We start from the raw sequence: 56,295 nt of genomic DNA, 5'->3' as shown, positions 1-56,295 counted from the left end.
TCGCATTAGGCGTGCCGCTCGGAATCCTAATCAGCAATTCCTTTGGATGGCGGATTTTGTTCCTTGGCATCGGCCTTTTGGCACTCGTCTCCATGCTGATTATCTCAATCTTTTTTGAACAGATACCGACAGAGAAGATGATTCCTTTCCGGGATCAAATCAAGACGATTGGCAACCTGAAAATCGCGAGTTCACATCTTGTCACGATGTTTACTTTAGCGGGGCACTACACGCTGTACGCTTACTTTGCGCCGTTTTTGGAAGAAACTCTGCACTTGAACTCTTTCTGGGTCAGCATTTGTTATTTCCTTTTCGGCATCTCTGCTGTATGCGGGGGTCCTTTCGGCGGAGCGCTTTCTGACCGGCTTGGTTCCTTTAAGAGCATTTTGCTGGTGACCGGTTCCTTCGCCATCATTATGTTCTTACTGCCGCTGTCAACGTCGTCTATGATTTTCTTTTTGCCTGTCATGGTGATTTGGGGACTTCTGAGCTGGAGCCTCGCCCCCGCTCAGCAAAGCTATTTAATCGAAATTGCGCCAGAATCGTCTGACATTCAGCAAAGCTTTAATACATCTGCCCTCCAAGTCGGAATTGCACTTGGCTCAGCTATCGGCGGTGTCGTTTTGGATCAGACGGACACTGTAGTCTCGACAGCATGGTGCGGCGGATCAATTGTGATTATCGCGGTTCTCTTTGCCCTCATTTCTTTAACAAGACCTGTACAGAAAGCAAAAAAATCCTCCTTGTAAAGGAGGATTTTTTTGTTATTTAGCTGAAAGCTCGTCTTCGGTAACCCATTTGTGGTTTTTCACTTTTTCACCGGTTGTTGTCGATGTATAGTCAACCATGTATACGGTTGTTTTTTCTGCTGAATCGATCTCTGCTGTCGCGCCCTTCATGCCTTTCATATGAGAAGCCTCTAAAATCACTTGGTCTCCAGGATTTAATGTTTTGTCTCCTGCATCCTTGATCTCTTCTTGGATCACCCATTTGTGATGATCCACCCGCTGTCCTCCGTTTGTCGGCGTGTATGAGACTTCATACGCCGTTGTGTCATAGGCGCCAGTCACTGTAGCTTCGGCGCCTTTCATGCCTTTCATATGAGAAGCATTAATGATGACTTGGCTTCCTACTTTATATTTTGGTTTTTTAGATTCCTGTAATTCCTTTGGAACGTCAGCTGATCCGGAATGTTCCATTTCTTCATGTGATGAGGAACCTGAATGTTTTTCAGGTTTGCTTTCTTTCGCGCTATTGTCAGCACCGCATGCTGATAACACAAAAACCAGAGATAACATCAGAATTCCCAGTGCTTTTTTAGAGATTTTCATGTTCATTCTCCTTTGCTTCATTTTTTAGTGTAATGTTCACCCGCAGACAGTTGAAGCGGATAACTGCTAGCAATATAACATCTTAATAATACTATACCCCCGAACGGTATGTAAATACGCTGATATTCTCATAAAATGTTCCCGCAATCGTCCTATTCCCCTTGGTTTGTTTAGACAAACATGAAAAAAGCCGCTCTTACGCGGCAATTAATAATGCAACACTTTTATATACACACCTTTTTTTGCTTTTCGATAAGCGATATCCCCCCATTTTCTGACGTTTTCAGATATAGCTGAGGCTTTCATCCATTTGCCATGATGCAAAATGGATGGATCAATGAGACGCATTTTCTTCTTTTGATAGAAATCGTAGTGGATATTGTCCTCTTTTACTTGTATATCGGGATGAATAAATTTAAGCAAGCTCAGCACTTCTTCATTTTTTGATGAATGTAAGATGTCGAGTACCTCTTGATCGGTTTTCAGCAGATCTTCTGTAGAGAGGACATGATACTCCAGCGCTGCCTTCAATGCCCGCGCTACATATACATATCCATATACATTTACAGGATGCAAAAAGAAATCTATCACTTCCTTATAGTACACCTTGACAAACCATTCAGCGGATTCGATATCACCCGGAAACAGCCTTCCGTTACTCACAATGAGATGCTCCAAAAAGGTTTGTGCCTCGTGCAGACTAATATGTCCATATTTATACATGTCACGCAGCGTATAATCTATACGATCAGCACAGAGCTCCGGCGCAGACTGTTCCAGCATTGTCCATCTCGTATCATCCGCTAAAAGTTCTTCAGCATTATAGCCATGTTTTTTTAAGATTCCCGGAATCTTAGAGTGAGCAATGACTTGATGAAAAATGTTTTCATGGTAGTCTTCCTCTTCATTTTCAAAGACAATATCAATGACATGGGAAAAGGCTGTATGGGACACGTCGTGGAGGAGGCCAGCAATCTGCTCTTCTATCGTTCCTCCAAGCTTTTTGATGAGAAGCATCACGCCGATGGAGTGATCATACCGGGTCACATTCCACTTTCGATTGACTAAAAAACTCGCTCCGCCTTGATAGATTCCTTTTAATCTTTGTACAGGCGCACTCTTGATAAGCTCTTCCAGCACCCCATCTATATGGTGCTTCCCGTAAATGTCATCATGGATTTCCATGTTGTCACCCTCTACATCTATTTTCTTTTTATTATAAATTGTATATATTGATAGTACACATTTTCTAGGAGGAGGAACAAACTGAAAACAGCATTTTGAATCAAAGGTAATCAATGAAGCGAATAGGAGTTTTTTTTATGTTCAGTCATTATAAATATCCCCTCATTTACACGGGATCCCTATTATTGGCTTTTTGCTTGATCTTTTTTTCCTATCAGCTGATTCATCATCTGCGATTGGAGTATCCGAACTGGCAGGGAGAAAGCAAGGATCAGAAATGGGAAGCAGTTTTCACAAAAAATGAAGATGCACCGAATGAATACAGCGGCAATCTTTATTGGATCGGTGATACGGACGAAACAGACAATATTTATGTGGAAGCATTAACGATCAAAAAAGATGATGAGATTCTGTTGAGTTCTAAGACAGAAACCCCTATGCGCGATTATTCCGGCGGCACGTCTCGCGATGGCAGCGCAAAAGAGAAGTCCGTTTCTTTTTTAGAGCGGTTAGATAAACATGAGCTTGAAGGCCATGATATGACGGTTGAGGTGAAATGGAGGCAAGGTAATCATTCTGCTTCCAGTCAGTTTGCCATTCAAGAGAAGACATTATTTGATCATTGAAAAATCAGGGATTCTCGCAAAGATCCCTGATTCCCTGATTTCCCCTTACAAATTGTCCGGTAAATGACATAGATACATCTTTAAGGCGTCTGTATGTTCACTTAATACTGATAATGTTTTTAAGTGGGGTTTTGTGTAGATCAGCGGCTTATCTTGTTCTCCCAATCTCTCGTTTATCTGAAAAGCCAGCCGCTCTCTCTCAATTGAAAATTGTGCATTGACTCCCTCCTTGTTCCCACGGGCATCCAACCTTATCCATTTTCTAACAGAAGTAAGATATACCGCATTTAACGCATGAATACAATAACCTTTGTCCGATGTATCAAATAGTATTAATCTTTGATAACAGAAGCCTGTTGGGATTCCTTCTCCGCGCAGTAAGGCAGCTAAAAGATTTGATTTGGCATAGCAAATCCCCTCCTTGAATCTCAGAACTTCTGAAGCATGGCAAGTAACTCGTTTGCTTTGAATATCCCATGAGTGTGCTATGTCATCCCTGACGAACTCAAAAGCAATTTTTGCTTTTTCTATGTCTGTTTGGGATGAATGAAAAAGTTCATCTGCCTTCTTCTTTATTAGCGGGTGAGAATAATCAACTTTTTTCAACTCACAAACATAATCACTCAGCCGATCTGATTCACAAATCATCTTCATATAACTCTCTCCCTTTTCCCACAATTTCCGCAACCCTCTTAATCTTGTAAATCCAATCTTTAAAATCGATTAATACCAGCTTAACAGTTTAAAAATATAATGAGGTTGTCATTCAAGATTTTAGGAGGTTATCCAGTTGAAAAAATTCCCGAAGAAATTACTGTCTATTGCGGTTTTATCATCTATTGCATTCAGCAGCTTCGTCAGCGGAGGGGTGCCTGAAGCCATCGCCAAGGAGAATCCAGACGAAATTAAGAATGTGATCGTTCTGATTGGTGATGGAATGGGTGTATCTTATACGTCCGCTTATCGCTACTTAAAGGATAATAAAAAGACAAAAACTGTAGAGCCTACGGCATTTGACCAATACCTTGTCGGCCAGCAAATGACTTATCCCGATGATCCTGAGCAAAATGTGACAGACTCTGCAGCTGCAGCAACGGCCATGTCTGCGGGAATCAAAACATACAACAATGCGATTGCAGTGGATAACGGCGGGTCAGAGGTCAAAACGGTGCTTGAAGCGGCGAAAGAAAAAGGGAAATCAACAGGGCTTGTGGCCACGTCAGAAATCACGCACGCCACTCCGGCCTCTTTCGGTGCACATAATCACAGCCGGAAAAATATGAACTCGATCGCCAATGATTATTTTGATGAAATGGTAAACGGCAAACATAAAATCGATGTTCTGCTTGGCGGAGGAAAAAGCAATTTTGATCGTAAGGACCGCAATTTGATTAAGGAATTCAAGAAATCGGGATACAGCTATGTGGATAACCGCAAGGACTTGATGAAAAATAAAGACAGTCAAATTCTCGGCCTATTTGCTGACGGCGGGCTTCCTAAAATGATTGACCGCACGAAGGATATTCCTTCATTAAAAGAGATGACCAACACAGCGATTAAAAAATTAAGCAAAGATAAAGACGGGTTTTTTCTTATGGTTGAAGGGAGCCAGATTGACTGGGCGGGGCATGACAATGATATCGTCGGAGCCATGAGTGAGATGGAGGACTTCGAACACGCTTTTAAGGCGGCAATTGATTTCGCCAAAAAAGACAAACACACATTGGTTGTCGCAACGGCTGATCACTCCACCGGCGGGTATTCTATCGGTGCGGACGGCAACTACAACTGGTTCAGTGAACCAATAAAAGCGGCAAAGCGCACACCTGACTTTATGGCAGAAAAAATCGCTGGCGGTGCGGATGTTGAAAAAACGTTAAAAACGTATATTGACCAAAAGAAATTGGCTTTAACCAAAGCAGAAATTCAATCTGTTAAAAAAGCCGCAAAAACGAAAGAAGTGCTTGAAATCGACCATGCGATCGAGGAGATATTCAATAAACGCTCACACACCGGCTGGACAACAGGCGGACATACTGGTGAAGATGTCCCCGTATATGCGTATGGTCCGTCTAGTGAGACATTTGCCGGCCAAATCGATAATACGGAAATCGCCAAAAATATCTTCAAAGCTTTACAATACAATCTGAAAATTATCGATAAATAAAAGAATACAGGGTGTCCCGTTGCTCGTATGAAGTAGCGGGATCTCTTTTTAATGGAGGAATCATAATGAGAAAAATTCTTTCAATTTTCGTTTTTGCTATCATGCTCGCGGGCTGTTCATTGAATGCCAGTTCAGAAAAACCAAGTGCGCGCGGAGAGCAAGGGGTAAAAGCCGTACCGCAAAGCACGTCATCGCAAAAAGACAGTTTAGATGAGTATCAGCCTAATTCCCAAGTAACCGATGACCGGTCATTGCTAAAGGTTGGCCAAATGTTTTCTGATGATAAGGGAAAAGCTGTTTTAAAGGATATCAAGCAAGTGAATCAAACTTATAAGGTTGGCGACGTCGAGTTAACCGTAAAAGAAATGAAGCTCATCCATTTGCGCCCGGACTACAGCATGATTGATTATTTTCATGTGTTAACACATGATGAAGAGTTTGATTTCGTTAAGGTTTTCGTTGACATCAAAAACACCTCTTCAAAGAAAGTACATGCTGCGCCGATTGCCTTGATGAAAACAAATACAGGGGAAACCTTTGATTGGAACAAAGATATTTATCTTGAAGAGTTGAATGGTGAGTTGGAAAGCGGTGCGGAAAAGTCCGGAAATCTCGGCTTTATTTTGGACGCATCAAGCGACAATGCTGATAAGAAAAAAGCAGAAATCAAGTGGGTCGAAATCACGACAAGTGACGTATTTGACCATAACGATAAAAAAATCAGTGATGCCCAAAAGATCAAAATTAAATTTTAAAAGATGAACTCCCGTATGAAGTACGGGAGTCTTTGCTTATTTGGTTTTTTGATGAATCAATTCATCAATCCGCTTCATCACTTCATCCATATCCATACACTCTTGGAAGCTTTGATTGATTTTTTTTATGCCTGCCGTATACTGATCATTGTGCAAAACCTCATCTGCGGCCTGTTTTAATAGTTGGACATTGACTTCATCTTTAGAGATGACATAGCCCGCATGGAGTTCAGAGAGACGCTGCGCCACCATCGGCTGATCCTTGTCATGAGGCATGACCACCAGCGGCACACTGAAATGAATGCCTTCGTTTACACTGTTCATTCCGCCGTGAGTAATAAAAACATCAGCTTGCTCGAGCACTTCCAGCTGAGGGACATACGGGGTGATGATAAAGTGTTCCGGCGCCTGTTTTAGTTTTGTGAAATCTGCTTTTTCCCCGGCAGCGATGACGACTTTTCCGTTAAAGCCGGAAAAGGCATCAATACAAAGGTTGAAGAAATCCTCCGTATGATCCAAAACAGTCCCCATTGAAATATAAATGACCTTTTCATCTATTAACTGTTCAATTGGGAAATCTGTTTTTTCTGCTCTCTTCGGAAAGCTTGGACCGATAAACAGACATTCATCTCCGAAACGATCGCTTTCAGGCTGAAAATAACGGCTTGTATATACTACATTCAATTCCCCTTGGTTATTCATGAATTGAACCAAGTTTTTCGGAGCGACACCGTACGTTTCTTTCATTTTTGCCAAAAGGTCTTCGCACTCTTGATCCAATTCTAGCGGCACTCCTGAATCCGGGTGCAGCGGCAGGATTTTCAGATGTTCTTGACCAAACAGGAAGGACGCTGATGAAGAGACTCCTGGAATATCTAAATAGTCCCTCACCAATTCTCCCGCGCCGAATTTATCATAATACACAAAATCAAATTGAATACTCTTTGATAAGTCTTTGACAATATGTAAAATGTCCAGCGAGGTTTTGATATGAATTTTCAAAAAATCAAGAATGCCAGTGGGCGAGCCGATATGAATCGGTGTTGTTCGCAGTAAATCCCGGTGAAGATGGACGGTTGCTCCCGCCGCTTCTAATCGTTTTTTGTATTTTTCAGTAGAAATATAATGGACATCATACCCCTTATCGGAAAACGCTTTTGTGATGCCTAATGTAGGATTCACATGGCCTTCCGCAGGAAAATTCAAAATCAATACTGATTTCATTTTGACAGCTCCCTCTCACATCGAATTCTAATATTTGTTTGGTCAGACTACTACTAATCGTAAAATGGGAACGCACCCCTATGCAAGGAACAAATGATTGAATGATTCTGTTCTGCTGGGAACTGAATCAAAAAAAGACACCGGGCTCTAGTGCCTTTTTTATAGCTTTCTGATCGTAAAAAATTTCCGTAGTAGCCAGGGGCCTGGCGTAAATCCCAAGGTTAACTGCCAAGCGCCTATGGCTTGCAATCTATATTCGCGGACGATCTGCATCTTCCGGCTCATACTCCTGACATCTTCAAACCATACCTCATGCGTCCGCCCCTGCTGATCAGTATAGCGGAAAAATGGGGATTGGAACTCGGCTGAATATTGGATCGGAGCTTGATACCTCATCGCTCTTTCGATTGCGTTTTGATTTGAAATCGCTGAAGCAACTGTCCCCGGCTGGTAAGGGATAATCCAATCGTACCCGTAGAGCGGGACTCCGATAATAATTTTTCTGCTTGGCACCTGCGCAATCGCGTACTCAATGGTTCTCCTAATCTCAGGAATAGGTGCTACAGGTCCCGGTTCACTTCCGGCATGATGCCAATCATAAGCCATGATAAACATATAATTGACAACCGCTCCTATTCCCCCGTAATCATAGCCTCTCAGCCAAGATATGTTATCGCTTGTTTTTGCCGGAACAGCTATCGTCAGCACATACCCTCCCGGCTGAAGACGATCTCTCAGCTGACGCAAAAAACCAGTGAAAAGATCACGATCCGCGGCGCCCACCTGTTCAAAGTCGATTGTCACACCGCCATATCCCCTTGTAGAAACTAAGTAATAAATATTGTTGACCAGATTGGTTCTTGCTGTTGGGCTGTTCAGGACTTGGTGAACAAGTGCTGTGCTGAATCCTGCTGATGTAAGGTTTGCAATCGTCGCAAGCGGTGTCACCCGCCTTCGCCATGTTGCCTCAATAGCGGCCGTATCATTCAACTGGTTTGCAATGTCTCCGTTAGGTGCAAAGCGGTATTCAAAAATCGAAATCGAAGACGAGTATGGCGCATAATCACTGATCAATTCCCGATCGAGGTCAGGGGTTCGAAGCACGTAAAAACTTAACGTTCCCGCAATGTAATTTGAAATAGAAGGAATCGTTATTTTTGCCCCTGCTTGTAAAGCATTTGGGCTGATGCCCGGGTTTGCTGCCCGCAGACGCTCTATAGGGACAAAGGTTTTCGCTGCAATGGCATCCAGCGTGTCCCCTGGCTGAACTGTATATACATAAAGAGGGATAAGCAGAGCCTGCCCCGGTACGATATTCGTTTCATCTAATCCATTCACACCCCGGATTTGATCAACTGAAGCACCGTATCTTCTGCCTATAGAAAATAAAGAATCACCAGGCCGGACAATATGGATAAACATGTTTAACCCCCATCATTCGTTAGTCAATCCATCATAAAATGTTATGAACGAAGGCTCTTTTATATGTTTGTGAATACAAAAATACCAAGGGCTGCTCCCCTTGGTACCGAATTATTCCGACTCATTTTCTTTTCCTGCATCAAGCACATGCTTCAAATGCTCACAGTCATGATGAAAATGGGCCATCACATACTGTTTGGCCGCTTCTTTGTTTTTCTTTTTCACTTCTTCAAATATCTTGCGGTGTTCACTCAGTATGGTTTCTGCCCGATGGTCACCAGTATAATTAAGAATTCTGCAAAAGTGAATCAGATCACTGACATGCTCAAGCAAATTCTTCAAATGTCTGTTATGGCTAAAAACTACAAGCAGCTCATGAAACTTTTGGTTCAAATGAATGATTTTCGTATCTTCCATGCCGTTGTGAATGGCTTTTTCTGTTTCTTCAAGCTGGTTTTCAAGTATAGCAAGCTCTTTTTCATCAGCTTCTTCTATGACTAACTCGACTGCCAGCTGCTCCAGCGGTATCCTTATTTTATAAATCTCATCTACATCTTTTGCCGTTAACGATGTGATCGAAAATCCATTTCGGTCATCCGCCTTTAATAAACCATCTTTCTCAAGCAGCCGCATAGCTTCCCTTATCGGAGAGCGGCTGACGCCGAAGCTTTTCGCCAGCTGAGTTTCGTTTATCCGTTCCCCCGGCTTAAACGTTCCGTTGAAGATCATTTTTTTCAGCTGGTTATAAAACTGCAGATAGTACGGAGTCGGTTTGTCTAATTTAAAATCGTCCATATATAATACCTCTTTTAAAATATTCAAGGGATTTTCTTTATCAAAATCATATAACAGATGGTATTAGGAAGCAACAAACTGTCTTGTCAGATCCCAAAATTTGAGGTACGATATGTTTGCTGAACGACGGTCGACGGACTACTGACAACTAAAAAACGGGATGTTTTTTTATCATCATTAGGACGCTATCCCTCCGCCTATCGCGCACTTATCATTTTTAGATCTTTTTAATGGAGGTAAAAATATGCTTATTGTTTTTGTTATGTTTCTTCTCGGTATTATCTTAGGCTTTATTGGTGCCGGAGGAGCAGGCTTTGTCATTGCTCTTTTAACTCTTCTTTTCCACGTCCCGATTCATACAGCTTTAGGCACTTCTCTCGCCGGTATGGCTTTCACCAGCTTATCTGGAGCGTACAGCCACTATCGTGAAGGCAATATTCAAATGAAAATCGGCTTAACTGTAGGCTGCTTTGCTGCGGTTGGCTCATTTTTCGGCGCAAAGCTGACATCGTTCATTCCGGCTGACTTGCTTCATTATTTGACGGCTGGCATGTTGTTTTTATCAGCGATTTTAATTTTAATCAGATTGTTTATTTTAAAAGAGAAAGCTCAAATGGATCAAAGCTCTCTTTCAACGTATACGAGAGCTGTTATCTTAGGAATTATAGCTGGTATTCTTTCCGGCACATTCGGCATCGGATCAGCGCCTTTTATTCAAATCGGTTTAATGATCATGCTGAACCTGTCGATCCGCCATTCTGTCGGAACGACAATGCTTGTCATCATCCCGCTAGCTGTAGGCGGAGGCATCGGATATATCACAGAAGGATTTGTCGATTATGTCTTGCTGCTCAAAGTTCTGATCGGCACAATGTGCGGTGCCTATGTAGGCGCGAAGTTCACCAATCTTATGCCAAAGGTGGTTTTAAAATCGGCCATCTTCTTGACTCCTGCAATTGCGGGCTTGCTGTTGTTATTCTAAATAAAACAAAAAAACCTGACTGGCGTCAGGTTTTTTTATAAGTTTTTCTCTGCTCGTTCTTTCGTTAATCCAAAAAACGCCAGTGAGCCGATGACCGCTGTCACAAACATAATCGCTCCCATCGGAACGGCTGTTGTCTCATTAATGCCAACAAGCGGCGACACGATCGAACCGAGGAGCAGCGGCAGCATGCCGAGCAGCGCGCTGGCACTTCCGGCACGATGCCCCTGCCTTTGCATCGCCAGCGTAAACGTGCTGGTCAAAACCATACCAATCGTAATCATGTACACAAAAATGGATATGACTAATGTGGCAAGAGGTCCATGAAGAATGGTCATCGTCAAAAGGACAGCAGTCGCAATCATAGCAGTGATAACCGCCATGCGAAGCAGGCTTTTTTCAGGGATGATTCCGCCAAAACGCCCGATGATAAAGCTGCCTGATATAATCGCCAGACCGTTAATGCCGAAAAGAATACTAAACACCTGTGGAGATACACCGTAAATATCCTGGTATACAAAGGGAGTACCGGACACATAGGCGAAGCTTCCCCCATGAATAAATCCGACTGTTAACGCGTACCCCATAAAGGATCGATCCTTCAGCAGGCTGCCCATCGTTTTGACAGAGGTCCCGATTGAGCTCGGAATCCGGTTTTCCGGCGGCAGCGTTTCTTTTAATTTAAAGGCAATCAAAAGAACAAGTAAAAATCCAATGATTGTTAGGACATAAAAAATGGTATGCCACGTTGCAAATGGTAAAAGCAAAATAGCCCCGCCTGTCATCGGCGCAACCATTGGCGCAACAGCGGTAATGACCATTAACAGTGAGAAAAATTTAGAAAGCTCTCGTCCGGTAAACACATCGCGGACAATGGCACGAGACAGCACAAGTCCTGCGGAAGCGGTAAATCCCTGCAAGAAACGCGCAGCCACTAATGTTGTAATATTGGGCGACAGCGCACAAAACAGAGACGATAACGCAAATAAAAAAATACAGATTAATAGCGGTTTCCGTCTTCCCTGCGCGTCACTGACCGGTCCGACAATCAGCTGCCCGATCGTAAGCCCGACCAGACAGGCTGTTAAACTTAACTGTACAAGTGAAGCACTTGCTGATAAGTCACCCGCAATGTCAGGAAAACTTGGCAAATACATATCTATGTTAAGCGGGCCTAATATGGCAAGCATGCCGAGCAGAAATGCCAATGCCAAGCGCTCTTTTCCAGTTGGATTGTGCAGCATGTTATCAACCCTTCCCTTCAACCTATTGATGCTAACTCCAACGATAAATTGAAGCTGTAAAACATTTGTATATTGTATCATAACTTTCAGGCTGTGAAAGCCGTTTGATGCTCGAACGAAAGACACAAAAATCAGGGTCTGCTGACTTGATTCAGCAAGTGCCGAATCCCTTGTTCTATGCCCGTAATCGCAAATCCGATATAAAAAGAATATCACTCAACACTGTAATGATAAGCTTTTTGTTTTCATCGTAATGAAAAGAGCCAAAATTAAAATGACATTCACTCGCAGAGTTTTTTCAAATATGCATATGTCTTGCAAGATAAAATAAATCGTAGTATATTAATTGATGTGTCAATCATTGATAAGTCAATTAATTGTGTTGGCAAGAAGGAAGGGATGGGTTTTGGCGTCATTTTGTTCAGAGGAAGCCAAGATTTTATATCAGCTGCAAAGCGTGAACAAGGTGATTGGCATGAAGTTCGAGGCATGCACGGGCATCAGCCAATCTCGTTTGGAATTGCTGACATTGCTATATCATGCAGATGAGATCAGTCAAAGCGATCTTCAAAAGAACGTAAATATAGACAGCGCAGCCGTCACTAGACACCTGAAACAACTGGAAGCCAAAGGCATGGTATCAAGACGGCGCAAACCTGAAGACAACCGCATCACTCTTGTTCGATTAACAGACCAAGGAAGAGAGCGAATCGAGTCTTCCAAGAAAGAAAAAGAGCGTTTCATGCAAGAAATGCTCGCAAATGTAAGTGCAGAAGAACGCAGCCTGCTTATTGATGTACTGGCGCGCATGCGGGACAACATAAACAATATTAAAGCATAAGAGGAGTGTATCAACATGATCAAAACAAATGATTTTATGGAGATTATGAAAGGACGCCGTTCCATTCGCAACTATGATCAGACAGTAAAAATCAGTAAAGAAGAGATGACAGAAATCTTAGAGGAAGCAACGACAGCGCCATCTTCTGTCAATGCACAGCCATGGCGTTTTCTCGTCATTGACAGCCCGGAAGGAAAAGAAAAGCTCGCACCGCTTGCAAGCTTTAACCAAACACAGGTTGCAACATCATCTGCCGTCATCGCTGTATTTGCAGACATGAACAATGCAGACTATTTAGAAGAAATCTATTCAAAAGCCGTGGAACTCGGTTACATGCCGCAGGAGGTCAAAGACAGACAAATCGCTGCGCTGACCGCTCATTTTGAAAAGCTTCCGGCACAAGCGAACCGCGAAACAATCCTGATTGACGGTGGCCTTGTTTCCATGCAGCTCATGCTGACTGCACGCGCGCACGGCTACGATACAAACCCGATCGGCGGTTATGATAAAGAAAATATCGCGGAAACGTTCGGACTAGATAAAGAACGTTATGTACCGGTTATGCTTCTTTCTATCGGAAAAGCAGCAGACGAAGGCTATGCTTCCTACCGCCTGCCGATTGATACAATTGCAGAATGGAAATAAAACAAAGAGCCTGGGGATATCCCCAGGCTCTTTGTTTTACATAAAGCCGCCGTTTGATCGTCTGGCCTGTTTTTTCGTTAACACGTCTGATGAGATTATTCTTTGACTTTCTTTTTGCCAAACGGCCACCAGTTTCCTTCGCCAAAGGTCGCAATGATTGCCGGAATGAACAGCGGAAGAATGACAAGACCGTAAAGCAGCAGCCCGATAATAATAACACTTGCCACCTGCATCAGCGTATTGACGCCTGAAGGCATCATCGCCGCGAACGTGCCGGCCAAAATAATGGCAGCCGTTATAATGACAGACCCCATTTTGCTCATTGATCGGATGACCCCCTGCTCAATGCCCATGTGCACCTCTTCTTTAAACCGGTCCAGCAGAAAGATCGAATAATCCACGCCTAACGCGATCAAGATAACAAAGCTGAAGAACGGTACTGCCCAGCTGATGCCGGCGCTTCCTAAGCCGTTTACAAAAATTAATTCTGTGATCGATATCGACGTATAGTACGTCAGCAGCAGTGACGCAATCATATAAATCGGCATGATCATGGAGCGGAACAAAATGGTTAACACGATAAACAGGCCAATAATCATGATCATCATTGTTCTAGAGAAGTCCGTTGTAGACAGCTCCTTTAAATCCGCATTCATGCTTGTGACCCCGCCGTATACGATCTGAGCGTCCTTCAGAGGAGTGCCGTCAACTTCGTTTCCTACAGCTTTTTTGATTTGATTTATTGTCGTAATCGCTTGTTCTGAATAAGGGTTGGAATCTAAGACGACGCTTAATTGCACACCTTTTCCGTCTGCGAAGGAATACTGGTCAATGGACTTCTTAAAGTCTTTATCCTTCATGACTTGATCAGGAAGGAATATCCCTGTATCCCTTACAGTTGAGCTTTTGCTCATATCCTCTAGCATATCGCTGGAAACTGTTATTCCGTCAGAGATTTTCGTCAAACCGTTATTTGCACTCTTTACACCATCGGCAAGCTTCTTCAGGTTTTCTGACAAGGTTCCGGCTTGGGCCTGCTGGCCTGAAAGCTGCTGGTTCGCTTGTTCAAGCCCGGTTTGAATCTGGCCTAGCTGTCCGCTGATTGCTGTAAGCTGCTGTGCGGTCTGAGCGGTATTACCCGTTTGAGAAACCTGTTTGCTCACGAGCTGCAGCTGCTGATTGATTTTGCCCAATCCTTCGGCCGCATCGCCCAGTGAACCGCCGGAGCTGCTATTAGAGGCCGTACCGGTTTGCCCTGCCATCTGATTCAATCCGTTTTCAATATCCGTTAAACCGCTTTGGACATCGGCGATTCCTTTTACCGTTTTATCCAGCCCGTCTGAAACTGAGCCCAGCTGCTTATCAATATATAAATCTTTGATTTTTTCACCGGTCGGCTGTGTAATGGTCATGACAGAGTCAACATGATCGACTTTCTCGATCGCTTTGCTGATATTTCCGAGATAAGGAATTGTATCAGCTGTTGTGAGGTCTTTGTCTCCTTTTACGACAACATTGATCGGGAACGCTTTCCCTTCACCGAATCCATCTTTGATGGCCTCGAGCGCTTTTACTGATTTATACTTGCTGCTGATTTCCGCAGTCGAATCGAACGAAATCTGGTCATCATAAGTTAAGATGAACGGAAGCGTAATTATGACCGTGATGACAATAAACAGAAACGGACGTGCAACGGAGTGTTTGCCAAGAAACGCCCATAATTTATTGTCACTATGTGATAATACTTTTCTAGAAGGCCAGAATAATTTTTCACCCAGTGTCACCATAAATAATGGCAGCAATGTGTAGAGGATGATCATTAAAATTCCGACACCTACTGCGACTCCCACTGCAGATTGGAAAATCGCAAACTTCGCAAACCCTAAGGCGGAAAATCCGATCAATACTGCAAATCCGCTGATAAATAAGGTTTTTCCCCCTGTACGGTAAGCAATAAGCGCAGCTTCTTTTTTGTCATGCCCGTTTGCCAATTCTTCACGGAATCGAGTAAGAAGCAGGATGCAGTAATCTGTTCCGATACCGAACAAAATGGCGACTAAGAAGGTTTGCGTAAACGTCGAGATCGGAAAATCAACATTGTACACAAGGATCCCCAATATGGATTGACTGATCAAATAAGAAAAACCGACAACCACAATCGGGATAAAAGGCGTCACAACAGATCGGAACACGATCAGCAATAAACCGATGATTAAGCAGACTGTGATCACTTCCGTCTTCTTAAGCCCTTCCTCTGAGCTGTGGGCGAAATCCTGATTGATGAGAGAAGCTCCCGTAATATATGCCGTCAAATCCTCAGGGACAATTTTATAAATGTCATCCGCGATTTTTTCCGCTTTTTTATCAGAACCTGTGATCGTGACAGGAATAAGGACGGTTTTCTTGTCTTTTGATATCAATTGGTCTCTGACTTCTTTTTCCGCAGTCAGAGGAGACGTGACCTCATCCACACCGTCGATCTTTTTGATTTTATCGATTATTGTGCGGAGCTCGCCCTCTGTTTCTTTCTTCAACGCGTGGTCTAATGTAAAGACTGCACTGATTGAATGATTGTCTTCACCAGCTTGCTTTAAAATGGCATTTGCTCTTTCTGATACAGCATCAGCCGGAAGCTGGGCCTGCCCCTTTTGATTGGCAAGCTCCGTCAAGTTCGGAGAAAACAAACTTAATACGACGGTAAGTGCTAATATAACGGCAAAAATGGCCCATTTAAATGTAATGATCGCTCTCATTTGGCTGGATCTCCTCCTTTAAATTTATTTTTTAGAATTGTAAAGATCTCTATGATAGAGTTTAAGTGTTCCTCATCTATATCATCGATCAGCTCTTTAAGAGCGTTAAAGATGGCTGCATCTAATTCTTCTAGTATGTTTTCACCGCTGGCTGTGATGCTAATCAGCTTCGAGCGCTTATCACTTTTCACCTGACAGTCATCCCATTCCACCAATCCCTTATCAAGCAGCTTTTTCAGTCTGTTTGAAATTGCACTCTTATGTACATTTTGATACATGGCGAGGCTGCCGGGAGAGGTTGGGCCCTTAACTTTTAAGATTTTCAACAGGTCAGCCTGTTCCCTTGAGATATGCTTGAAGACATCCTGATTGATTTCATGATGTACAAACTCTGTTCCTTCAAGTAACACTTCCACAAACAGGTTGATCGCCTGACATAGCTTTTGTTCATTCAACATCTTCCCCTCCTCCCTATAGTTTACCCCTCTAAACTTTATGATCAACGTTCATTAGTTTATTTCCCTAAACTATGTCTGTCAACATATTTTATTTATGATCCCCAAAAGAAAGTTTGTTTGTGTAAACTAGGAGTTATAAACGCGAAAGGGGAAATGAACGTGACAGATTTTTTATTAACTTTGTATGAATATAACGTCTGGGCCAATCAGCAAATATTCAATCGATTAAAAGAGCTTCCGAAAGAGGTGTACCGGCAAGACATTCAAAGTGTGTTTCCATCGATATCCCATGTACTGTCTCATGTCTACCTTTCTGATCTGGGCTGGATTGAAGTATTTTCCGGCAAAAATATGAGCGATGCTTTGGCTTTAGCTGAACAGCTTAAAGAACAGACAGCCGCAAAAGAAATGGAGGAAATGGAAGCTCTGTTTTTGACGTTATCTAAACGATATACAATATGTTTACAGCAAGAAGAACAGCTTAATAAGCCTCTACAGATTCAAAACCCCTCAGGCGGGATAATGAAAACAGCTGTTTCTGAGCTCGTTCCCCACGTTGTCAATCACGGGACTTATCACCGCGGCAATATCACGGCAATGTTGAGGCAGATCGGATACGCATCCACTTCGACAGATTACGGACTCTACCTATACATGAAAAAAACAGAAATGGCATAAAAACGAAGCGGCTCCTAGATTGAGCCGCTTCGTTTTATGATGGATCATTTAAAAAACCTTAAATTTTCTTTTCATATTTCCTATATAGTAAAAAAGATAGAAATTTTAGTGTTATAATAATCATTAAAATATATTGCTGACTCATTAAACAATTTTCAATGGAGGAACACACAAAGTGACAGATGACATGACGAAAAACAATATAAATCAGCAAAAACTGGAGAGAGGCTTGAAAAACAGGCACATTCAGCTCATCGCCATCGGCGGGGCTATTGGGACAGGCTTATTTCTCGGCTCAGGAAAATCAATTCATTTTGCCGGACCGTCGATTCTATTTGCTTACATGTTCACAGGGCTCATTTGCTTCTTAATTATGAGGTCTCTGGGTGAACTGCTGTTATCGAATTTGAACTATCACTCTTTTGTTGATTTTGTACAAGATTATTTAGGAGACATGGCAGCCTTTATCACCGGTTGGACCTATTGGTTCTGCTGGATTTCGATTGCGATGGCTGATCTGACAGCTGTCGGGCTCTACACTCAATATTGGCTCCCGGGTGTGCCGCAATGGGTGCCCGGCTTAATCGCTTTGATTATTTTACTGATCATGAACTTGGCAACCGTCAAGCTTTTTGGAGAATTAGAATTTTGGTTTGCTTTAATTAAAGTTATTGCTATTCTGGCGCTGATCGTCATTGGCCTTGTGATGATTTTCAAAGGTTTTTCCACAAGCTCAGGAGTCTCCAGCTTCTCAAATCTCTGGAGTCACGGGGGGATGTTCCCGAATGGCATACATGGGTTTATCCTCTCATTCCAGATGGTTGTGTTTGCCTTTGTCGGCATTGAGCTGGTCGGACTGACGGCCGGTGAAACAGAAAACCCTGAAAAAGTAATCCCTAAGGCGATCAACAATATCCCTGTCCGGGTACTGCTTTTCTATATCGGGGCACTTCTCGTGATTATGAGCATCTATCCTTGGAATGTCATTAATCCTAACGAGAGCCCGTTCGTGCAGGTGTTTGTCGCGGTTGGCATCGTCGGGGCAGCAAGCATCATCAACTTTGTTGTATTGACATCCGCTGCTTCAGCCTGCAATAGTGCTGTATTCAGTACAAGCCGTATGGTCTATTCCCTTGCAAAAGATCATAATGCGCCTGAATCAATGGCGAAACTGACTCCGCGTAAAGTACCTAGAAATGCGTTGTTCTTTTCAGCTATCGTGATTTTAATCGGTGTTACGTTAAACTACATCATGCCCGAAGGCGTATTCACACTGATTACAAGCATTTCAACCGTCTGCTTTATCTATATTTGGGGGATTACGGTCATTTGTCATTTGAAATACCGTAAAACAAGACCTGAATTAGCAAAGACAAACAAGTTTAAACTTCCGCTTTACCCGTTTACAAATTACCTGATTCTTGCGTTCCTGGCGTTTATCCTTGTTGTTCTGGCATTGGCACAGGATACTCGCGTTTCCTTATTTGTTACGCCGGTTTGGTTTATTTTGCTGATTGTGATTTATAAGGTGAGAAAAGCGAAGCTGCAATAAAATCAAAGCTCCTGCCTCAGAAATGAGAGCAGGAGTTTTTTGATGGAAATGACCTTTGCTTTTAAATTTGAAGATATGCTATAGTGTTTGTAATCAAAACAAGAAGGGATGATGGGCGGACAATGATTAACTAATCTTATTTTTACCGTTTGAAATCAATATTTCAAATCAGAAAAAATAGGATTAGTCTGCCCATTTTCTATATATACGATATGGCTATTTATAAAGAATAGCTTATTTGTTCATGCAAGGCGCGGCTAATCCTTCCAACACATTTGGGAGGATTTTTTTGATTCTCCCATTAAAGCGAGGGATATGGATGAAAGAAATCGTAACAGTAACAAACGTCAGCTATGAAGTGAAGGATTTGACTGTTTTTAAAAACGCAAACGCAAGAGTTCAGCAAGGAGATATCATTGGCATTATCGGCAAAAATGGCGCCGGGAAATCCACCCTGCTGCACCTCATATACAATGACTTAGCCCCTGCACACGGGCAAATCGTTCGGCAGGATATAAAGATGACATTGGTTGAACAGGAAACAGCGTCATATTCCTTTACGGATCAGACGCCTGCCGAGAAGAAATTACTGAAGAAATGGCGTGTGCCCGTGCGGGATTTCCAGCAGTTAAGCGGCGGTGAAAAATTGAAAGCGCGTCTGGCGAAAGGACTGTCAGAGGAGGCTGATCTTTTACTGTTAGATGAGCCGACAAACCACCTTGATGAAGAAAGCCTCCAGCTTCTCATTCAAGAGCTGAAACATTATAGAGGCACTGTGATCCTTGTTTCCCACGACCGATATTTCTTAGACGAAGTCGCGACAAAGATATGGTCGCTTGAGGATCAAACGCTAATTGAATTCAAGGGGAATTACTCTGGTTATATGAAGCTCCGGGAAAAGAAAAGGCTCGCCCAGCAGCGTGCATATGAAAAACAGCAAAAAACGATTGAACGGATCGAAGCACAAATGACAGAACTTGCTTCATGGTCGAAAAAAGGCCACGCCCAATCGACGAAACAGGAAGGATTTAAAGAATATCACCGTGTAAAAGCGAAGCGTACAGATGCCCAGATTACATCTAAGCGAAAGCGGCTTGAACAAGAGTTGGAAAAAGCAAAGGCGGAAGCCGTTGAGCCAGAGTATACTGTCCGCTTTTCAATTGATACAACCAAAAAAACAGGAAAACGTTTTTTAGACGTTCAGCATATAACGAAGGCTTTCGGTGAAAGGACTCTCTTTAAAAACGCGCATTTTACGATTCAGCACGGTGAAAAGATTGCGCTCATAGGTCCAAATGGCAGCGGAAAAACGACATTACTGAAAATCATTCTAGGACAGGAAACAGCGGATGGAAGTGTATGGGTGTCGCCGTCTGCACATATCGGCTATTTAACGCAGGAAGTGTTTGATTTGCCTTTAGAACAAACACCGGAAGAGTTATTTGATAATGAAACATACAAAGCTAGAGGACACGTTCAAAGTCTGATGAGGCACTTAGGTTTTACCGCTTCCCAATGGACTGAGCCGATCAAATATATGAGTATGGGTGAGCGTGTAAAGATCAAGCTGATGGCATATATTCTTGAGGAAAAAGACGTACTCATTTTAGATGAACCGACAAATCACCTCGACCTGCCGTCACGCGAACAGCTGGAAGAAACACTGGCACAATACAGCGGAACATTGCTGGCGGTTTCACATGACCGCTACTTTCTCGAAAAAACAACCAACAGTAAACTCGTCATCTCGGACAATGGCATCAAAAAGCAATTGAATGACGTTCCAACAGAAAGAAATGACCAGGAGGACCTTCGCTTAAAGCTTGAGACAGAAAGACAGGAAGTGCTTGGAAAGCTCAGTTTGATGACGCCAAAAGATACCGGGTACAAGGACCTCGATCAAGCTTTCATTAAGCTTACGAAACAGATGAAAGAGCTGGACCAATCATAATTAAGGCATACCAAGGACTGTTCGTCCTTGGTATTTTTTAAATTCACCAAAATTGGCTATTATCAGCACAGCTGCTTTCGCATACGAATATTAGTCATGGCATAGCCCATCTTCTGATAAAGATGGACGGCCGTCTCGTTGTGTGCAAACACATGAAGCGCAAGCCTTTCCACGCCAAGCTCCTTTGCTTTTTCATCCAGCGTTTTCAGTGCTAATTGAGCAAGTCCTTTTCTGCAAAAGGCTTCATATATTCCAAAGGAGTAGATAAATGCTTCCTTTTGCGGGTGAAGCGGGTCAGCATACATCCAGAGCCAGCCCATCCTTTCCCCTTGTTCATTTATAATGTTCCAAAAATAATGATTGCTGCTGTTTCGTCCTTCCGGTACCATGTTTCGATAGGCCTGCTCTGATTTTTCCAACGCTTCATCCTTCGTCCACGTTCCCGAGGTAATGTTTTGTTTCGCATAATTTTGCACGGACATCCTGCGAAATGCTTCAAACTCTTCCACAGTCATGTCTTCCAAGGTTAATGTCATCTTGTATCCCTCCTTATAAAAAAGCCCGGCCGGTGCCGGAAAGTCGTTGCGTATAAAAAAGCCGGTTTAAGCCTCTGACTCTCTATCATTCGCTAAGAGAAATAGATTTCCTGCAAATCAAAATAAAACTTGTGCGGCGAGGCTTGCCGCATCTTTGCTGGTTAATAAAAACGGCTACATGTCCAATCATGACAAACAAAGCGACGGTATCCATGTCGATGACGGAGTCAAAACAGTCGAGCCGCTGTTCTGCTCTTTCAATGCTATGGACAATGTAGGAAAAATCGTTTTTTCTGAGCCTAGAAGCAAAAAAACAAAAGCCCACAGCACCCGTTTTGACATATTCCCCGTAGTTTCATCATTTTCTAGAAGAAGTGACTCAGTCAGCAGTGAAAACCGTCTTAAGGATAGCTTCTTTACTTTGAAAGTATGAATACTAGTTCTTTGCACCATTTCACTTTCATGATCAGCAGCTTTTGAATAATCACTCCCATTGTCAATACAGAGACTTTTCCGCCTGTGTGATCCCTTACATCATTCATACGTTCCCAAGGAACAATTGGGTGCCCCGGCGCATACTGTAACTGTACAGAATCATGGAAGGGTGTGATGGGATGCCGTCTACAGTAATCAACCTATATTATTTGAAGATCAACAGCGTTTCGGGCAATGGTTCAATTACAATAGGTGAAGCCGCGCATAACAGCCATACCGCCAATAATAAATCTCAAGGGATTAACTCCTCTTTCGGTGATACATCACCTGCGGAATCAATCATGGAAAACTTCTTAAATGATCCTGATGTAAATGATCAGACAGAAATCGGAAACTCTGATAATTCTTATGTGAATGCTCCTCCGCTTCCAGTACCGCCAATATTAGATTAAAGGGGTTTCGTTTATGCCATACCAAATTAACATCGCAAATATTAAGATAAACGGCGTCACGCAAAACGGAAATATTGATGTCGGTCCAACTGTACACAACAGCCATACAGCGAACAGCAAATACTTTGGGGCAAACTTTTCTCTAGGAGATTTTTCACCTTCTTCTTCTCTATTAAACACTGGAAATCTTGATTCAGACGTTAGTGACCAAGACCAAATTGGCAACCCTTCTGCACCAATTTCAAATCAAATTTAAGGAGGATCTTAGATGGATTTCGAAAAAATCCGAAAGTGGCTTGAGATTACAAATGAATATAAGCAAAGTGACTTTTGGACAAATGTGCTCAAGTATAAAACCCCTGAACAATTTTTTGATTCCGATGCTTTTACGCTTGTTTATGACTTTTATCAAGATGACGAGTATAATTTTATCATTGTGGAAATGCCCGGTGTATACGAGGAGGAATTAACAATCCGTTTACAATCTAAAACCCAGCTGTTCATCAAAGGAACGATCATGCCTGTTTTCCCCTCTGAAATGGAGGTGCTGCGTAAACGGTATTACGGCGATTTTGAGCAAACCATTCAGCTTCCGGAAGCCGCCGAATCCCATTTACTGCAGGTTCAGCTGTTAAACGGGATTCTTCACATTTCATACCCCAGACAGATTGAAACCATTGCATTCGGTAAAGGACTTTAAGATGGTTCTTTTCATTCCTTATCTATAGGAACTGATATATGGTCTTTATATTGATCCACATAAATCTCCCCATTGCCCAGCAGCACTGCGTACACAGTCTCTTCCACCTGTATGTCTCTTTTTTTCAATTCGGCCAGAAGCCAAGATTCCGTCAAACGATTCTGCTTTACATTATTCTCAATGATTTCTCCGTCCATAATAAGCTCGATTGGAAGCCTGTTTTCGCGATGTACCGCAATCATTAAATCCTGTCTGGTGACCTGCCGGAATTGCGGTTTTTTTAACACAGTCAGCTGCCCATTCGTCTCAAGGATCGCATACAAAACTTCTTCAATATTGAAGATATCTTTTTCACGTAATTGCTGATTTAAATAATCAAGTGTATAACGCATTTTCCTCATATTTGATTCCAGTATCTTACCGTTCTGAATAAGGACTGTAGGATCTCCGGCAAAAAATTTTCTCAGCTTTCTGTTCTTAATCGACAGAAACGAAATCAGAAAAATGGTTAACACAAAAATACCAAAGGAAATGGCCATATTGTGTGGTTTTAATGACGTATTGTATGCTAATCCGGCAGCAATCGCTCCTAGTGTGATCGCTGCAATAAAATCAAAAATCGTCATCTGGAGAATCGTCTGTTTGCCCAAAATCCGTTCTGCAATTAACAGTAAGACAACGCTGACAATTGTTCTCATGACAACTTCAATTTCAATCATCTTAAGGCGCTCCCCGCTAAAAAATCTCTGCTCCTGTCATTGTTTGACTTATGCTATCCATCTATACCAGAAACATTTGGTCAGGCCAGAATTTATCATGTACATAACAGAATGAAGCGTCAGCCTTTCGGATATATTAAGTCACGAATGGCTGCAAAGCCGCTTCATGACAAATCCATTACTCATTGGTCAGGTGGTCGCATGAATTTTACTTGGGAAGCTTTTGTTCTCATTATAGCCGGAGTCATTTTATTAAGAATTTCAGGAAGAAAATCAATCGCACAAATGACTTCAACTCAAACCGTTGTCATGATTTCAATCGGAACGATTATCGTTCAGCCGATTATTGAATACAGTCTTTTTAAAACCTTGATCGCTGCCGCTATCTTTACAATGACACTAATTATGATGGAATGGATTCAAATGAGATCGAACATTGCTGAAAAGATGTTAACGGGAAAAGCAAAGATCGTGATTGAAAATGGACAGCTTCATATCGAAAACTTAAAAAAAATGAGACTCACAGTTGATCAGCTTGAAATGCAGTTGAGGCTTCATGGGGTGTCATCTATACAAGATGTTAAAAGTGCGACATTAGAAGCAAACGGACAACTGGGAATAGAATTAACTGAGGATGCAAAGCCTTTAACTGTAAGGGACTTAAAAAAACTCATTCACTCGGACTTCATAAGGAAAGATGGACAAGCCCAGCAATCAACCAATGAAAATATTTTTGATGAAATCGGTAAAAAGAATAAAAAAAATACGCCTAAAAGGCTGTCCTAAAAACATGATGTGGTTTTTTGTCTACCATTGTATATTTTTGCCGCTTTGTTTACGCAATTGCTGTCCGCATGCCATATTGTATAAATAATCATGGAGTGAGAGGAGAGATGAATGATGAAATGCCCTGTAAATATTCATTCGTTATCCGGAAACAGCGTTTTCAATAATGGGTCTGCAATTTCGATCAGTCCGTTCTCTGTGTCTAAAACAACAGAGGGGGCTGGGGGAAACAATACAGGAATGGTTTTTGAACGCACCTTATTCAGTCAAACAAGCTCCAATCAAGCCCGCAGTCAAAACATCACAAACGCGATACAAGAACTGCTCAACCAGATTTTAGCGTAAACGAACTTTTATTATTTTATGTACTGAGGTGCCGTATGAACTTTCCAATTATTCACACAAACTTTTGGGATGCTGTGATAGCTGTTCCGACCATCATCTTGATTACCCAAATCCTCAAAATATTGTTTAAGATCCCAAAAACATTTGTCCCGTCAGCCGCCCTGATGACAGGCCTTATCATATCGGTTTTCATCAGTCATCGACACAGCCTCTTTTCCGGCGTATTTATGGGATGGTTTTACGGCTACGCCGCTATCGGCTCCTATTCCTCATTAAAAACCACAATCATATCCTTTAGGCAAAATCAACATGATACACCAAATTCTTAGATGACAATCATGAGCTGCCGCCTGAACGAATCAGGCGGTTTTTCCAGCGGAATCTAACTGTTCATAAGATATGTTCCCTTTCATCATGATTTTGAGATAATCTATCATTTTTTACCGTTAAGTTTATGCTAATACTCAAAATCAAAATATCCTATTTATACCAGATAATAGATTGCCCACAGCCTCAATGTCATCTACTTTAGAATGAAAGGAGCTTTTTGAGCATGCGTTCTCAAATCAACATCTCGAATTTCACCATAAACGGAATCACACAAAACGCCAATGCCGATATAGGACAAAACTTACAAAACAGCCATACGGCGAACAGCAAGAATTACGGAGTGAATTTCACATTAGGAGACTGCTCCCCTTCTACTTCGATTATCATTTCGACAAGCTCTGATAATGATATCAGTGATCAAGGGCAGACAGATAATCCATCTTCACCTATTGAAGAATAAAGTGACTGTACAAAAAAGAATACATGTATGTTCTCATGCTGCCGGAATTTTCTCGGCAGCATGAACCCTTTAAGGGAGGCTTTTTATTTGAAAGCTGTATCACTTTATTTATCTTCATATAACCGATAAACTCTTTTCAGCTTTTCTTCGAGCTGTTCAAAATGGACAAAACGGGCTTCTCTCAGAAACTCAGTTCCATCAATGAACAAAAGAAGCACAGGAACAGTGAAGACTGAAAATCTACCGGCAACCTCTCCTACCTCGTCAGCATTGATATGCCCCAATTTAATGCTTGGAAACTGATCCAATACGATTCTAAGCTGCGGCAGAACAGCATGACATACTGTACAGCCGGGTCTTGATATATAGATAAAGCTGAATTGGTGCTGCTTAATAAAATTCTCTATGGCACCTAATGAATGTAATTCTTCCATCTCTTTCATCAAATTCCTCCTTCAATGGACCCGTCTTTCATGACTTTCAATATGCATATCATTCACTATACACATTTATATTGAACATATCCGCTTTTTTGCTATTCAGAGCATCTGATCGTTGTGCTTGAAAAATAAAAGAACAGTTACCGCTTTGCAGTAACTGTTCTTAAATACTTATATTAAAAATGCAAGGCGTAAGCTCCTGAACCGATGAGTGCAACTCCGATGGAGACTACAATCAGCACCAAGTTATATTCAAAACCGCCAGCGCCGTTGGCAAACCCTTTCGCTCCATGAACTTTTACAATAGCACCTAACATAATGATCGTTATGATTGCAGCTCCGAGCGGCAGGAATACACCTAAAATAAACAGAATTCCGCTTGCCAATTCCCCAAGGCCTGATAAAGCGGCCGCGGCGCTTCCTGGTTTAATCCCAATTGACTCAAACCATTGGCCTGTTCCTTTAATGCCGTATCCTCCAAACCAGCCAAATAATTTTTGTGATCCATAAAACAGAAACACCACACCGATCATGATTCGAATAAGTAATAGTCCTGCATCTTCCATTTTTATCTCTCCTTATTTTTCATATTATATGATGTGCTGCAAAGCAGCTTCTTTCCCGACAGCCGCTTCCAGCAATCATCTGTTAAATGTATGTCTTTTTATTTTTCTTCATGCTTCACGTTCATCTATAAATCAATCTAATTCTCTCACTTCAAACGGCAGCAGCCCTTGTTCAATTTGAGCCCGATGCGGTTCATACTGCTCAGGGAGCATCAGTTTGCCGCCCATCGTTTCTTGTGATTCATCATGGGCAAAACCCGGCGGATCAGTTGCGATCTCAAATAAGATTTCCCCATGTTCTCTGAAGTAAACCGCATTAAAATAGTTTCTATCCTGCACAGGAGTCACACCATATCCGTGCGCAGCAATGAATCTTTGCCAATCTAATTGATCTTCGTCATCCTGAGCCCTCCAAGCGATGTGATGCACTGTGCCAACTCCCATTTGTCCGCGTCCAATAGGCATTAATTTAAGATCAATCACATTTCCAATATCACCGGCAGAACGATAACGAACAAAGTCTCCTTCTTTACCGACTCGCTCAAGCCCCATGATGTTTTCTAGCAGTTCACCTGTTTTTTCAGGCTGAGCTGATAACAATGTGGCGCCTCCAAAACCTTTGATGGCTACGTCAGGTGTGACATCTCCGAACGTCCAGGTATTGGCTTCTCCTTCTTCTCTCTCCACGATTTCTAAGTGCAGACCGTGCGGATCATCAAACTCTACATATTGTTCTCCAAAACGCTCGATTTTGGTGTATGGAATGTTGAACTTTTCAAGTCTCTTTTCCCAAAACGCCATGGCACCCTTCGGTACGACGTAAGATGTCACGCCAACCTGTCCGTCTCCAATGATGCCTTGACGGGCGCCCGCCCACGGAAAGAATGTAATGATTGTTCCCGGCTTCCCGCCTTCATCCCCAAAATAAAGGTGATACGTACCCGGATCATCAAAATTGACCGTTTGCTTGACCAATCGGAGTCCCAGTACTCCTGCGTAAAAATCTGTATTCTCTTGAGGGTGACCGACAATTGCTGTAATATGATGGATTCCCATCGTTTTTTTCGCCATTTTTATTCGCTCCTTTACACGTTTACTTAGATATACTCAACAAACTCATTCACAGGCTTTCGGTAGCCGCGCGGCCTTCTGCTCTCTGTTTTTTCTTTACCGATTGTAATCATCATGACAACCTCAAATTGGTCATCTATATTCAAAACCTGCTTTACGGCTTCAGTATCAAAACCGATCATTGGACAAGTGTCCCAGCCTTTTTCTTTAGCGCTAAGCATAAACATCATCGCAGAAAGGGAAGCGTTTCTTATCGCCTCATCTCTCATAAAATGTTCTCCCCTGTTTTCATAAAATGAAACAGTGTCTTGAACCATATGATCATATTCTTGTTTATTGAGTATCCCCAACGCCTTTAACCCTTCATAGATGTCAGCTGCTTGCTGATACGCCTGCTTATCCCCTAAAACCAAAAGAACCGCAGATGAGCTAAACACTTTATATTGTCCGTTTGCGGCCTGCTTCAACTTTTCTTTTACATCCGGATCTAGAACTGTCACATATTTTGTATGCTGCAAATTAAAAGCTGATGGAGCCAATGCAACCAATTCAAATATGTCGTTGAGCTCATCCTTCATGATTGGATGATTTGAAAGGAAGTTGCTTGCAGATCTTCTATCATTCACTAACTGTACAAATTCAGCCATTTCTCATGCACTTCCTTTTATCTCGAATTCGAGATATTATATTAAAAAAAATCAATTCTCATATGAACAAAAAGTGAAGCCGTCCTCTTCTTTGATCTTTTCCTTGCTCAACAATCAGGTTTGGTTAATTATCTTGAATTAAAATATCTTGAATATGAGATAATAATAAAACATAAATACTTCAATGTCAACAGTTCATTTCAAAATTGTTTTCTTTTTTCTGTTTGTTTAGCCTGGCTCCAACTTTTTTTCTGTCACCTTATTTATTAGTAAATAGGAAACAACGTTGCTATAGACCCACTCGAAATGGAATTGGTATGATAAGCAAAGTGATGACACAAGAAAAAATACGGAGAGCGTAAGAAGCACTCCTATTTTTTTGTACAATTTTACAGGAGGAAAAAATGGCAAGTGAAAGAGAACAAATAAGCAAAAAGGTCGCTTTGATTGCATTAATAGCGAATCTGATCTTAATGGCAGGAAAGATCTTTTTTGGGCTGATCGGCGATAGTGAAGCCGTTTTTGCAGATGGAATACACTCCGCAGCGGATGTCGTTGCTTCGATTGCTGTTCTGGCGGTGATCGGCATTTCCAATAAACCGCCTGATCAGGATCATCCTTTTGGGCATGGAAAAGCTGAAGTCATTAGTGAAGCAATTGTAGGACTGATCTTAGTGATCGTATCCGTTTATATCCTAATAGAAGCGATTCTGTCCTTTGTTGAAGGACCGAGCGTTCCACAATACAGCGCATTATTTGCCGCTCTCATTTCCTACGTGGCGAAGCAGATCCTATATCGTTATTCCATAAAACAAGGGGAAAAATGGAACAGCAAAGCGATTATAGCGATTGCATACGATCATAAAGGCGATATCGTTGCCTCACTTGCCGCTTTTATCGGCGTCCTATTAGCAATTATAGGAAACTCCCGCGGCTGGTCCTATCTGTTGTACACCGATGCAATTGCCAGTGCCATCGTGGCTTACCTCATTTTTAAGATTTCAATGGAATTAATCAAGCCATCTGTTGATGTGTTGATGGAAAAAAGTGTTGATCCCGAGCTGATCGAGGAATATAAGGCTATTATTTTGCATTTTCCTCAAGTAAAAAGGCTCGATAAAATTCGAGCGAGAGAACATGGCCACTATAAATTGCTTGATGTCCGTTTATCATTAGATCATGATTTAACGATTAAGCAGGGACATGACATTGCCCGCGAAATCCGAAATGAAATCAAAAGACAGTTTGCAGACGTGGAAGAAGTGCTTATTCATGTGAATCCTTATTTTGAAGAATAGAAAGCTCCTTTTTAAGGGAGCTTCAGGCTGTCGAGATTTTCTCAACAGCCTGAGAATTTCAAACTTCTTACATTAAGATGATCCAGAAAAATAAATAGAGTACCCCGTTACTGGCTTAAAGCCCAATTTAACTGCTAGTGTCATGGACGAATTGTTGCAAACATCACAATCCCAACTAGGGATCATCCCATTTCCCAGACAAAATTCGATAAATTTACTTCCCACACAATAAGCCAAACCCGTGCCTCTATATTCTTCAAGTGTGTAGATATCCATTTCTGCTCGATTGTTCCCTAAAAAGATAGAAGTACACTCACTCAAAACATGATTGCCATGTAATACGGCAAATCCGAAACCTTTTCCTAAAAAATGTGAGGCAGAATTCCAATACTCCTTGTAGTAAGCGCTGTTAAACTCTGTACTGTTTGCAATAATGTCTTCATCTATTCTTTTCAATTCAAGCTCCTTTGGAAGTTCCAAAGTTGTGTTAGAAGGTTTTTGCTGAAAAGAAAACGCCACTCTTTTCATTTGATTCAAATCGTCTTTCAGTATTGTTTTCAATATTTGATCCCATGTATCGTTAGCAGAAAACAGAGTAAATCTTTTTGTTGATTTCGCTTGCTTTTCATAATATTCAGCAATGAAATCATTAAAAACTTGATTCTCTTCTTCTCCCGCAATAAAATAAATTCCTGATTCAGTCCCTATAAAAAACGATCTAGGGGATGTTTGGTCATCTGTATAAACAACTCCCGGAATGGTTTGTTCTAATATTGCATAGACAAATGTGGGACAAAATGATTCAACAAACAATGTTTTTATGCTGTTATATTTTTCTTTTGTTAATTCCCGCAAACCGACAACTCCTCTCAAACAACGTCTCCTTCATCATTCTGTTAACAAAATCAATTTTCCTTTGTCTCAGCTTTTAAGCGGCGGTTCAGAACTCAGGCAAGTAAAATAAAAAACAGGTGCCTGCACTGAGCTCACCTGTTGAACAATAATTGATGGGATCACCAATTTTTTCACAAATACTGAGTATATCTAATATTTTTATTCCCCAGTTTCAGCAAATTGTTTTAAGCGTTCTCCAATTTCATCACGCACTCTTTGGAAAAACGCCCACTTTTCTTCGTCGGTTCCTTTTGCTTTTGCCGGATCATCAAATCCCCAATGCTCGCGTTTTACGTGCGGCGGGGTCACTGGACATTTATCTGCGGCATCACCACAAAGCGTAACGACTAAATCAGCATTGTTTAAAATGCTCGGATCAATGATATCTGAGGTTTGATTGGAAATATCAATCCCCGCTTCTTTCATTGCTTTTACAGCTCGAGGATTTAACCCATGAGCTTCGATTCCTGCGCTGTATACGTTCCACTGATCTCCAAGGCAGTTTTTCCCCCACCCTTCAGCCATTTGACTGCGGCAAGAGTTTCCCGTGCATAAAAAATAGATTGTCTTCTTTGACATGTGTACCTTCTCCTTTAATGGATGATGATCAGCCAAATATACAAGCCGACAAGTGTAATCAATAATGTTGGGATTGTAAGTACGATTCCAGTTTTAAAATAAGTGCCCCAAGAAATCTTCACACCTTTTTGTGAAAGGACATGCAGCCATAACAATGTCGCCAAGGAACCGATCGGCGTGATTTTAGGCCCTAAATCTGAGCCGATCACATTTGCATAAATGAGCGCTTCTCTCATCGCCCCATGTGTATCTGTGCCGGCAATAGCCAATGCATCAATCATCACAGTCGGCAAATTATTCATAACGGAAGAAAGAATCGCCGCGATAAAGCCCATTCCAATCGTACCGGCAAACAATCCTTGATCGGCCACCGCTTGTATCACACCTGAAAGGACATCTGTCAATCCTGCATTACGGACGCCGTACACAACAACGTACATGCCAATTGAAAAAAACACGATAGCCCATGGTGCTTCTTTTAATACTTTTTTCGTATGAACGGCTGGACTCTTTTGTGCGGCAATTAAGAAAAAGATTGCGATGATACCCGCTACCACTGATACAGGGATCGATAAAAATTCACTTACGAAGTATCCAACTAACAACAGCCCCAAGATATACCATGATAGTTTGAACATGTTTCGATCTTTGATCGCCTCCATAGGCTTTTTCACCTCAGTCAGCTCATAACGTTTTGGTATGCTTTTTCTGAAGAAAAGATAAAGAACAGTGATGCTCGCCAGTAATGAGAACAAGTTCGGCACAATCATTCTGGATGCATAATCAATAAACGTAATATGAAAATAATCTGCCGAAACGATGTTGACCAAATTACTCACGACTAATGGAAGCGAAGTTGTATCTGCAATAAACCCGCTCGCTATAATAAAAGGAAATACTAATTTTTCATTGAAATGTAATGCCCTGACCATCGCTAATACAATGGGTGTCATGATAAGAGCCGCACCGTCATTTGCAAATAATGCCGCGACGATAGCTCCTAATATAGACACATACACAAACATGCGCACACCGTTTCCTTTTGCAGCCTTAGCCATATAAAGCGCCGCCCATTCAAAGAAACCGATGTTATCAAGGATTAACGAGATAATAATGATAGCTACAAAAGCCAATGTCGCATTCCAGACAATCCCTGTCACGGTTAACACATCATGAAACGTAACAACTCCGGCAATTAGCGCCAAAACTGCGCCGCCACAGGCTGACCATCCTATAGACAAGTTTTTCGGCTGCCATATGACTAATACTAACGTTAATAAAAATATAAATACTGCCAAAATGACTGAAGTCATCTTATACCTCCTTACTGCAAGACGTTTGAGTTTCCTTTTGTTTTATGTGCAGAAACAATTCATCCTCCTGATCGATTTGATATAAGAGAAATTGTAGTGCACCAAACTCGGCACATGATTTATTGATAGAATAATAACGCCATTGCCCTCTTCTGTCTTCATTCACAAACCCTGCATTTTTTAATTTTCGTAAATGCTGGCTGATGGCTGGCTGGCTCATGTCGAACATATCAACCAACTGACAAACACAATATTCTTTTTCAAGAAATAATTTCATCATCATGAGCCTTGTTTGGTCACTAAGTGTTTTTAAACAGCGAGTCATCGTTTCAATTCCAATTTTTGAATCAACAGTCAAATGAACTCCTCCAATTCATATATAATTAAATCCTTATATATCGGCTAATTTATGATGCATTCTCCTTTAGATAGATCAGTTGCTGACGTTTTCATCAAGAAAATAAAACCGCATGTGATTTTATTATATAAGATTTTGTTTATATAATCCATCCTTTATATGAAGGACATCTTAAAATAGGATTGAAGAATACAAAAGAAAAAGATGCCCGCGGGCATCGTAAATAGCATGTGAAACAAGATCCTTACTAATTGACAGTTATGTAGGAACGGACACGATTTAAAGTATTCAGATTCAAGTAGCTTGAACCCCTTTAAACGCATTCATCACCAAATTATGCACATAGGAATCATTTACTTCGTCTCCTGTTATAAGCAGCCGATAGAATATCGGTCCGTAAATGAGATCAATGCTTACTCCAATATCAATATTTTCTCTCAATTCACCTTTCTGAATTCCTTTTTCTAGAAGGCCTTTCGCTTGAAGGCGTCGCGGCTGGAAAAATCGTGTGCGATATTCTTCTGCCAATTTTGCATCCAACTGCCCTGCACCTATTAATTCCTTAATAACGTTTCCTTCCCGGCTTGTCAAAAACCGTGCTAAATTCGTGGCGTGGGTTACGATATCTTGTATTGACGATCCTGTATCAGGCACAGGCAGTCTGTCCGTAGCAGTCGAAAGAAAGCTGTCCATGATAACGGCAGCTTTGTTAGACCACCATTTATAAATCGTTGCTTTACTCACTTTCGCATGCTCTGCAATTTTATCAACTGTCACCGCATCAAAGCCTTTTTCCAACAATAGCTCATAGGCTGCAGCAAGAATTGCCTTATGCGTTCCTTCATCACGCGGCCGTCCTCGTTTACTCTGCATATGAATCATTCCTTCCCGAAATATAAACGATACGTTCAGTATACGTAACATGATGAAAAAAATAAAACAGAACCTATTTACAAAACTGAACGTTTAGTATATTATTCGCTTATAAATAAAACTAAACGTTTAGTTTATAAAATACCTATAACTTCACAAATCATGAAACAACTATGCAAAGGAGATGTATCAGCCAATCATTGATCAAACATTATAAAACCAATGAAAAAGGAGTTCATTTTTATGTCTACATTAAACAAACAAAAAGCAGATCAGAGAATTTCGCCTAGCTTCACTCTTCTTCTCGCAACTGCATGCGGTATCATTGTCGCTAATCTTTACTATGCACAACCCTTGGTCGGATTAATTAGTGCAGCAATTGGAATTTCTCCAAGCAGTGCTGGATTGATTGTCACACTAACACAAATCGGATATGTTGCCGGCTTACTATTCCTTGTCCCTCTGGGAGATATGATCGAAAACAAGAAACTGGTCGTTGTATCGCTCCTGCTAAGCGCCGCGGCGTTGATTGCCACAGTATTCGCGAAGGATGGAACTCTATTTTTAGCAGCTGCGTTTTTCATCGGATTAGGATCAGTCGCAGCCCAAGTGCTTGTTCCATTTGCATCATACCTTGCATCAGATGCGGAGCGCGGCCGGGTTGTCGGCAATGTCATGAGCGGCCTATTGCTCGGTATCATGCTTGCCCGGCCGATCTCCAGTCTAGTCGCTGATATTTGGGGATGGAATGCAATATTTGCTTTATCCGCCGCGGTAAGTGTTGTCCTGGCAATCGTATTAGCCAAAGTGCTCCCTGCCAGAAAACCAGCAGCTCATACAAACTATACTGCCTTACTCAGTTCAATGTGGAGCCTGCTGCGCACGACTCCAATCTTACGCCGCCGTGCCATTTATCATGCGTTTGTATTTGGAGCTTTCAGCTTGTTCTGGACGACTGTTCCTTTATTATTGTCCGGTCCTGCTTTTCATTTTTCTCAGAAAGCAATAGCACTATACGCATTAGTGGGCATTGCGGGTGCAGCCGCTGCTCCCATTGGCGGCCGTTTAGCTGATCGCGGCTTGACCCGGGTTGCCACTGGAATCGCTCTCGGTGTTGTCATCGTTTCTTTATTGCTGCCGCTCATGATTCAGAGCAGCTCCCCATTCGGAATAGCAGTTCTAGTGGCCGCAGCTATTTTGTTAGATATGGGCGTATCTGCAAATCTTGTGCTCAGTCAACGTGCCATTTTTTCGTTGGCGCCTGACATTCGCAGTCGATTAAACGGATTATTCATGGCGATCTTCTTTCTAGGCGGAGCTATAGGGTCATCTATTGGAGGATGGGCATATGCCTCAGGCGGATGGAGTACAGCATTATGGATTGGAATTGCTTTTCCGGTCATCGCTTTGCTTTATTACACCACAGAAAAATAAGTCGTTCAGCAATATACAAAGGAAACAAAAATACCAAGGGCCTTAAAACCCTTGGTATTTCTATATCTGATCGACCCTCATTAATGGAAAAAGCCTTTTTTGAGAGTTGCTGTAACTTTTCTCTAATGAGTATTGTGCTTTCTAAAATTGCTGCCTTTCACTTCAGCTACGTCATAGACGGTAACGAAGGCATCTTTGTCAATATCATTAATAATTTCCTTTAGTTTGGTTTCTTCTAATCGGTTGATGACACAAGTGATTTCTTGAAATTTCTCATGGGAAAAGCCCCCGTATGCTTCTTTGTATGTGGCGCTTCGCCCTAATTGATCACGTATGGTCTCTACCATTAATGCAGGTTCGGCAGTAATAATTTGAAACGTTTTAGAACCGCTTAAGCCTTCCTCAACGACATGAATGACTTTGGATGCGATGTAGTAAGCAATGACTGAAAGCAATGCCCCTTGCAAACCAAATACGGTAGAAACAAAAATAAATACAAAAAGGTTTAAGAATAGAATAAGATCGCTCGTTCCAAATGGCAGTTTTCGGGATAGCAGCACAGCAAGCATATCAATTCCATCTAACGCGCCGCCATTGCGCAGCGCCAAGCCCATTCCGAATCCGAGGATAATCCCGCCGACAACGGTAATTAACAAGGTATCTCCCTCTAGAATAGCCGGAGTGTGGTGAAAAAAACTTGTCCCCGCGGCTAGCGATATGATCCCGATAATGGATAATAACGCAAACCCCTTCCCAAGTTGTTTATATCCTAACCAGACAAATGGAATATTGATAACGGCAATCAGAATCCCCAGCGGCAAATTGAAAAGCTGTGAACCAACAATGCTGAGGCCTGTCACCCCTCCATCAGAGACACTATTTGGAATAAGCACTGTTTCTAGTCCATATGCTGCTATTATTCCTCCGATAATGACCATGATGACTTGCAGGATCATTTTAGCCTTAGATTTCTTGCGTTTTTTGATTGTATTCATCTCATTCCCCATTCCTTGAATGTTTCGTTATATTTAACTATACCATAATACATTTTTTCAGTTAAAAAGATGCTTATAAAAAGAGCCAGCAAATATTAATGATGCCTTACTCCCCCTTTTTAAAATCAGCTCACGTCTTTTACTGTATTGACTAGTTATTGTGGACAGCTCTCCTTCATCCACAGATTATTTATCAGCCCGTACCAAACATACTCACATTTTCGTGGTATCTTCTTCTACTTCCTTTTCTCTATTACACACATGCAGGAAAAAGAGACATTTGTGAAACTAACCAAAAATCATTTCCTCTTTTAAACAAATTTCAAACCATCACGTCTATCTCATGGTAATATTTAGATGAACAAATGTTTATATGTTCAGTAATCGAGTTAATGGAGAGGATTGAAAAAATGAAGAAATGTAGCAAGATATGTTATTGGAGTGCCGTCCTGCTGCTTGCCTTATCGCTTGCTGGGTGTACGGACGGTAAGAACGAAGAATCGAAGCAGCCTTCAAACCATGATGCCGCTGCAAAATCAGACGAACATCATGAAGCCAATAAAACAAGCAAGGCTGAATCGGAGCCGGCAACAGGATCAGACGAATCCGAATCAAAAGCTTCAACTGAAAAGTCTTCAAAAGAAACTTCCACGGCCGCATTAAGTGAAGCCTCTTCAGGGGAAGTAAAAAAAGAGAAGAAAAGTGAAGGCAATGGATTGGCCTCGTATTCTTCCGAGAAAATCGAATATGCCCGCGTTTGGCTCCAGCTTGCGCCAAATCAAGAAATAGATGAATTGAATGTTCGCCATATTTCAGCCGGCGAACCGATCAATCCTAATGATGACACCAGTGCCTGCTATCCAGAAGATGTGATCCAGCTGGCAGGTTCCCGGTTAGTGGATGGATCTGTAACTTACAGCGGCAATGGAGATGGCACGATCAATGTATACAATGTTCCTTTACGCTGGGATTCCGCTAATGATTTAGATCCGGGCGTCATGCGGAAAGAGACTGAGAAGATCATAAAAAACAAAGAAAAAGTGTACGTTAATACAGGCGATGACAAAAAAATCAAGCACCTCATTGACCTAATGATTATTCATTAATCAGAAGAAAAACAAGCAAGTAACATCATGCTTGTTTTTCTTCTATATTTAACAGTTCCCTCCAATCACTATCCTTTTTCCCACAGTTAAGATTGAATGTGGCAACGCGTCATCACATAAAAGAAAACCAACGATTGCTGATCCTTCCCCTGACTAACTTCAAAGGAACCCTAACCAAATTTTAATGGCGGTCGCTGCTATTAATAGCGCTAAAATCCATTGAAGAATTGTTTTATTTACCTTTTGTCCAACTTTTGCGCCAATAGGCGAAGCAATTAAACTAGCGATCATCAGAACGAGAGCTGGTCCAAAAAGCACCTGGCCTGTGATTACCTTTCCAACTGTTGCGCCAATAGAGGATAGAAATGTAATCGCAAGAGATGAGGCGACAGTGATTCTCACCGGAATATTTAAAATCGACAACATAATAGGAACGAGGATAAAGGCTCCGCCAGCTCCTAAAATGCCTGATACACCGCCAATGATAAAGGCTAAGGATGAGGCTAACCACTTATGAAATATGACCTCCTCGCCTTCTCTATGTTCTCGCCCTTTTTTAGGGATAAACATTAAAATAACAGCTATAATGGCTAGTATTCCGTATATGAAGTTAATCCCTTTTTCAGATATGAAATGAGAAAAGTAACTCCCCAATACACTCCCTATCAGAATACTGCTTCCCATATAAATGATTAATGCCTTATTTAATAACCCGCTTTTGCGATAAGCCCACACACCGCCAAGTGTCGCAAAAAAAACTTGAATCGCTCCTATCCCTGAAACTTGATGGGCTGTTAATGACATCACTCCTACTAAAGAAGGAATGTACAATAGCATTGGATAATTAATAACAGATCCGCCAATACCAATCATTCCGGAAATAAAAGCACCAATACACCCTATAATGAAAAGAGTGATCATAAAGGCAAGATCCATTTCGGTTTCCTCCTTTTCAAAAGAAAAGGGTATCTTTTTTATTCGATACCCTTTCACATCTATTAGCCTTTTTTAATCCAGAATTTCAGTACATCGCCTTCTTCAATTTGCTCTAAAAGGTCATGCCCGCCTGATTTTGACCAAGCCGCAAGATCACTTTTAGCTCCTTTATCTGTTGCATGCACTTCTAATACTTGGCCTGATTCCAGTTCATTCATCGCTTTCTTCGTTCTCACGATTGGCATAGGGCATGCCAGCCCTTTTGCGTCTAATACTTTATCTGATTTCATGTTCATCTCTCCTCTTTTTAATAGAAACTCTTGTGTTACCGAATTGCACAACGGTTTGGCCCAATCTCCATTTCACGCTGTTTTTCTTCATCCGGCCTGATTTTCCCCATGTTTGTTTCACGAATCTCTTGATAGGCATTTGGCTGCGGAGGCAAATGATCTGTCACTAAGTGTCTGAATTCTGTTTCATCCGTAATGTTCAAACCATGGTTTTCGGTAAATAATGTACTTAGTTTTTTACCAACACTTCCATCCTCATTTAGCTCATCAATGATCATAAAGTGTGCTGGTAATACAATTAAATCCTTTGATAACGCTTTGTAACGGCTATAAAGAGTTTTTCTTAAATCTCCCACCCAATCTTCTGCCATGCCGGCTAAGTCTGGTCTGCCAATTGAATCAATAAACAAGATATCACCTGAAAGAAGATACTGATCATCGACAATAAAAGAAGTGGAGCCAATGGTATGCCCCGGTGAATAAATCGGTTGAATTTTTATCTTTGTATTTCCAATAATAATATCGTTGCCTTCTTCCAGCGGCTGATAATCAAATACCACTTCTTCTGCATCCTTCGGCGGTAACCAGTAGGTTGCTTTTGTTTTTTCAGCTATGACTCTGCCGCCTGAGATATGGTCTGCGTGAAGATGTGTATCAAATACGTGAGTAATCTCCGCACCCTTCTCCCTCGCAAAATCGATAAAGATATCTGCCATACGTGTTGCATCAATAATCGCCGCTTCACCATTGGAAATGACCATATATGACAGGCAGCCTTTCCCGATGCGAACAAACTGATACATCTCGCCGCCATCCTTTAAATCCCCGACTTTTACTGGCTCTAAATGTTCGCTCCATGCTTTCATCCCACCTTTAAGGTAGGATACAGAAAGACCTGCTTCAGAAAGCATTTCGGATACCATGACAGATGAACCTTCTTTGGCACAAACGACCAGCACTTCTTTATCAGACGGAATTTTCTCTAAGATATCTTCTACGCCGTCTAAAAGATCGAAATACGGTACATTTAAATGGTCAAAATAATGCCCTTCAATCTTCCAATCGCTAAAATCATTTTCATTACGTACATCCAAAACAAATAAAGGTTCTTTGTTAAAGATTTTTTGTGTGACTTCTTTTGCGGTAAGTGCTTGCAAGGTCATGTTTACATACCTCCTTTTTCTGTTTTACCTGTCCAATCACGCATACCGGGGATGACATTGATTACTTTTTGAAACCCTTGTTTTTTCATAGTGCGAGCTGCCATTTCACTTCTTCTTCCTGAATGGCAAATAATATAAATGTCATCATCTTTGTTTAACTCGTTAGAGCGCTTTTCTACTTCGCCAAGAGGGATATGCACCACTCCGGGGATATGAGCTTCTTCATACTCCTCTATCTCGCGGACATCTAAAATGTGAAGAGACTCGTCATGATCCACTTTCTGTTTGAAAGCTTCTAAGGAAATCTCAGGAATTGAAGATGCATTTTCTGATGAATGCTCTCCTCCTTTTCGAAGAAAGTGACGAAGGACTTCTCCTTCTGTTTCAGTACCTAAATATTCATGGCCTGTGCTCTTGGCCCATGCTTGCAGATCTGCTGTAGAACCTTTGTCTGTCGCTTGAATCTCCAATACTTCACCAGCTTTTATATCCTTCATTCTCTTCTTTGTTTTTACGATAGGCATTGGGCACGCCAAGCCTTTAGCGTCTAGGACAATATTTGCTTTCATCATTTTTCCTCCTTTTCTTACATAGGGGTGGGGGTATATGAACAGATAAAAATCGGTGTTAATGCCATGTATTCATTCCCCCCTTTATATTTGTGATATGTTTAAATCCTTGTTTCTTCAATACTTTACTTGCCTTTACACTTCTCATTCCACTTTGACAGATCACAAAGACGTCTTTGTCTTTCGAAAGCTGATGAGTTTGACGAGGCAAGTTAGACAAGGGAATATTGTTGAACCCTTTAATATGTCTTGTACGGAACTCACGGGGTGTTCGTACATCGATAAACTGTTTATCCTTATTTTTCAGCTCTGACTTTAATTCAGCAGTTGTTATTTGTTTAACGCCCTGCAGTGATAAAAAACGTCGAAATACGACCCAAAGTAAAAATAAAATGAGTAAAGTATTGATCATCACGCCACTACCCATAGTGATTCATAGCCTCCCTTGCAATGAATAACATTAGATAAATAAGTTGACATTGCCTTCTTCAGCATCTGCCAAATAAGCTGCTACACCAGCATAGTCGATATCGTCTAATAATTCTTTTTCTTGTAAACCAAGAAGATCCATTGTCATCGTACAAGCTACAAGCTTTACATCCTGTTCTTGAGCCATCTCAATTAACTGAGGCAATGTCAGTGCATTATGCTTTTTCATCACATTTTTAATCATTTTGGGTCCCATACCTGCAAAGTTCATTTTAGATAAACCCATCTTATCAGCGCCGCGAGGCATCATCTTTCCGAACATGTTTTCAAGGAACCCTTTTTTCACTGGAACAAGCTCTTCTTTACGCAAAGCGTTTAAACCCCAAAAGGTGTGAAAAATCGTCACTTCATGGTCGTAAGCAGCAGCACCGTTTGCAATAATATAGGCTGCCATTGCTTTATCGTAATCTCCGCTAAATAAAACAATTGTTGTACGTTTGGTTTGTTCTGTCATGGTAACCTCCTATCCTAATTACCCTATGGGGTATATTAGAAACAAAAATTTTTAGTGTTATGAATCAATTTGAAAATACCAGTAGGGGTATATTATAACGCAGATAAAAATTCGTCAACCTTAAAGTGATAGGCTGATGAATATTTTATCGGCTTTTGACCAATAAGTCGACCGCTTCTTTCACTAAGCTGGATGTGTCTTCCCCCTGTTCCAAGCTTTCTCGAACACAATGTTCAAGGTTTGTACTCACAATAACACCTAATGCTCTATCCATTGCATTACGAGATGCAGCCAATTGAGTGACAACTTCTCTACAATCTTTTCCTTGCTCCATCATCGTCAATACACCTTTAATCTGTCCTTCTATTCGGCGCAAGCGATTTTTAACCTTTTGATCATACTCCATATGAGTAATCTCCTTTCTTTTATTAATTGGTGCATTTGCAAGCTGCCAATTCATAACTATTCACAAGAATACCTTTGCGCTTTAGAAAGCGCACGCCTAAATGCAGCTCTACTCGATCACGAGCTATTATGTGTATTCTATCACGGGGAATCTCTAAATAAAAACGTTTTAAATACGCATATGGGATGTGTAAAGTCATGTCATCTGAGCGATTGGTTACATCGTTATAATGACGAATATCTAGTATTGTCATGTCTAATGCTTCTATTTCCTCTTTATTGACACAAAAAATACCTTTTACAGGATAATAACGCCTGTATATGGTATAAATCAATATTAGAACAAGCAGGATTGCGACTACCAAATAAGAAATTTGTTCACACCGCCTTTTTAACTGTTTCTGATTCTTATGTTATACCCCCACCGGTATAATGTCAAGTGCATGAGAATTTGTTTGGGCGCTATTTGGAAACTGTACATTGACGAGCCGCAAAAAAACAAGCCGATTTTACATATCGACTTGTTTCATCAAACACTTTAGCTCTTTTCTTTAGAACAATTGAGTTCCAAGCCTTCGTTTTTCATCGTACTTGACCGGGTTTTCCCTAGCTTAAAAAGTTTGTTTTATCTATGCTCCTCTTTCGCAGCATCCGCTTTTGTCACATGAACTGTGCCAAATGGATGGTTGGGAGGAGCATAAATAGAGTAAAGCTTTAACGGCGTATGGCCTGTATTGATTATATTGTGCCACGTGCCCGCAGGTATCATAATAGCCGAATCATCATAAACGTTTCTTTGAAACTGTAATAGATTTTTGCTTTTGCCCATTTTAACAATTCCTCGTCCCTGCTCAATTCGTAAGAACTGATCGACATGAGGATGAATTTCAAGACCGATATCCTCTCCAACATTGAGGCTCATTAACGTAACTTGTAAATGTTTCCCTGTCCATAGCGCAGTACGGAACGTATTGTTTTGTTTTGCTGCTTGATTAATATTTACCACAAATGGTTTTGGTCCATAATCAGTTAAGGAAAGCTGACGGTTTTCACATGAAGATCGCAAGTCTTCAGACCTGTTTACATAGCTTACCTCGTGCGGGTTAGCCGGATAAACAGACCTTACGTCGTAATACATCGGCACAGTAACAAAATAAGGATATTGTAAATAGTACATTTCTCGTCCCCACAATTTTAATTTTATGCGATATCCTATGCAAATGCTGTGGGAATGTGCCATCATTTCAGCAGCAACAATCTAGGACTTCCCCATTAAAATTGATAGACAATGATCGTTCAGGAAAAGCAACAATTTTATGATGGTGTGACTCCTCGATTCTTACCAATTAATAAGGTTATTGCAACACTTGTTATACTGACTAAAGTTCCTGCAACAGAAACAAAGATGATCAAAAACCCATCGGGAATAAGAAAACCAATTGGTATAAGCCACAAAAAAGCGAAAACGATAAAGCATTGATATATTCCAGATATTATCCTCACAATCCAATTGCCAAAAAAGGACATGGCTAGCGGAGGAATGAATAAAAACACAATGATTCCAATTGATATCAATAAGATAGCAGGCTCATCAAATGAAATAGCGTTATCCCCAGGGGAATCTTTAGCAGCTACTAGTACAGCAACAATAGACAACATTAGCGTAAGAAAAACCAAAGAAAATCTTTTTAACAATGTGACAGCTCCTTTTTAAATATTCTGTCATTTTATCAACCAACTTATACTATTCAACGACAAGGTGCTACGTGATATAACACCCTCTTTACCAATTTTTATTTAGTTTTTTTCATTTTATAACTTTTCATTTGCTTGCTGTGTTTGTTTTGCTGGTTCTTTGCTAAAAAGTCCAATAATGTTCCATAAAACAATGGCAGAAGCTATGATGAAACGAGCAGTACTGACTTCTTGGTTAGTAAATAATTTATAACCATATATTGATCCCAATGCTGCTATGCAAAAAATATTAAACCATTTACTCCAACGCAATTAGAAAACCCCTTTTACCTTCATTACAATTTTCAAACAATCTATTCACGTATACAATATTATCAGTATTTTATTGAAAATATATAAATTTTTTCAATTTTCGACCTTAAATCTTTCTTAACTGGTTATTTCAAGAAACAAAAAAGGATGCTACACGATGTAACATCCTTTTCATGCTTTGATTCTCCATATAAACTAGTCTCGGTACCTTGTTAATCCGCTTTGTCCTGATTCTTAGGTGTAGTGAACGTTGTGGAATACCCAGCAGCTAATAAAAAGATAATAGCAAAACCATACGCTAATATACCTTGATGAAACATGAATATAAAAACCAAATGAAACGCTGCAGCAAGAATGATCAAAATAATTGTATACATGTTTAATCGCAAAGGGAAACCTCCCATATGAATTATTTACTTAATTTTACCATTCGCGTGATAAAATCCAATCAGATGAGGAATTTTGATAACTCTGTGATTTCTAATGCCTTACAATGTTCTTTCTAATTCCCAAAAACCATCCAATAACCCGCAAGAACAAAAAGTTAGTTAAAAAAGAAAGAAAAACAAATAATTTATATACATTCCGCCTATTGTTAATCCATTATGTTATACTGTAAACAAACCTTTGAAGTTTTAACCTTTTTCTATACCTTGTATCATCTCCCTACTCGAACGTTGAGTAGGGTTTTTTGTTGACGAAAATAAAGTAAAAAAAACAGGCCCTCTATAAAGAGCCTGTTTTTATATATACGATCAAAGATTAAGCATCTTTTTGAACGTTAGCAGCTTGAGGTCCGCGAGCACCTTGCTCAACGTCAAATGTTACTTTTTGACCTTCGTCTAAAGATTTGAATCCGTCACCTTGGATAGCAGAGAAGTGTACGAATACGTCGTCTCCGTTTTCACGTTCGATAAATCCAAAACCTTTTTCTGCATTAAACCATTTAACTGTACCTTGTTCCATGTTTGTTGCCTCCTAGTGCGTTTGCACACAATGTATTACTATCCTTGCCCCAAGTATCATCAAGACGAAAAGTCAATATTCATACTATCCTTTACACGAACAAAAATAATTCTTCTTTATCATAGCACGCCTCGTAAATAATTGCAAAGTAATATTGCGTTTTTCACGCTCCAATATTTGTTAAAATCAAAAATGCCCAATCGGACTTTACACTGATTTAAAACTTTTCTATTTATTCTGGGCATTAGATGGGCACTGCTACCGCGGCCATCACAAATAAAAGTTATAGGGATTATTGGAATGTGATGGCCTCGCCTCCACATTCCACTCTCCAATTTTCTTTTGTCATGCGACAACTGCATTCCACGTTCTAAATCTGCTATTTCAAAACGTATGAAGACTTGGAGCATCTCTACAAGACCATTACTTCATTAAAACGCTTTTCCAGCTCCTAAAAGCATCTATGTTTAGTAAGTGAAATCTTAATATATCATTGCTGGTCTTTTCGTTTGTAAAAAAACTCCATATCTATTACAGTAAACTTAAGTAGATTTTTATATTAAAGTTATTAAACCCTTCCTAAAATATCCACATCTTGTTTCAAAAAGGATATTTCATTTCACAATCTTGATTTAAATATGTTAATAACCAATTTATCCAACTGGTACTTAAAGGAACTAAGGTGACAAAAAGTAACTAAAAAAATCGATATCAACCTTTTTAATTCAAAGGACCCAAATAATTTTTCGTTTTTTTTGTTACAATAAATGCATAAGTTATTTTTCATCCATATTGAATGAAGGAGGACATATCATATGGGCGAGTCAAAAGATTTACAACCTAAAGTAGAAAAAAGCTTCGAGATAATTGGGAAAAAGTGGACTGGATTAATTATTTATGTGCTAATGAGTGGGCCTAAGCGCTTCAGTCAGTTAAGCGAGAGCATGCCTTCCTTAAGTAGAAGGATATTAACTGAACGGATTAAAGAATTAGAAGAACAGGGAATTATTGTACGAAATGTAATCCCCGATCGTCCGATACGTTCTGAGTACTCTTTAACCCAAAAGGGAACAGAATTAGGTAAAATACTAGGACCGATTAGTCAATGGGCGGAAAGCTGGGTCAAGGATTGACCGTTCTTTTAGTACCTGCTATGCCAATAAATAAAACACTATTTCACATTATCTAATAAGGAAGGAAGATCTCCATGTCTAATGTTCTCTATATAACAGCACATCCTCTATCTGAAAATGAATCACTCAGCCTGACCGTAGGAAAAGAATTCATTGAAAGTTATAAACAAACACATCCTGAAGATGATGTAGTCCATTTAGATTTATATAAAGCTGATATTCCTTATCTAGACGCAGATGTATTTAATGGTTGGAAAAAACTTCGCTCTCAATCTTCACTTCAAGACTTATCAACGGATGAACGATTAAAAGTCGCCCGTTTAGTTGAATTAGGCGGACAGTTTTTGTTAGCTGATAAATATATTTTTGTAACCCCTATGTGGAATTTATCCGTTCCAGCTATCATGAAGACCTATATTGATGCAATCGCGGTGTCAGGCAAAACCTTCACGTATACAAAAGAAGGCTTAAAAGGCTTACTAAAAGGAAAAAAAGCTCTCCATATACAATCACGGGGAGACATCTACTCACATGGACCTGAAATGGAAAGAGAGATGGGAAACCGGTACTTAGAAGTTATGATGGATTTTTTCGGTATAAAATCTTTTGAAAATATTATTATTGAAGGACAAATGAAATTCCCAGAACAAACTCCTCAAATTAAAGATAAAGCAATTCAACAAGCCAAAGAGCTAGCTAAACAATTCTAATCCCAAACATCACAAGGCCTTGAACCCTATCAAGGCCTTTTTGTTTTACACATCTTCATATACTTAGCTCCCTCATAACTCTAACCTGCTTGATTGATACGACCCTATATCATCTTTTGGTTTTACTTCATTTATATATTAGTTGAAAAGCATCCATAACTTGTGCGATAAACAAACCTAAGTTACTATTAATAACTTAGGTTTGTTTTTTTTATTGCGACTACTTTTTCTTTTAAAATCAGATTTCACGGGGTAAACCCTTATTATAAGGGACTATCTTAATATGATAGAGAAAGATCGTTTCGAAGAACTAACCAAAAAAAGAAATACAAAATAAAACCGTTGACTATTTTAGTTACCTAGGTTACTATTAGTAACGTAAAGTGACGAAATAAAACTAGCCACTTTAATTAAAATACATCAAGGGTTTGGGAAAGAAGGTTTGGATCAAATGGATATTTTCTTAGCCATTCTTCCTGCAATATTTTGGGGAAGTATTGTCCTCTTCAATGTCAAGTTAGGCGGAGGACCTTATAGTCAAACACTTGGAACAACAATTGGAGCACTGATCTTTTCAGCTGTTATCTATCTTGTTATTCATCCAGTTTTGACGCCTGTTATCTTTATTGTAGGAATCGTTTCAGGTTTGTTTTGGGCTGTTGGGCAAAGCAATCAGTTAAAAACCATTGAATATATTGGTGTTTCTAAAACGATGCCTATTTCAACAGGTATGCAGCTCGTATCAACAGCTTTGTTTGGGGTGATTGTTTTTCATGAGTGGTCAACAGTCACTACAGTTATATTGGGAATACTAGCCCTCATTTTTATCGTGATCGGGATTGTGTTAACCTCTCTTGAAAGCAAAAAAAGCAAAGAACAATCTGGGCAATTTAAGAAGGGCATTGTCACACTGATTATATCCACGATTGGATATTTAGTATATGTTGTCGTTGCACGTTTGTTTAACGTCGATGGTTGGGTAGCTTTATTCCCTCAAGCTATCGGTATGTTTATTGGCGGACTCATTCTCACTTATAAACATAAACCTTTTAATAAATACGCAATCCGCAACATTATCCCTGGTCTTATATGGGCTGCGGGTAACATGTTCTTATTTATTTCCCAACCTAAGGTAGGGGTAGCGACAAGTTTTTCACTATCACAAATGGGAATCGTCGTTTCAACGCTTGGAGGTATCTTCTTACTAGGCGAAAAGAAAACAAAGCGTCAGCTTATTTCGATTTCAATTGGCATTGTGCTCATTATTTTGGGTGGAGTGCTGCTAGGGATAGCAAAAAGCTAAAATACATTTCAAAACTAACAGTAAGAATATCTATAAAAAAATAATTGTGAGAACTAGGAGGAACTTATCATGTACACAGATTTAAAAGATAAAGTAGTCGTAATTACAGGCGGATCAACAGGTCTAGGACGTGCAATGGCTGTTCGCTTCGGTCAAGAACAAGCAAAAGTGGTCATTAACTATCGCAATAATGAAAATGAAGCGCTAGAAGCTAAAAAAGAAGTTGAAGAAGCAGGCGGACAAGCTATTATTGTAAATGGTGATGTAACAGTAGAAGAAGATGTCATCAACCTTGTACAAACAGCTGTAAAAGAATTTGGCACATTGAATGTAATGATTAACAATGCAGGTGTTGAAAACCCTGTACCATCTCATGAACTTTCTTTAGACAATTGGAACAAGGTAATCGACACAAACTTAACAGGAGCATTCCTTGGCAGCCGTGAAGCGATTAAATACTTTGTAGAAAATGATATTAAAGGAAATGTCATTAACATGTCTAGTGTACATGAAATGATTCCTTGGCCGCTATTTGTTCACTATGCAGCTAGTAAAGGTGGTATGAAGCTAATGACAGAAACATTGGCACTTGAATATGCACCAAAAGGAATTCGTGTGAACAATATTGGACCAGGAGCAATGAACACACCAATCAACGCTGAAAAATTTGCAGATCCAGTACAACGTGCAGATGTTGAAAGCATGATTCCAATGGGCTACATCGGTAAACCAGAAGAAGTAGCGTCTGTAGCAGCATTCTTAGCATCTTCTGAAGCGAGTTATGTAACAGGTATTACACTCTTTGCAGATGGCGGTATGACGAAATATCCTTCTTTCCAAGCTGGAAGAGGTTAATAAGAATAAGGCCTTAAGGCTTTAGAGAAATAAAAAATAGAAGTCTGCGGACACCGAACTTATAGCACTAGTGCTGTTTGTTTGGTGTCCTTTTTCTTTTTTTATTTTCAGCTATTTCATACGATTATAACCCTCTTAGGCAAGAAAACTTGTTCCTCCTAGAGAGATTTTATGCTAATTGGATTGAACAAATAAGTTCATTATATCCGTCTTTACGTTTCTGGGTTATAGCAATACTCTGGTGACTTGACGTCAAATTCATGACGAGCTCCAAAATATCCTCTCCTCAATGGCAGGTGAAATTACTGTAAGAAGCGGACAGTGATTGCAAAAAAGTGCTAAGAGCGTCAAAACCCTTGGTATCATTGATGCGGCCAGATTGTTTTAATGTTGTTTTTTACTTGATTTGTTTTTTAAAAAGTTATTGACAATTAAAAAAGTCTCATGTTATCATTGAAATTTTGATATTCCCTCCATGTATGGTAATCTTAAGTTAAGTTACCATACATGGAGGTGGATAATATGTTTCAAATCGGCGATAACATTGTTTATCCAATGCACGGAGCAGGTATAATTGAAGCCATAGAAGAAAAAGAATTTTTAGAGAAAAAACAACACTATTATGTCATAAAAATGTCAATCAATAATATGACAGTAATGATTCCAACGGGTAAAATATTGAGTTTAAATATACGACCAGTTACTGACATACTTGCATTAAAACACATTATACACATTTTTCAGCATGGAGAATCAGATAGGTTACTGCCGTGGAAACAAAGGTATAAAGTAAACACAGACAAAATAAAAACGGGTAAAATCCAAGAAGGTGCGGAAGTTGTACGTGATTTAATGCGTATGAAGAAAGAAAAAGCACTCAATACAAGCGAAAAAAAAATGTTGGATAATGCATATGAATTTTTGATTAGTGAACTGGAAGTTATTAAAGGGATCACTGAAAATCAAATCAAAAGTTTCTGTTAAGATTAATGTTTTGCTTATCAAAAAGCTTCCTTACACTTTCGGAATATTACGATCAAACGCAAACTATTTCAAAATCGTATAACTTCTTCAACTTACTTTTAGAACATTAACCTCTTTATTATTCCTACACTCTAATCTATTTTTATTATTTAAATTTCTTCAACGAACATTTGGAGTTTTATCAAAAAACTCAATGAGATAGTCACTTGACTTTTGTACCTGATTCACACTGGCACGGACAAGGAACCGTAAGGATGAAAGAGAGGCAGGGCTTTCATCGTTTTAGGTCTAAGTACCAGAGAAAAACAATCAATCGCCTCTCTATCTTTAAAAAGTTTCTTACATCTGCTGCGACAGTGAATAACAGTCGTTTACTTCTTTTCATAACAGAGATATGTGAGTTGTACCGTCTAAATATATGGTCAACAATTAAAAAATGACGGAATTTCCAGATGAAATTGATCTAACCTTGTGTTTAAATGAACGGTCAGGTTAGTGAAAGAAGACAGAATAACATGCAGTTGTATTGAGAACAGAAAAACAAATAATTTGTATACATTCCGCATATTGTAAACCCAGTATGTTATACTGTAAACAAACCTTTAAAGTTTTAAACCTTTTTCCATTACCTTGTACCATATCTCCCTACTCGAACGTTGAGTAGGGTTTTTTTGTTGACAAAATTATAGTGAACATAAAAAAACAGGCTCTCTATAAAGAGCCTGTTTGTATAAACGATTGAAAATTAAGCATCTTTTTGAACGTTAGCAGCTTGAGCTCCACGAGAACCTTGCTCAACGTCAAACGTTACTTTTTGACCTTCGTCTAAAGATTTGAAGCCATCACTTTGGATAGCAGAGAAGTGTACGAATACATCGTCTCCATTTTCACGTTCGATAAATCCAAAACCTTTTTCTGCATTAAACCATTTAACTGTACCTTGTTCCATGTTTGTTGCCTCCTAGTGCGTTTGCACACATTCTATTACTATCCTTGCCCCAAGTATCATCAAGACGAAAAGTCAATATTCATACTATCCTTTACACGAACAAAAATAATTCTCCTTTATCATAGCACGAAACGGAAATAACTGCAAATTATTTTTATTAGTGGTATTATTTGTTAAATACGTAAATATGAATGCCAAATAAGATGTCTATTGAAAACACCGTGAAATGAATCACGAGTGTCTTCAAACCTTTTTCACTATTGATTGTTAAAGATTTATTAAAAAAAGCTTTATTCTGCATTTCTAAACGGGCACTCATGATATCCCCCGTTTTCAAAGGTACTCATAAAAAATAGAACTTGAACATAAATATCCTCTTTCTAAAGCCTTTTTCATTAAGAAACGAGGAAATTCAAGCTGAACAGTAAATGTGCTTCTAGCCCTCTTTATCTTGCCCCTCAAAAAGCAATCAATATTTTCGGTAGTTTTTCGCTCCTCAAACAATCAATAATTCAACCTCCCATAGAGATCAAGGAGAGAGTTTAACCCGATAAAAAGCTGGGTATAATTTTCGTACGCTTTGTATTCCGGTTGACCCTGATTTGAGCTGGGAATCAGTTTTTGCAGTTCCAATCATTTTTTAGAGAGATTGGAAAACCGATTCATTTAACAGCTTTTAAAAAGGATCCAAAACAAGAATTATAAAAAAACCATGATACTTATCATATATGAAGTATGGCAACTGGGACTTCAAAGGCAATAAAACGTTTTCTATACTTAAATTAAGAACAGCAAAGAAGGGAAAGCTCTTAAAAATGCATACTAAACAAAACCTGAGGACTTTGAGAAAACTGGTTATCCCTTATGAAAAGTCCGATTTACAAAAAAGTATTTATCAAATCGTTAACACATTAGTGCCATTTATCTTGTTATGGTGTCTGGCATATAAGAGCTTATCGATTTCTTATATCCTTACATTAGCGATTTCTATCGTTGCGGCAGGTTTCTTAGTGAGAACCTTTATTATCTTTCATGATTGCTGCCACTATTCCTTTTTTAAGAACAGAAAGGCGAATCGAATTCTTGGAACAATAACAGGAATTCTTACTCTGCATCCTTTTGATCATTGGGCACACGATCATTCTGTCCATCATGCGACAAGCAGCAACCTGGACAAACGCGGTACAGGTGATATTTGGGTACTGACCGTTCAAGAATATAAGGAAGCCTCAACTAAGACAAAAATAATGTACCGATTGTATAGAAATCCGTTTGTTATGTTTATTATCGGACCGATTTATGTCTTCGGGATTACCAATCGTTTTAATCGTAAAGGAGCAAAACGCAAAGAACGGATGAATACGTATGTAACGAACCTTGGGATCGTTGCTTTGGCAGCACTTTTATGTTGGGCGATAGGCTGGAAAAACTTTCTGCTGGTCCAGACGCCAATTTTTATGATATCGGGATCCCTCGGAATTTGGATGTTTTATATTCAGCATACATTTGAAGATTCATATTTTGAAGAAGATGAGCAGTGGGAATATGTAAAAGCAGCAGTTGAAGGAAGCTCTTTTTATAAGCTTCCAAAAGTCATGCAATGGGTAACAGGCAATATCGGTTTTCATCATGTTCATCATTTAAGCCCAAGAGTCCCAAACTATAAGCTTGAAATCGTACATAACAATACTGAACCATTGCAAAACGTTCCGACCATCACACTGGCAACAAGTCTTAAGTCGTTAAAGTTCCGCCTATGGGATGAAGAAAGCAAAAAGTTTGTTGGTTTTAAACACTTAAAAAAAACTCCTAAAATCCAAGTATCAGATCGGCTAAGAACGGATTAAATAAACTCCATAATCGATGATAATAGGCAATGTACCTTACAGAATAAAAGTGCAGACTCGCGCAAAGGTTTTGTGCAGAGGTCAGCACTTTTTTTATGCCACATTCACCTGCAACAATTAATAATACAAAAGGTGGTTGAACCCTTGGTATTATTGATGCGGCCGAGAGGACTTACCTCCACGGGTTATTCACCCACTAGGCCCTCAACCTAGTAAAAATATATTATGGGTTACAAAAGCTTTTAAACTAAGCATCTGTTATTTTATTTACACCTATTTTCATCATTTTCATGAATTCTGGGCACAAATTGGGCACCTATTAGAGGCCAAGGAACTCTACATTTCATCACACTATTCGATGTAACTTTGAAATTAAGCTTATTAAAATCTATCACAAAGCCTTATTTTCACAACACATAATTTGTTTCAGCTTCCCTCGCGAATACCGAATCAATGCTCAGCTTTTAGATATTCAACCAATTTCTCCGCACTGTTCTTAACATCTTCTTTTGAAAGGTGAAGTGTCCCAGATTGTGTAAACGCAGGAAGAAAACGCATTCCTATATAGTTAGCAGTGACTTGAAACGGTCTGATAAGCTCGCTGATCGTGATATTATATTCTCCGCCTGCTTGATAATCAGATTCCTGTGCGCCTAAGGAAATAGCTAAGAGTAGTTCTTTTCCATGCAATTTAGTTCCTCCAGTTCCATAAGCCCAGCCATGTGTTAACACATCATCTTCCCATTGTTTGAGTAACGCGGGACTGCTGTACCAATACATTGGGAACTGGAAAACGATACGCTCATGATCTAACAGGAGCCGCTGCTCTTTTTCTACATCAATGATAAAATTAGGGTATTCACTGTACAGGTCATGAACCGTAATGTCATTCTCTTGCTTTAAACGATTCATCCAGGTTTTGTTGACAACAGACGTTTCCAAATTAGGGTGTATAACGATAACTAATGTTTTCATATGACTCATTATCCTTTCTTCGCCGATTAGTTATTATTGCCGACAATGAATTAATTCTAATTTTAAAATAGCAACTTTATTTACACCTATTTTATCCTTTTTCATGAATTCAGGGCAACTAATTGGGCACTGATTACATTTGTAGCCTAAAAAAAGGCTTAACCTTTTAAAAAAGATTAAACCTTTCTAGTCCCCTCATGCGCCTACCCTATCTGCAGCCACTTTGACTTCTGTACTATGATCACTTTGCAAATAAGTTATTGAAAATACACTACTTAAAATCACTGCTGCCAATAGAATCCGGCTGATTTTCATTAATAATCTCCCCTTTTTTAATTTTTCGTCTTGCTTCAATACTCATACGATAATATTCATTAGAGAGCATTAAATTTCCTTGTTCATGAAAATAATCAGCGACTTCAATCGAAAAATTTTCAACATCAGCAAACATCTTCCTCGAAGCCAAATATGAAAATGCATTCTCTATTAATTGAGTCTCTCCATCAGAGAAAAATAACCCCTCTAATATTTTGGATTTCGCTGTGTATTCCTTATCATCACTTGTATCGGCAATAAATCGCCCTTTACTAAAGTAAGTTAAAGTAACATCATAATTAAAAGAAGCTCGACAAAAAGCTGGATACACTCAGAAAGAAGCCGCAGAGAAACTTAATACGGTAACAATAACTTGTCTAATTACGAAAGAGATTACAGAGATCCTGATACAGACACACTCTTAAAATTGAGCAACTTATATAACGTATCTACAGACTATTTATTAGGAAAGGATGAAGTAAGCAAGAAAAACGAAACTGATTTACTCAATAAAACAATTAATGAAGCCATACAGGAATTAAATGATGAAGATACACTCCTTTTTATGAATGATGGTGAATTTGATGAGGAAACTGCACGCCTTGTTAAAAAAGCATTAAAAAACGGAATTAAATTCATTGACGAATTAAAGAAGAAAGAGTGATAACAATTTATACAAGCAAAGGATTTAAACATAAAGTCCAATCAGTCATTAAGACACATGGTACAAATAATGCCTATGAAATTTGTGACATCCAAAAAATTTATATACTCAAAAATGATCTTGGACAAGCAAACGGTTTACTACAACATGACAAAGCCACAGATCAATATTTAATTCATATCACCGAGAACCTCCAACATCAACAATATGTAATTGCCCATGGGCATTACTTTCTCCATAAAAGATTGAACACTTTTTAAAGTTGTGAATTGCTCTAAAGTTCTAAAAGATAAACTTGAGCATCAAGCAAGCCTATTTGCAGCAGAATTAATACTGACAGATAAAATGCTTAATGAAGCCCTTCCATATATACAGGGTTTTAGCAAAGAACAAATAGCAGCATACTTCAACGTACCATCATTTGTTACTGATTATAAACTTTCTCAAATTGGCTCATTTAGTAACAGAATCTATTCACACGAAATAAGCGCTTTTGGTTAAGGAGAAATTAAATGTCTGTAAAAAAACTTGTAAATGGTCAATATCAAGTTGACGTTAGCTTTGGATTTGACCCGATTACCGGAGAAAGAATTAGGACGAGACCAGTAGCATCAACCAGAAAAGAAGCTTTAGAATTAGAAGCAACATTAAGAAGAGAATTTCAGGAAGAAAGAGCAAGAAAGTCTAGATCAGTCAGCTTTCAGACTCTTATTTCACAATTTACTTAGCAAATTGTGAAATAGATAGCAAACCTAACTATTATCAGAATCAGAAATACATTATAAACAAACATATATCTAGCTACTTTTTGAAATCAGATATACAAAAAATCACACATAGAGAAATAATTGATTTCAGAAAACATTTAATCGAAACAGGTCTAAGCAATAAATCAGTTAATAATATCATGACTAGTCTAAGCAAAATTTTTGATACAGCTGTACATGAAGAAATCTTAAAAAGAAATCCATGTGATAATGTTAAACGATTACCTTTAACAAGAAAGAAAATGAAGTTTTGGAGACCAGAAGAATTCAAAAAATTTATTAGTTTAATACCTCAAGACCAGTTATTGTTTAAAACCTTTTATACCGTTGCTTTTTTAACTGGACTAAGATGTGGTGAGATGCTCGCCCTGCAATGGAAAGATATTGACAAAATCTTATTAGAAATAGATGTGCATAAATCCTGTACCTGGCTTGATGGTCAATTTGTTGTCACAACACCAAAAACCAAAAATTCGATTCGGAGAGTTAGTATCAATAAAAAATTGCTAAATCTACTAGAGGTTTGGAGAGAAGCACAAAAAGAGTTGTTTAATGATTTAGGTATTAGACAATCAAATGATACCTATATCTTTCAATATAAAGATACACCTTCAAGAAAAGATATTTTCAGTCGGAAGATTAAATACTTTTGCAAGGACAGCGATCTTACTCCTATACGTTTACATGATTTTAGACATTCACATGTTGCACTATTAATACACCAAGGAGAAGATTACATTACAATTAAAGAGCGTTTAGGACATGGTTCTGTAAAAACAACAATTGATGTTTATGGACACCTATATCCAAACAAACAGAAGGAAATGGCTGATAAATTAGATGACTTACTTTAGGTAAGTGGGTAGTTTGTGGGCAGTAAATCATTTAAAAATAAACACAAAAAAACCAAGAGCCTCAAAACCCTTGGTATCATTGATGCGGCCGAGAGGACTTGAACCTCCACGGGTTATTCACCCACTAGGCCCTCAACCTAGCGCGTCTGCCATTCCGCCACGACCGCGTGATCATTAAATTGTTTGTGCTGGTTTAGCAGGCTCTTAACCTAGCAAAACCGATTTGTGTGCACTTTGTAAAAATAAAGTGCGGGTGAAGGGACTCGAACCCCCACGTCGTAAGACACTAGATCCTAAGTCTAGCGCGTCTGCCAATTCCGCCACACCCGCAAAAAGATAAATGGTGAGCCATGAAGGACTCGAACCTTCGACCCTCTGATTAAAAGTCAGATGCTCTACCAACTGAGCTAATGGCTCTTGCTATTCAATTTCAAAAAATAAAAATGGCTGGGCTAGCTGGATTCGAACCAACGCATGACGGAGTCAAAGTCCGTTGCCTTACCGCTTGGCTATAGCCCAACGAATATGGAATGACCCGTACGGGATTCGAACCCGTGTTACCGCCGTGAAAGGGCGGTGTCTTAACCGCTTGACCAACGGGCCGATGGTTGAGAACTTATATCGAGATTTTATGGCGGAGAAGGAGGGATTTGAACCCTCGCGCCGCTTACGCGACCTACACCCTTAGCAGGGGCGCCTCTTCAGCCACTTGAG

62 protein-coding genes, 6 tRNA genes and 5 pseudogenes (2 of these 73 running past the window's edge) are annotated in these 56,295 nt (G+C 39.9%); 29 read left to right on the top strand and 44 right to left on the bottom strand.

The genetic code is table 11. The features are described 5' to 3' along the window. Positions 1-749, top strand: partial view of a purine transporter PbuE gene (pbuE, locus tag BTW01_RS17005; protein WP_162104161.1) — the 3' portion only. It extends 418 nt beyond the left edge of the window; the window shows 749 of its 1,167 coding nt (coding positions 419-1,167); the start codon falls outside the window, past its left edge; it ends in the stop codon at positions 747-749. A gap of 15 nt (positions 750-764) precedes the next feature. On the opposite strand, the pseudogene BTW01_RS17000 reads toward pbuE, so the two are convergent. Together BTW01_RS17000 and BTW01_RS16995 are read right to left on the bottom strand one after the other, a co-directional pair. Next, positions 765-1,381, bottom strand: a pseudogene (locus BTW01_RS17000) (YdhK family protein). Positions 1,382-1,538: 157 nt separating this feature from the next. Then, entirely contained in the window at positions 1,539-2,516 is a 978-nt protein-coding gene (locus BTW01_RS16995; RefSeq protein WP_162104159.1) for an HD domain-containing protein, read from the bottom strand. 137 nt (positions 2,517-2,653) lie between these two features. Here BTW01_RS16995 and BTW01_RS16990 point away from each other — a divergent pair, with 137 nt between their 5' ends. Further along, positions 2,654-3,142: a DUF4944 domain-containing protein gene (locus BTW01_RS16990; protein WP_162104158.1), complete on the top strand. Its 489-nt coding sequence runs from the start codon at positions 2,654-2,656 to the stop codon at positions 3,140-3,142. Positions 3,143-3,187: 45 nt separating this feature from the next. On the opposite strand, the gene BTW01_RS16985 is transcribed toward BTW01_RS16990, so the two are convergent. Next, positions 3,188-3,796: a transglutaminase-like domain-containing protein gene (locus BTW01_RS16985; protein ID WP_162104157.1), complete on the bottom strand. Its 609-nt coding sequence runs from the start codon at positions 3,794-3,796 to the stop codon at positions 3,188-3,190. A gap of 136 nt (positions 3,797-3,932) precedes the next feature. Here BTW01_RS16985 and BTW01_RS16980 point away from each other — a divergent pair, with 136 nt between their 5' ends. Both BTW01_RS16980 and BTW01_RS16975 read left to right on the top strand, forming a co-directional pair. Beyond that, complete coding sequence (locus BTW01_RS16980; protein ID WP_162104156.1) at positions 3,933-5,309, top strand: alkaline phosphatase; 1,377 nt, start codon at positions 3,933-3,935, stop codon at positions 5,307-5,309. 65 nt (positions 5,310-5,374) lie between these two features. Continuing rightward, positions 5,375-6,064, top strand: coding sequence for a membrane lipoprotein lipid attachment site-containing protein (locus BTW01_RS16975; RefSeq protein WP_162104155.1), 690 nt, complete (start codon positions 5,375-5,377; stop codon positions 6,062-6,064). A gap of 36 nt (positions 6,065-6,100) precedes the next feature. Here the strand turns inward: BTW01_RS16975 and BTW01_RS16970 are convergent, their stop codons facing one another. From BTW01_RS16970 to BTW01_RS16960, 3 genes are all read right to left on the bottom strand, one after another. Then, positions 6,101-7,288: a macrolide family glycosyltransferase gene (locus BTW01_RS16970; protein WP_162104154.1), complete on the bottom strand. Its 1,188-nt coding sequence runs from the start codon at positions 7,286-7,288 to the stop codon at positions 6,101-6,103. Between the two features lie 159 nt (positions 7,289-7,447). Next, complete coding sequence (locus tag BTW01_RS16965) at positions 7,448-8,710, bottom strand: glycoside hydrolase family 18 protein (RefSeq protein ID WP_162104153.1); 1,263 nt, start codon at positions 8,708-8,710, stop codon at positions 7,448-7,450. 111 nt (positions 8,711-8,821) lie between these two features. Next, positions 8,822-9,505: a GntR family transcriptional regulator gene (locus BTW01_RS16960; protein WP_162104152.1), complete on the bottom strand. Its 684-nt coding sequence runs from the start codon at positions 9,503-9,505 to the stop codon at positions 8,822-8,824. A gap of 244 nt (positions 9,506-9,749) precedes the next feature. Between BTW01_RS16960 and BTW01_RS16955 the strand changes: the two genes are divergently transcribed. After that, positions 9,750-10,487: a sulfite exporter TauE/SafE family protein gene (locus tag BTW01_RS16955; RefSeq protein ID WP_162104151.1), complete on the top strand. Its 738-nt coding sequence runs from the start codon at positions 9,750-9,752 to the stop codon at positions 10,485-10,487. Between the two features lie 35 nt (positions 10,488-10,522). Here the strand turns inward: BTW01_RS16955 and BTW01_RS16950 are convergent, their stop codons facing one another. Then, complete coding sequence (locus BTW01_RS16950) at positions 10,523-11,731, bottom strand: Bcr/CflA family efflux MFS transporter (RefSeq protein ID WP_162104150.1); 1,209 nt, start codon at positions 11,729-11,731, stop codon at positions 10,523-10,525. Between the two features lie 346 nt (positions 11,732-12,077). Between BTW01_RS16950 and BTW01_RS16945 the strand changes: the two genes are divergently transcribed. Next, complete coding sequence (locus BTW01_RS16945; protein WP_162104149.1) at positions 12,078-12,572, top strand: MarR family transcriptional regulator; 495 nt, start codon at positions 12,078-12,080, stop codon at positions 12,570-12,572. A 15-nt stretch (positions 12,573-12,587) separates the two neighbouring features. Continuing rightward, positions 12,588-13,217 (top strand): nitroreductase family protein, encoded by a 630-nt coding sequence (locus BTW01_RS16940; protein ID WP_162104148.1) that lies wholly within the window; start codon positions 12,588-12,590, stop codon positions 13,215-13,217. 95 nt (positions 13,218-13,312) lie between these two features. On the opposite strand, the gene BTW01_RS16935 is transcribed toward BTW01_RS16940, so the two are convergent. Beyond that, positions 13,313-15,970, bottom strand: coding sequence for an MMPL family transporter (locus BTW01_RS16935; protein ID WP_162104147.1), 2,658 nt, complete (start codon positions 15,968-15,970; stop codon positions 13,313-13,315). Then, positions 15,967-16,425: a MarR family transcriptional regulator gene (locus BTW01_RS16930; protein WP_162104174.1), complete on the bottom strand. Its 459-nt coding sequence runs from the start codon at positions 16,423-16,425 to the stop codon at positions 15,967-15,969. Before BTW01_RS16930 ends, BTW01_RS16935 begins: the two co-directional genes overlap by 4 nt. Before the next feature lie 162 nt (positions 16,426-16,587). Between BTW01_RS16930 and dinB the strand changes: the two genes are divergently transcribed. The 3 genes from dinB (at position 16,588) to abc-f (ending at position 20,609) form a co-directional block, all read left to right on the top strand. Further along, positions 16,588-17,106, top strand: coding sequence for a damage-inducible protein DinB (gene dinB, locus BTW01_RS16925; RefSeq protein ID WP_162104146.1), 519 nt, complete (start codon positions 16,588-16,590; stop codon positions 17,104-17,106). A gap of 175 nt (positions 17,107-17,281) precedes the next feature. Then, a complete protein-coding gene (locus tag BTW01_RS16920) occupies positions 17,282-18,658 on the top strand; it encodes an amino acid permease (protein ID WP_162104145.1) in 1,377 nt (458 codons plus the stop codon). A 319-nt stretch (positions 18,659-18,977) separates the two neighbouring features. After that, positions 18,978-20,609 carry a ribosomal protection-like ABC-F family protein gene (gene abc-f / locus BTW01_RS16915; protein WP_162104173.1) on the top strand — a complete coding sequence of 544 codons (1,632 nt, stop codon included), beginning with the start codon at positions 18,978-18,980 and terminating at the stop codon, positions 20,607-20,609. A 62-nt stretch (positions 20,610-20,671) separates the two neighbouring features. Here the strand turns inward: abc-f and BTW01_RS16910 are convergent, their stop codons facing one another. Beyond that, the gene (locus tag BTW01_RS16910) at positions 20,672-21,145 is read right to left on the bottom strand and encodes a GNAT family N-acetyltransferase (RefSeq protein ID WP_162104144.1); all 474 of its coding nucleotides are present in this window, start codon (positions 21,143-21,145) and stop codon (positions 20,672-20,674) included. Positions 21,146-21,759: 614 nt separating this feature from the next. Between BTW01_RS16910 and BTW01_RS16905 the strand changes: the two genes are divergently transcribed. From BTW01_RS16905 to cotP, 3 genes are read left to right on the top strand one after another with little or no spacing between them, the layout of a single operon-like run. Next, positions 21,760-22,032, top strand: a complete 273-nt coding sequence (locus BTW01_RS16905; protein WP_162104143.1) for a spore germination protein — start codon at positions 21,760-21,762, stop codon at positions 22,030-22,032. 13 nt (positions 22,033-22,045) lie between these two features. Next, on the top strand, positions 22,046-22,288 hold the full coding sequence (locus BTW01_RS16900; protein WP_162104142.1) for a spore germination protein: 243 nt from the start codon (positions 22,046-22,048) through the stop codon (positions 22,286-22,288). Between the two features lie 12 nt (positions 22,289-22,300). Then, the gene (gene cotP / locus BTW01_RS16895; protein ID WP_162104141.1) at positions 22,301-22,732 is read left to right on the top strand and encodes a spore coat protein CotP; all 432 of its coding nucleotides are present in this window, start codon (positions 22,301-22,303) and stop codon (positions 22,730-22,732) included. 11 nt (positions 22,733-22,743) lie between these two features. Here the strand turns inward: cotP and BTW01_RS16890 are convergent, their stop codons facing one another. Further along, on the bottom strand, positions 22,744-23,451 hold the full coding sequence (locus tag BTW01_RS16890; RefSeq protein WP_162104140.1) for a DUF421 domain-containing protein: 708 nt from the start codon (positions 23,449-23,451) through the stop codon (positions 22,744-22,746). Between the two features lie 201 nt (positions 23,452-23,652). Here BTW01_RS16890 and BTW01_RS16885 point away from each other — a divergent pair, with 201 nt between their 5' ends. The 4 genes from BTW01_RS16885 (at position 23,653) to BTW01_RS16875 (ending at position 25,372) form a co-directional block, all read left to right on the top strand. After that, positions 23,653-24,237, top strand: coding sequence for a DUF421 domain-containing protein (locus BTW01_RS16885; protein ID WP_202923612.1), 585 nt, complete (start codon positions 23,653-23,655; stop codon positions 24,235-24,237). Between the two features lie 111 nt (positions 24,238-24,348). After that, the gene (locus BTW01_RS16880) at positions 24,349-24,582 is read left to right on the top strand and encodes a spore germination protein (RefSeq protein WP_162104138.1); all 234 of its coding nucleotides are present in this window, start codon (positions 24,349-24,351) and stop codon (positions 24,580-24,582) included. A gap of 35 nt (positions 24,583-24,617) precedes the next feature. Next, a complete protein-coding gene (locus tag BTW01_RS18555; protein ID WP_238391434.1) occupies positions 24,618-24,911 on the top strand; it encodes a hypothetical protein in 294 nt (97 codons plus the stop codon). Between the two features lie 224 nt (positions 24,912-25,135). After that, the gene (locus tag BTW01_RS16875; protein WP_162104137.1) at positions 25,136-25,372 is read left to right on the top strand and encodes a spore germination protein; all 237 of its coding nucleotides are present in this window, start codon (positions 25,136-25,138) and stop codon (positions 25,370-25,372) included. A gap of 104 nt (positions 25,373-25,476) precedes the next feature. On the opposite strand, the gene BTW01_RS16870 is transcribed toward BTW01_RS16875, so the two are convergent. From BTW01_RS16870 to BTW01_RS16855, 4 genes are all read right to left on the bottom strand, one after another. Then, a complete protein-coding gene (locus tag BTW01_RS16870; RefSeq protein WP_162104136.1) occupies positions 25,477-25,815 on the bottom strand; it encodes a thioredoxin family protein in 339 nt (112 codons plus the stop codon). 173 nt (positions 25,816-25,988) lie between these two features. Beyond that, on the bottom strand, positions 25,989-26,378 hold the full coding sequence (locus BTW01_RS16865) for a DoxX family protein (RefSeq protein WP_162104135.1): 390 nt from the start codon (positions 26,376-26,378) through the stop codon (positions 25,989-25,991). Positions 26,379-26,510: 132 nt separating this feature from the next. Beyond that, complete coding sequence (locus tag BTW01_RS16860) at positions 26,511-27,449, bottom strand: ring-cleaving dioxygenase (protein WP_162104134.1); 939 nt, start codon at positions 27,447-27,449, stop codon at positions 26,511-26,513. A gap of 26 nt (positions 27,450-27,475) precedes the next feature. Then, complete coding sequence (locus BTW01_RS16855) at positions 27,476-28,096, bottom strand: nitroreductase family protein (RefSeq protein WP_162104133.1); 621 nt, start codon at positions 28,094-28,096, stop codon at positions 27,476-27,478. Positions 28,097-28,500: 404 nt separating this feature from the next. Here BTW01_RS16855 and mneP point away from each other — a divergent pair, with 404 nt between their 5' ends. Beyond that, positions 28,501-29,394, top strand: coding sequence for a manganese transporter MneP (gene mneP / locus BTW01_RS16850; protein WP_162104132.1), 894 nt, complete (start codon positions 28,501-28,503; stop codon positions 29,392-29,394). Positions 29,395-29,466: 72 nt separating this feature from the next. On the opposite strand, the gene BTW01_RS16845 is transcribed toward mneP, so the two are convergent. From BTW01_RS16845 to BTW01_RS16825, 5 genes are all read right to left on the bottom strand, one after another. Next, complete coding sequence (locus BTW01_RS16845) at positions 29,467-30,249, bottom strand: GNAT family N-acetyltransferase (RefSeq protein WP_202923614.1); 783 nt, start codon at positions 30,247-30,249, stop codon at positions 29,467-29,469. Between the two features lie 198 nt (positions 30,250-30,447). Beyond that, on the bottom strand, positions 30,448-30,867 hold the full coding sequence (gene arsC / locus BTW01_RS16840; protein ID WP_162104130.1) for an arsenate reductase (thioredoxin): 420 nt from the start codon (positions 30,865-30,867) through the stop codon (positions 30,448-30,450). A 14-nt stretch (positions 30,868-30,881) separates the two neighbouring features. Continuing rightward, on the bottom strand, positions 30,882-32,180 hold the full coding sequence (locus tag BTW01_RS16835) for an arsenic transporter (RefSeq protein ID WP_162104129.1): 1,299 nt from the start codon (positions 32,178-32,180) through the stop codon (positions 30,882-30,884). 1 nt (position 32,181) lies between these two features. Beyond that, on the bottom strand, positions 32,182-32,505 hold the full coding sequence (locus tag BTW01_RS16830; RefSeq protein ID WP_162104172.1) for an ArsR/SmtB family transcription factor: 324 nt from the start codon (positions 32,503-32,505) through the stop codon (positions 32,182-32,184). A 327-nt stretch (positions 32,506-32,832) separates the two neighbouring features. After that, positions 32,833-33,411: a TetR/AcrR family transcriptional regulator gene (locus tag BTW01_RS16825; protein WP_162104128.1), complete on the bottom strand. Its 579-nt coding sequence runs from the start codon at positions 33,409-33,411 to the stop codon at positions 32,833-32,835. Between the two features lie 243 nt (positions 33,412-33,654). On the opposite strand from BTW01_RS16825, the gene BTW01_RS16820 reads away from it, so the two are divergent. Further along, on the top strand, positions 33,655-34,845 hold the full coding sequence (locus BTW01_RS16820) for an MFS transporter (protein ID WP_162104127.1): 1,191 nt from the start codon (positions 33,655-33,657) through the stop codon (positions 34,843-34,845). Positions 34,846-34,967: 122 nt separating this feature from the next. Here the strand turns inward: BTW01_RS16820 and BTW01_RS16815 are convergent, their stop codons facing one another. Continuing rightward, positions 34,968-35,840, bottom strand: coding sequence for a YitT family protein (locus BTW01_RS16815; protein ID WP_162104126.1), 873 nt, complete (start codon positions 35,838-35,840; stop codon positions 34,968-34,970). A 410-nt stretch (positions 35,841-36,250) separates the two neighbouring features. Between BTW01_RS16815 and BTW01_RS16810 the strand changes: the two genes are divergently transcribed. Continuing rightward, the gene (locus BTW01_RS16810) at positions 36,251-36,946 is read left to right on the top strand and encodes a hypothetical protein (protein ID WP_162104125.1); all 696 of its coding nucleotides are present in this window, start codon (positions 36,251-36,253) and stop codon (positions 36,944-36,946) included. Between the two features lie 159 nt (positions 36,947-37,105). Here the strand turns inward: BTW01_RS16810 and BTW01_RS16805 are convergent, their stop codons facing one another. The 13 genes from BTW01_RS16805 to cspC (BTW01_RS16755) all read right to left on the bottom strand — a co-directional run bounded on the left by BTW01_RS16805 (position 37,106) and on the right by cspC (BTW01_RS16755) (position 44,225). Further along, positions 37,106-37,882, bottom strand: coding sequence for a sulfite exporter TauE/SafE family protein (locus tag BTW01_RS16805; RefSeq protein WP_162104124.1), 777 nt, complete (start codon positions 37,880-37,882; stop codon positions 37,106-37,108). A gap of 62 nt (positions 37,883-37,944) precedes the next feature. Then, the gene (locus tag BTW01_RS16800; RefSeq protein WP_162104123.1) at positions 37,945-38,172 is read right to left on the bottom strand and encodes a sulfurtransferase TusA family protein; all 228 of its coding nucleotides are present in this window, start codon (positions 38,170-38,172) and stop codon (positions 37,945-37,947) included. 35 nt (positions 38,173-38,207) lie between these two features. After that, positions 38,208-39,335, bottom strand: a complete 1,128-nt coding sequence (locus BTW01_RS16795; RefSeq protein ID WP_162104122.1) for an MBL fold metallo-hydrolase — start codon at positions 39,333-39,335, stop codon at positions 38,208-38,210. Positions 39,336-39,337: 2 nt separating this feature from the next. Next, on the bottom strand, positions 39,338-39,907 hold the full coding sequence (locus tag BTW01_RS16790) for a sulfurtransferase TusA family protein (protein ID WP_162104121.1): 570 nt from the start codon (positions 39,905-39,907) through the stop codon (positions 39,338-39,340). Positions 39,908-39,962: 55 nt separating this feature from the next. Continuing rightward, positions 39,963-40,331 (bottom strand): rhodanese-like domain-containing protein, encoded by a 369-nt coding sequence (locus tag BTW01_RS16785; RefSeq protein WP_162104120.1) that lies wholly within the window; start codon positions 40,329-40,331, stop codon positions 39,963-39,965. A gap of 33 nt (positions 40,332-40,364) precedes the next feature. Continuing rightward, entirely contained in the window at positions 40,365-40,847 is a 483-nt protein-coding gene (locus BTW01_RS16780; RefSeq protein WP_162104119.1) for a DsrE/DsrF/DrsH-like family protein, read from the bottom strand. A 145-nt stretch (positions 40,848-40,992) separates the two neighbouring features. Further along, positions 40,993-41,253 (bottom strand): metal-sensitive transcriptional regulator, encoded by a 261-nt coding sequence (locus BTW01_RS16775; protein ID WP_162104118.1) that lies wholly within the window; start codon positions 41,251-41,253, stop codon positions 40,993-40,995. 22 nt (positions 41,254-41,275) lie between these two features. Further along, the gene (locus BTW01_RS18550) at positions 41,276-41,617 is read right to left on the bottom strand and encodes a sulfurtransferase (RefSeq protein WP_276019689.1); all 342 of its coding nucleotides are present in this window, start codon (positions 41,615-41,617) and stop codon (positions 41,276-41,278) included. A gap of 260 nt (positions 41,618-41,877) precedes the next feature. Next, the gene (locus tag BTW01_RS16770) at positions 41,878-42,429 is read right to left on the bottom strand and encodes a cupin domain-containing protein (RefSeq protein ID WP_162104117.1); all 552 of its coding nucleotides are present in this window, start codon (positions 42,427-42,429) and stop codon (positions 41,878-41,880) included. A gap of 137 nt (positions 42,430-42,566) precedes the next feature. Next, entirely contained in the window at positions 42,567-42,947 is a 381-nt protein-coding gene (locus BTW01_RS16765; protein ID WP_162104116.1) for a hypothetical protein, read from the bottom strand. Between the two features lie 117 nt (positions 42,948-43,064). Next, positions 43,065-43,259, bottom strand: coding sequence for a hypothetical protein (locus BTW01_RS16760; protein ID WP_162104115.1), 195 nt, complete (start codon positions 43,257-43,259; stop codon positions 43,065-43,067). 212 nt (positions 43,260-43,471) lie between these two features. Next, positions 43,472-43,648, bottom strand: coding sequence for a hypothetical protein (locus BTW01_RS18315; protein ID WP_202923611.1), 177 nt, complete (start codon positions 43,646-43,648; stop codon positions 43,472-43,474). Between the two features lie 373 nt (positions 43,649-44,021). Next, on the bottom strand, positions 44,022-44,225 hold the full coding sequence (gene cspC, locus BTW01_RS16755; protein ID WP_162104114.1) for a cold shock protein CspC: 204 nt from the start codon (positions 44,223-44,225) through the stop codon (positions 44,022-44,024). Positions 44,226-45,040: 815 nt separating this feature from the next. Between cspC (BTW01_RS16755) and BTW01_RS16750 the strand changes: the two genes are divergently transcribed. The 5 genes from BTW01_RS16750 (at position 45,041) to BTW01_RS16730 (ending at position 49,210) form a co-directional block, all read left to right on the top strand. Continuing rightward, a complete protein-coding gene (locus BTW01_RS16750; protein ID WP_162104113.1) occupies positions 45,041-45,358 on the top strand; it encodes a winged helix-turn-helix transcriptional regulator in 318 nt (105 codons plus the stop codon). Between the two features lie 74 nt (positions 45,359-45,432). After that, on the top strand, positions 45,433-46,068 hold the full coding sequence (locus tag BTW01_RS16745; RefSeq protein WP_162104112.1) for an FMN-dependent NADH-azoreductase: 636 nt from the start codon (positions 45,433-45,435) through the stop codon (positions 46,066-46,068). A gap of 451 nt (positions 46,069-46,519) precedes the next feature. After that, on the top strand, positions 46,520-47,371 hold the full coding sequence (locus BTW01_RS16740) for a RhaT/GlcU family sugar-proton symporter (protein WP_162104111.1): 852 nt from the start codon (positions 46,520-46,522) through the stop codon (positions 47,369-47,371). Between the two features lie 69 nt (positions 47,372-47,440). Next, the gene (gene gdh / locus BTW01_RS16735) at positions 47,441-48,226 is read left to right on the top strand and encodes a glucose 1-dehydrogenase (RefSeq protein WP_162104110.1); all 786 of its coding nucleotides are present in this window, start codon (positions 47,441-47,443) and stop codon (positions 48,224-48,226) included. Between the two features lie 522 nt (positions 48,227-48,748). Then, on the top strand, positions 48,749-49,210 hold the full coding sequence (locus tag BTW01_RS16730) for a CarD family transcriptional regulator (protein WP_162104109.1): 462 nt from the start codon (positions 48,749-48,751) through the stop codon (positions 49,208-49,210). Positions 49,211-49,955: 745 nt separating this feature from the next. Here BTW01_RS16730 and cspC (BTW01_RS16725) read toward each other — a convergent pair. Next, a complete protein-coding gene (cspC, locus tag BTW01_RS16725) occupies positions 49,956-50,159 on the bottom strand; it encodes a cold shock protein CspC (protein ID WP_162104108.1) in 204 nt (67 codons plus the stop codon). A gap of 815 nt (positions 50,160-50,974) precedes the next feature. Here cspC (BTW01_RS16725) and BTW01_RS16720 point away from each other — a divergent pair. Next, the gene (locus BTW01_RS16720; RefSeq protein WP_162104107.1) at positions 50,975-52,006 is read left to right on the top strand and encodes a fatty acid desaturase; all 1,032 of its coding nucleotides are present in this window, start codon (positions 50,975-50,977) and stop codon (positions 52,004-52,006) included. 450 nt (positions 52,007-52,456) lie between these two features. Here BTW01_RS16720 and BTW01_RS16715 read toward each other — a convergent pair whose 3' ends face one another. From BTW01_RS16715 to BTW01_RS16705, 3 genes and pseudogenes are all read right to left on the bottom strand, one after another. Then, a complete protein-coding gene (locus BTW01_RS16715) occupies positions 52,457-52,981 on the bottom strand; it encodes an NAD(P)H-dependent oxidoreductase (protein ID WP_162104106.1) in 525 nt (174 codons plus the stop codon). Between the two features lie 195 nt (positions 52,982-53,176). After that, positions 53,177-53,296 carry a phosphatase RapI inhibitor PhrI gene (gene phrI, locus BTW01_RS16710; RefSeq protein WP_076983188.1) on the bottom strand — a complete coding sequence of 40 codons (120 nt, stop codon included), beginning with the start codon at positions 53,294-53,296 and terminating at the stop codon, positions 53,177-53,179. After that, positions 53,253-53,597, bottom strand: a pseudogene (locus tag BTW01_RS16705) (tetratricopeptide repeat protein); the annotation flags it as partial. The gene phrI and the pseudogene BTW01_RS16705, both read right to left, overlap by 44 nt. Here BTW01_RS16705 and immR point away from each other — a divergent pair. The 3 pseudogenes from immR to BTW01_RS16690 all read left to right on the top strand — a co-directional run. Then, positions 53,596-53,960: pseudogene (gene immR / locus BTW01_RS16700) on the top strand (helix-turn-helix transcriptional regulator ImmR); the annotation flags it as partial. The pseudogenes BTW01_RS16705 and immR sit on opposite strands and share 2 nt — an antisense overlap. Beyond that, positions 53,957-54,461, top strand: a pseudogene (immA, locus tag BTW01_RS16695) (metallopeptidase ImmA). The pseudogenes immR and immA, both read left to right, overlap by 4 nt. An 11-nt stretch (positions 54,462-54,472) precedes the next feature. Then, positions 54,473-55,581: pseudogene (locus BTW01_RS16690) on the top strand (tyrosine-type recombinase/integrase). Positions 55,582-55,664: 83 nt separating this feature from the next. On the opposite strand, the gene BTW01_RS16685 reads toward BTW01_RS16690, so the two are convergent. The 6 genes from BTW01_RS16685 to BTW01_RS16660 all read right to left on the bottom strand — a co-directional run. Further along, positions 55,665-55,748: transfer RNA gene (locus tag BTW01_RS16685), tRNA-Leu, on the bottom strand. Positions 55,749-55,829: 81 nt separating this feature from the next. Further along, positions 55,830-55,911, bottom strand: a tRNA-Leu gene (locus tag BTW01_RS16680). Between the two features lie 11 nt (positions 55,912-55,922). Then, positions 55,923-55,998 (bottom strand) — tRNA-Lys (locus BTW01_RS16675). Between the two features lie 27 nt (positions 55,999-56,025). Beyond that, positions 56,026-56,100 (bottom strand) — tRNA-Gln (locus tag BTW01_RS16670). A 12-nt stretch (positions 56,101-56,112) separates the two neighbouring features. Further along, positions 56,113-56,184, bottom strand: a tRNA-Glu gene (locus BTW01_RS16665). A 29-nt stretch (positions 56,185-56,213) separates the two neighbouring features. Further along, positions 56,214-56,295, bottom strand: a tRNA-Ser gene (locus BTW01_RS16660) (it continues 9 nt past the right edge of the window).

It is taken from the genome of Bacillus sp. SKDU12 (assembly GCF_010093085.1).
In the GTDB taxonomy this organism is placed as follows: domain Bacteria; phylum Bacillota; class Bacilli; order Bacillales; family Bacillaceae; genus Bacillus; species Bacillus mexicanus.
The sequence above is the reverse complement of the archived record's forward strand: the minus strand, read 5'-3'. Positions and strand labels throughout refer to the sequence as shown.

Excerpts from the sequence above, each read along its gene's own strand:
- BTW01_RS16995 (WP_162104159.1), bottom strand. The coding sequence starts at position 2,516 with ATGGAAATCCATGATGACATTTACGGGAAGCACCATATAGATGGGGTG.
- BTW01_RS16990 (WP_162104158.1), top strand. The coding sequence starts at position 2,654 with ATGTTCAGTCATTATAAATATCCCCTCATTTACACGGGATCCCTATTA.
- BTW01_RS16985 (WP_162104157.1), bottom strand. The coding sequence starts at position 3,796 with ATGAAGATGATTTGTGAATCAGATCGGCTGAGTGATTATGTTTGTGAG.
- BTW01_RS16975 (WP_162104155.1), top strand. The coding sequence starts at position 5,375 with ATGAGAAAAATTCTTTCAATTTTCGTTTTTGCTATCATGCTCGCGGGC.
- BTW01_RS16970 (WP_162104154.1), bottom strand. The coding sequence starts at position 7,288 with ATGAAATCAGTATTGATTTTGAATTTTCCTGCGGAAGGCCATGTGAAT.
- BTW01_RS16965 (WP_162104153.1), bottom strand. The coding sequence starts at position 8,710 with ATGTTTATCCATATTGTCCGGCCTGGTGATTCTTTATTTTCTATAGGC.
- BTW01_RS16960 (WP_162104152.1), bottom strand. The coding sequence starts at position 9,505 with ATGGACGATTTTAAATTAGACAAACCGACTCCGTACTATCTGCAGTTT.
- BTW01_RS16955 (WP_162104151.1), top strand. The coding sequence starts at position 9,750 with ATGCTTATTGTTTTTGTTATGTTTCTTCTCGGTATTATCTTAGGCTTT.
- BTW01_RS16950 (WP_162104150.1), bottom strand. The coding sequence starts at position 11,731 with ATGCTGCACAATCCAACTGGAAAAGAGCGCTTGGCATTGGCATTTCTG.
- BTW01_RS16940 (WP_162104148.1), top strand. The coding sequence starts at position 12,588 with ATGATCAAAACAAATGATTTTATGGAGATTATGAAAGGACGCCGTTCC.
- BTW01_RS16935 (WP_162104147.1), bottom strand. The coding sequence starts at position 15,970 with ATGAGAGCGATCATTACATTTAAATGGGCCATTTTTGCCGTTATATTA.
- abc-f (WP_162104173.1), top strand. The coding sequence starts at position 18,978 with ATGAAAGAAATCGTAACAGTAACAAACGTCAGCTATGAAGTGAAGGAT.
- BTW01_RS16910 (WP_162104144.1), bottom strand. The coding sequence starts at position 21,145 with ATGACATTAACCTTGGAAGACATGACTGTGGAAGAGTTTGAAGCATTT.
- BTW01_RS16905 (WP_162104143.1), top strand. The coding sequence starts at position 21,760 with ATGCCGTCTACAGTAATCAACCTATATTATTTGAAGATCAACAGCGTT.
- BTW01_RS16900 (WP_162104142.1), top strand. The coding sequence starts at position 22,046 with ATGCCATACCAAATTAACATCGCAAATATTAAGATAAACGGCGTCACG.
- cotP (WP_162104141.1), top strand. The coding sequence starts at position 22,301 with ATGGATTTCGAAAAAATCCGAAAGTGGCTTGAGATTACAAATGAATAT.
- BTW01_RS16890 (WP_162104140.1), bottom strand. The coding sequence starts at position 23,451 with ATGATTGAAATTGAAGTTGTCATGAGAACAATTGTCAGCGTTGTCTTA.
- BTW01_RS16885 (WP_202923612.1), top strand. The coding sequence starts at position 23,653 with ATGAATTTTACTTGGGAAGCTTTTGTTCTCATTATAGCCGGAGTCATT.
- BTW01_RS16880 (WP_162104138.1), top strand. The coding sequence starts at position 24,349 with ATGATGAAATGCCCTGTAAATATTCATTCGTTATCCGGAAACAGCGTT.
- BTW01_RS18555 (WP_238391434.1), top strand. The coding sequence starts at position 24,618 with ATGAACTTTCCAATTATTCACACAAACTTTTGGGATGCTGTGATAGCT.
- BTW01_RS16875 (WP_162104137.1), top strand. The coding sequence starts at position 25,136 with ATGCGTTCTCAAATCAACATCTCGAATTTCACCATAAACGGAATCACA.
- BTW01_RS16870 (WP_162104136.1), bottom strand. The coding sequence starts at position 25,815 with ATGAAAGAGATGGAAGAATTACATTCATTAGGTGCCATAGAGAATTTT.
- BTW01_RS16865 (WP_162104135.1), bottom strand. The coding sequence starts at position 26,378 with ATGGAAGATGCAGGACTATTACTTATTCGAATCATGATCGGTGTGGTG.
- BTW01_RS16860 (WP_162104134.1), bottom strand. The coding sequence starts at position 27,449 with ATGGCGAAAAAAACGATGGGAATCCATCATATTACAGCAATTGTCGGT.
- BTW01_RS16855 (WP_162104133.1), bottom strand. The coding sequence starts at position 28,096 with ATGGCTGAATTTGTACAGTTAGTGAATGATAGAAGATCTGCAAGCAAC.
- mneP (WP_162104132.1), top strand. The coding sequence starts at position 28,501 with ATGGCAAGTGAAAGAGAACAAATAAGCAAAAAGGTCGCTTTGATTGCA.
- arsC (WP_162104130.1), bottom strand. The coding sequence starts at position 30,867 with ATGTCAAAGAAGACAATCTATTTTTTATGCACGGGAAACTCTTGCCGC.
- BTW01_RS16835 (WP_162104129.1), bottom strand. The coding sequence starts at position 32,180 with ATGACTTCAGTCATTTTGGCAGTATTTATATTTTTATTAACGTTAGTA.
- BTW01_RS16830 (WP_162104172.1), bottom strand. The coding sequence starts at position 32,505 with ATGACTCGCTGTTTAAAAACACTTAGTGACCAAACAAGGCTCATGATG.
- BTW01_RS16825 (WP_162104128.1), bottom strand. The coding sequence starts at position 33,411 with ATGCAGAGTAAACGAGGACGGCCGCGTGATGAAGGAACGCATAAGGCA.
- BTW01_RS16820 (WP_162104127.1), top strand. The coding sequence starts at position 33,655 with ATGTCTACATTAAACAAACAAAAAGCAGATCAGAGAATTTCGCCTAGC.
- BTW01_RS16815 (WP_162104126.1), bottom strand. The coding sequence starts at position 35,840 with ATGAATACAATCAAAAAACGCAAGAAATCTAAGGCTAAAATGATCCTG.
- BTW01_RS16810 (WP_162104125.1), top strand. The coding sequence starts at position 36,251 with ATGAAGAAATGTAGCAAGATATGTTATTGGAGTGCCGTCCTGCTGCTT.
- BTW01_RS16805 (WP_162104124.1), bottom strand. The coding sequence starts at position 37,882 with ATGGATCTTGCCTTTATGATCACTCTTTTCATTATAGGGTGTATTGGT.
- BTW01_RS16800 (WP_162104123.1), bottom strand. The coding sequence starts at position 38,172 with ATGAAATCAGATAAAGTATTAGACGCAAAAGGGCTGGCATGCCCTATG.
- BTW01_RS16795 (WP_162104122.1), bottom strand. The coding sequence starts at position 39,335 with ATGACCTTGCAAGCACTTACCGCAAAAGAAGTCACACAAAAAATCTTT.
- BTW01_RS16790 (WP_162104121.1), bottom strand. The coding sequence starts at position 39,907 with ATGATGAAAGCAAATATTGTCCTAGACGCTAAAGGCTTGGCGTGCCCA.
- BTW01_RS16785 (WP_162104120.1), bottom strand. The coding sequence starts at position 40,331 with ATGGGTAGTGGCGTGATGATCAATACTTTACTCATTTTATTTTTACTT.
- BTW01_RS16780 (WP_162104119.1), bottom strand. The coding sequence starts at position 40,847 with ATGACAGAACAAACCAAACGTACAACAATTGTTTTATTTAGCGGAGAT.
- BTW01_RS16775 (WP_162104118.1), bottom strand. The coding sequence starts at position 41,253 with ATGGAGTATGATCAAAAGGTTAAAAATCGCTTGCGCCGAATAGAAGGA.
- BTW01_RS16770 (WP_162104117.1), bottom strand. The coding sequence starts at position 42,429 with ATGTACTATTTACAATATCCTTATTTTGTTACTGTGCCGATGTATTAC.
- cspC (WP_162104114.1), bottom strand. The coding sequence starts at position 44,225 with ATGGAACAAGGTACAGTTAAATGGTTTAATGCAGAAAAAGGTTTTGGA.
- BTW01_RS16750 (WP_162104113.1), top strand. The coding sequence starts at position 45,041 with ATGGGCGAGTCAAAAGATTTACAACCTAAAGTAGAAAAAAGCTTCGAG.
- BTW01_RS16745 (WP_162104112.1), top strand. The coding sequence starts at position 45,433 with ATGTCTAATGTTCTCTATATAACAGCACATCCTCTATCTGAAAATGAA.
- BTW01_RS16740 (WP_162104111.1), top strand. The coding sequence starts at position 46,520 with ATGGATATTTTCTTAGCCATTCTTCCTGCAATATTTTGGGGAAGTATT.
- gdh (WP_162104110.1), top strand. The coding sequence starts at position 47,441 with ATGTACACAGATTTAAAAGATAAAGTAGTCGTAATTACAGGCGGATCA.
- BTW01_RS16730 (WP_162104109.1), top strand. The coding sequence starts at position 48,749 with ATGTTTCAAATCGGCGATAACATTGTTTATCCAATGCACGGAGCAGGT.
- cspC (WP_162104108.1), bottom strand. The coding sequence starts at position 50,159 with ATGGAACAAGGTACAGTTAAATGGTTTAATGCAGAAAAAGGTTTTGGA.
- BTW01_RS16720 (WP_162104107.1), top strand. The coding sequence starts at position 50,975 with ATGCATACTAAACAAAACCTGAGGACTTTGAGAAAACTGGTTATCCCT.
- BTW01_RS16715 (WP_162104106.1), bottom strand. The coding sequence starts at position 52,981 with ATGAAAACATTAGTTATCGTTATACACCCTAATTTGGAAACGTCTGTT.
- phrI (WP_076983188.1), bottom strand. The coding sequence starts at position 53,296 with ATGAAAATCAGCCGGATTCTATTGGCAGCAGTGATTTTAAGTAGTGTA.